The following is a 57671-nucleotide window of genomic DNA, read 5'->3' as shown; positions in this document are numbered from 1 at the left end:
CGTGCGCGATACGCCGAGCGACGTCGGACCAGGCGGCGCGACGCTGGTCGAGCAATTGCTGTGTGATGTCCTCGAAGCTGAGGACGAAACCGTCGCCCTGCGCCACCGCCTTGGCGGCGAGCGTCGCGGGTTCGGCGTCCGTGCGCGACAGTTGCACGATCCCTTCGCGCTCCTCTCCGGTCAAAAGCCGCGCCAGTTCGGGCGCCACATCGTCGAGCGGCTGACCGGTAAGACTTTCCGCCGACTGGCCGATCAAGCGCTCGGCAGCGGCATTCGCCAGCAGGATGCGGCGACCGGCATCGACCGAGACCACGGCGGAGGATACTCCGCTCAGCACCGCTTCGATGAAGCTGCGCCGTGCTTCGAGTTGTTCGTTCACATTGACGAGCACGCCGGTCTGCCCCTCCAGCTGCTCGGTCATCCGATTGAAAGCACGGGTCAGTACCGCGATTTCGTCATCGCGAACCGGCGGAGTCACCCGGACCGACAGGTCGCCATTGGCAGCGGTCCGCGTCGCGCCGATCAGAGTCCCCAGCGGCCGCACGATGCGGTCCGCGACCACGATCGCGGCGATCACCGCGAGCGCAAGCAGCAAAAGCGATCCGAGGTAGAGCGCGCCGTTGAACTGGAGCTGGAGCATCTGCGACCGTTCGAACAGGCCGTTATAATCGGCCAGCACCGCGCTCGCACGCGCCGACTGCTGGAACCCCGGAACATTCGTATCCCGCGAAGCATAGACGTAAGCGCGATCGGTTCCGGGAAGCCGAGCCGCGGCTTCGATCCGATTGGCCTGGCGGATGACGACCACATCTTCGCCGGCGTCGAGACGGCCGACCATCTCGGAACTCAGCCGGTTCTCGGCGGCTCGTTCGTCGGGATTAATCGCTGCCGCCGTGCGCGCGACGCCATCCTGACCGAGCTCTATAATCGCCGATTCATTGAGGCTGCGAACGACGACTTGCTGAAAATAATAGTTGCTGAACTTCGGGCTATCGATCGGAAACTGCGTCAGTTGTTTGCCGAGGTCGGTCGCCATGGCAAAGGTGTTCGCGCCGACCTGGCGCTGATTTTCCTGATAATAGCCTTCGGCAAGATTGGCGGCGTTTTCGAACATGCCCCGCGACCGGTCCGAGAACCAGAAGTCGACGCCGAACTGGAACAACAATGACGCGAAGATCACCACAAGCAGGGTCGGCGCCGCCGCGATCAGCGAAAAGAGCGCAACGAGCCGGACATGGAGACGGCCGTTGCCACCCGCCATCGAACGCACCGCGCGCGCGCGCGCGACGCGGCTGCCGATCAGCACGATCAGCGCCATCGCCGGCACAAGGTTGACGACCATGATCGCCGCCACCAGCGCCGGGGTCAGCAACCGCTCGCTCTGCGCGTCGCCGGTGACGAAAATATAGGTCGCGATCGCAACGCTGACGATGATGCCGAGCGTGTAATATTCGGGCGTTCCAAAGCGCCAGAAGCCGGAGCGCGCTTCCTCCCCGTCCGAATCCATGTCTAAGGCCAAAGATGCCGATTGCGTCATTGTTGCCTCGTTACGACAATCCTGTTGCATAGAAAACACACAATCGGTCCGCAGGTCGCCGAATCGCGCCGATTTCGGGATTATCGCCTGACGTCACGGATGCGCTGGATCGATGTCGAGCTGCCCGAGCCGCTTACGTAGCGTGTTACGGTTGATCCCGAGTCGCCGCGCCGCCTCGAGCTGGTTGCCGCGCACTTCGCGCAGAACGCGGCGGAATAGCGCCGCCTCGACGATGGCCTCGAGCTGTTCGTGAATATCGCCGTCGTTTGTTGCGCCCGCCATTGCTTCGCGCGCCCAGTCGTCGACGGCGCGCGCGATGAGCGCGGCCGGCTCAACCGCGCCGCCCCCCTCGCCGTTTTCGCGGAGCAATGTTTCGACATCGCGCGCCGTCACCACCGTGTCGCGCGACAGCACGGCGAGCCGCTGGACGACATTTCCCAGCTCGCGAACATTGCCGGGCCAGTCATAGCGTTCGAGCCACTGCATCGCGGCGGGAGCGAATTGGCGGTGCGGCAGCCCCGAGCTGCGCCCCGCATCAACGAAATGACCGACGAGCGCCGCAATGTCGCTCCGGCGGTCACGCAGCGGCGGCAGCGTGACCGGGATGACGTTGAGCCGGTAAAAGAGATCCTCGCGGAAGCGGCCATCGGCGACGAGCGTGCGCATGTCGCGGTGCGTCGCGGCGATGACGCGGACGTCGGCGCGCAGCGCCTGACTGCCGCCGACGGTTGAATATTCGTTGCTCTGGAGGACGCGGAGAAGCCGCGTCTGCGCCTCGAGCGGCATGTCGCCGATCTCGTCGAGAAAAAGCGTGCCTCCCGCCGCCTGTTCGAAGCGCCCCGCATTGCGGCTGTGGGCACCGGTAAACGCCCCCTTTTCGTGCCCGAACAGCTCGGCTTCGATCAGCTCGCGCGGGATCGCGGCCATGTTGATCGCGACGAAAGGCCCGTTCCGCCGCAACCCGGTCGCGTGGATCGCGCGAGCGACGACCTCTTTGCCGGTGCCCGATTCGCCGAGAATCAGAACGGCGAGGTCGTTCGACGCGAGGCGAGCAATGGTGCGGTAGACCGCCTGCATCGCCGGCGCGCGCCCCACCAGCCCATGGCTGTCGGCCGGCACCGCCGCGTCGCGCGTCGCCGGTTCGCTACGCTTTTCAAGCGCGGCGCGGACGCTGGCGGTCAGTTCGTCGAGATCGAAGGGCTTGGGCAGATAGTCGTAGCTGCCGATTCCCGTCGCGCGCACGGCGGTGTCGAGCGTATTCTGCGCGGACAGCACGATCACGGGGGTCGAGGGGTCGATTCCCGTGTGCGACAGCGAATCGATGCCGTCGCCGTCGGGCAGCACGACGTCGGTGATGACGATATCCGCGCGGTGGTCGGCCAGCCAGGCGTTGCGTTCGGCAAGGCTGCCGACCGACGCGAAATGGCCGCATTCGCCGACAAGCGTTTCTCGAATGATCATCGCGATCGCCGGATCGTCCTCGACGAGCAGGATCGTCTTGCCCGAACTCATGCCGCGCGTCCCTTCTGCGCGACAGGGAGATGCACACGAAAGCGCGTCCAGTCGCCGTCGCGGATATGCTGGACGGTGCCACCCATGTCACGCGCAAGCTTGGCGACAAGCGCAAGCCCGAGTCCGCGCCCCTCGCGCTTCGTCGTCACGAAGGGATCGAACAGGTCGCCGCGGATGTCGACGGGAACGCCGGAACCGTTGTCGCTGACGCTGACCTCGATCGGTAGCGCAATGCGTCCGCGCCCGTCGCCATTGTCGATCGACAGGCCGTGGCGATAGGCGGTGGTCAGCCGGACGACGCCATCGTCTCGGCCGCCCACGGCCTCGCACCCGTTGGTAAGGAGGTTGAGCAATATCTGTACCAAGGCGTCATGATTACCGTGCACGAGCGGCAGCGAGGGGTCGAAATCCTCGGCGAAGCGCACACCGGGAAACTGGCGCGCACGCGCGGTTTCCATCGCCTGGTGGATCGGCTGATACAGGTTGATCGGACTGCACGCGATCGGCTGGCCGCGCGAAAAATGCTCCATCTGGTCGATCAGCGTCGCGATCCGGTCGACCTCGGCGCAGATTAGCGTCGTGAAGCGTTCGCCGCCGGTATCGGTTTTGCGTGCAAGCAGTTGTGCCGCGCCCTTGATGCCGGCGAGCGGATTCTTGATTTCGTGCGCCAGCATCGACGCGGCGGCGCCGGCCGCGCGCCCCGAACGGCCGATCGCGCCGCCCATCAGCTCGGTATCGCTCGGCGAAGGCACGAGCGCGAGGATGCGGTGGCCGCTGTTGCCATAAGGGACCATCTGCATGTCGACGAAGACCGCCTTGCGTCCACCGACCGAGATTTCGGCGCGATGCGCGAAAAGCGCCGAGGTCGCGGCGTCGCTCATCCGCTGGCGATAGCCGCGATCCATCGCGATGACGTCATAGATTACGCGCCCGACCATCGCCGAGCGGCTGACGTTGCAAAGCTGCTCGGCGGCGGCGTTGACGAAGAGCACGACCCCGCCGCCGTCGATCAGCAGCGTGGGAACGGGGTGCGACTGGATCAGCTCGTCATGGTCGAAGCTCGGGATGCTCGACGTGAGCGCGGTCACGCCGCGGCCTTGGTGAGGTGAGGACCGTAAAAAGCTTCGAGTGCCTCGAGCACGCCCTTGCTGTCAGGAATCTGGTTGACCTTGTTGCGGAACTCGGCCGACCCGTGCAGGCCCTTGACGTACCAGCCGAGATGCTTGCGCGCCATATTAACCCCCGTCATCTCGCCATAATGGTCGATCATCGCGCGGTAATGCGATGTAATGACGTCATATTGTTCGTCGAGACCGGGATCGGGCCGCTCGGCCTCGCCGCGCAGCGCCGCCATGACCTGGCCGAGCAGCCAGGGACGGCCATAGGCGCCGCGGCCGATCATGACGCCATCGGCGCCGCTCTGTGCGAGGGCGGTGCGGGCATCGTCGGCCGAACAGATGTCGCCGTTGACGATCACCGGGATCGACACGGCGTTCTTTACCGAGCGCACGAAAGCCCAGTCGGCCTCGCCGCGATACATCTGGTTGCGCGTGCGGCCGTGGACCGTGACGAGCTTTGCGCCCAGATCTTCGGCGATATGCGCAAGTTCGGGGGCGTTCAGACTGTCGTGGCACCAGCCCATGCGCATCTTGACCGTCACCGGCACCGAGACCGCCTCGACGCAGGATTTAATCAGCGCCGCGGCGAGCTTAGGATCGCGCATCAGCGCCGAACCCGCATCGCCGTTAGTTACCTTGCGCACGGGACAACCCATGTTGATGTCGATGATCGACGCGCCGCGATCCTCGTTGAGCTTCGCCGCCTCGCCCATTTCATAGGGGGTGCAGCCGACCAGTTGCATCGACACTGGCTCTTCGACCGGATCCCATGCCGCTTTCTGGATCGACTGGCGCGTCTCGCGGATCGCGGCCTGGCTCGCAATCATCTCGGTGACGTTGAGCCCCGAGCCATAATAGCGCACGAGTTTGCGAAACGGCAGATCGGTGACGCCCGTCATCGGCGCGAGGATCACGGGATCCGCGATGGTGATATTGCCAATCTGGATGGGCCGGAGCGGCGCCATGGCGGGGAGCTTTCGTCAAACTGCCTAAAATTTAAGCAGCGCCCCTACACGCTAAGGCGCTTTCCCGCAAGGCGCGGCTGCGCTAACCGCGCGGGCGATGATCGAGTCCGTTTCCTCCCCTGTCCCGCGCGTCGCCGCAATCCTGCTTGCCGGCGGCACAGGCAAGCGCGCGGGGTTCGAACAGCCAAAACAGCTCGAATGGCTCGGCGGGAAGCCGGTGCTATGCTGGAGCCTCGAGGCATTCGATGCACATCCGGCAGTTTCGGGCGGCGTTCTGGTTGGCAACGGCGACGTCAAGGCTGCCGTCGCCCCGCTTCCCGACGGATGGATTTCCGCCGACCCCGGCGCCGAAAGGCAGGATTCGGTCGCAAATGCGCTCGCCGCCCTCGCCGATTGGGAAGATGATGCGATCGTGCTGGTCCACGACGCCGCGCGACCCGGTGTCGGTCCCGTGGTGATCGACCGGCTGCTCGCGGCGCTCTCCCACGCCGACGCGGCCATTCCGACGCTGCCCGTTCCCGATACGCTGGTCGAGCAGGCCGATAGCGCGGCGGGCGATGTTATGGGGCGCGAGCGGTTGGCGCGGGTCCAGACACCGCAGGCGTTCCGGCTTGGCGCGCTGCGCCGGGCGCACGCCGCGGCCGCAGGCGCAAGCGCGACCGACGATGCCCAGCTTGTGCGACAGTCCGGCACTGCCGTCGCGACCGTCGCCGGTGACGCGCGGCTCCACAAACTGACATATGCCGAGGATATGGCAATACTCTCGGGGCTATTGGGGACAGGCGCTATGATGCGAACCGCCGTCGGCATGGGATATGACGTTCACCGCTTGGTGGAAGGAAAACCCTTATGGATCGGCGGCATAGAAATTGCGCATAGTCATGGACTTGAAGGCCATAGCGATGCCGACGTCGGGCTTCATGCCTTGACCGACGCCATCCTCGGCGCGCTCGGCGATGGCGACATCGGCGATCATTTTCCACCCACCGACCCGCAATGGCGCGGCGCAGCATCCCATCGCTTCCTGAGCTTTGCGGGCGATCGGATCGCTGCGAACGGCGGGCGGATAGCGCATCTCGATCTGACAATCATCGCCGAAGCCCCGAAAATCGGGCCACACCGCGTCGCAATCCGCGAACGAATTGCCGAAATCCTTGCGATTCCGGTCGGACGGGTTAGTGTGAAAGCGACAACGACAGAGCGGCTCGGCTTTACCGGCCGTCGCGAGGGGATATCGGCTCAAGCCGTCGCGACCATCCAACTTCCGGAGAATTGATCTTGCAATCTGTCGAAGAAGCACGCCTTGCCGCGCGCGACGAACTTGCCGCCGCCGTGCTCGCCGGCAATCGGTCCGCGGGTCGCAGGGTCGCCGTTGCCGAAAGTTGCACCGGCGGTATGGTCAGCGCCGCGCTGACCGACATCGCGGGCAGCTCCGATGTGTTTTCTGCCGGGTTCGTTACCTATTCGAGACAAGCGAAACAGGCGCAGCTCGACGTCAGCAGCGAAATCCTCGAAACCTTCGGCGAAGTTTCGCTCGCCACGGCGTGGGCGATGGCCGCGGGGGTGCTCGCGAACAGTGACGCCGACGTCGCGGTCGCGATCACCGGCATTGCCGGACCGGGCGGCGGGTCGGAGAAGAAGCCCGTCGGTCTCGTCGTTTTCGCACGCGCGCTGCGCGGGCAGGATCCCGACGATTATTTCACCCAGCGCGTCCAGTTCGAATCGACCGATCGCGCCACGATCCGCCATCATGCGACACTGTTTGCCCTCGACCTGCTTCAGCCCGATAACGACGGGCTACGGCCGTCGGAGGATATCGCCCTCCCCGCGCCGTAAAGGTCGCCGGCGCGCGTTTCGAACGCCGCGATCATCTTGCGCAGCGCCTTGTCAAACATCTGTCCGGCGAGCGCCTCGAACATGCGGCTGCGGAACGAGAAATCGACCATGAAATCGACGCGGCAGCCGCCGCTTTCAAGGGCATGGAAATGCCATTCGTTACCGAGGTGCTTCATCGGGCCGTCGATATAGCTGACGATCACCTCGTGCGGCCGCTGCTTGTGGACGCGGCACGAGAAGCTTTCGCGCAGCCCCTTGAAGCCGACGATCATGTCGGCGACGGTTTCATGCTCGCTGTCGTCGCGGATGCGGAGCGCGACGACCCACGGCAGGAATTCGGGATAGCGCGCGATATCGGTGACGAGCGCGAACATCTGCTCGTCGCTGTACGGCAACTCCCGCGTTTCGTGATGCCGCGGCAATCAGTCCGCCTTGGCGCGCGCCAATTGCGCCTCGCGCGCGGCGCGCATCCGTTCGAAATCGTCGCCGGCGTGATAGCTTGAACGGGTCAAAGGCGACGAAGCGACCTGCAGGAAGCCCTTGGCGCGCGCGATCTGCGCATAGGCGTCGAACGCCTGCGGCGTCACGAATTCCGCGACCTTGGCATGTTTCGGCGTCGGCTGGAGATATTGGCCCATCGTCATGAAATCGATGTCGGCGCTGCGCATGTCGTCCATCACCTGATGGACCTCCATCCGCTCCTCGCCGAGGCCGAGCATGATCCCCGATTTGGTGAAGATCGACGGATCGCGGCGCTTGACGCTTTCGAGCAGGCGCAGCGACGCATAATAGCGCGCACCGGGGCGGATCGTCGGGTAGAGTCGCGGCACGGTTTCGAGGTTGTGGTTGTAAACGTCGGGCCGCGCGTCGACGATCGCCGCGACCGCGCTTTCGGGCTTGTTGCGAAAGTCAGGAGTCAGGATCTCGATCGTCGTCTGAGGGGTTTCGCGGCGTAGCGCCTGAATGACCTTGACGAACTGGCTCGCACCCCCGTCGGGCAGGTCGTCGCGGTCGACCGAGGTGATGACGATGTGGCTGAGCCCCATCTTCGCCGCCGCGATCGCGGTATGCTCGGGCTCGAGCAGGTCGACAGGGCGCGGCATCCCGGTCTTGACGTTGCAAAAGGCGCAGGCGCGCGTGCAGGTGTCGCCGAGGATCATCACCGTCGCATGCTTCTTGGTCCAGCATTCGCCGATGTTCGGACACGCCGCCTCTTCGCACACCGTGTGCAGGCCCAGCTCGCGCATCAGCTTGCGCGTTTCGGCATAGCCGGGGCTGGTCGGCGCCTTGACGCGGATCCAGTCGGGCTTGCGCTGGCGCTGGCTGGGGGTGGCGGCGGAGGCCGGTTGAGGCTGGGCAGGAGCGTTCATGCCGCCCACATAGTCGCGCACGCGCCTCTTCTCAACCTCTCTACCTATGCTAAGGCGCCTCCATGACTCACTTTGCAGACATGATCGAAGGATACCGGCGTTTCCGTAAAGGCGGCTGGGCGGAACAACGCGAACGCTGGGAACAGCTTGCCGAGGGGCAATCGCCGAAGGTGATGGTGATCGCCTGTTCGGACAGCCGATCCGAACCCTCGCAGATTTTCGACACCAATCCGGGCGAAATCTTCGTTGTGCGCAACGTCGCGGCGCTCGTTCCGCCGTTCGAGACGACGCCGGGACGCCACGGCGTTTCGGCGGCGCTCGAATTCGCGGTCCAGTTCCTGAAGGTCGAAGAAATAGTCGTGATGGGGCACGGTCTTTGCGGCGGGTGCCATGCAGCGCTTCACAAGTCGATGGAAGGCGCGGAGCCCGGGCGCGGCGGCTTTATCGCCGACTGGATCGCGCTGCTCGACGGGGCAAGCGCGACGGTCCGTGCCGCCCACCCCGATATAGACAACCGCGATGCCGGGCGCGCGATGGAAATGGCGGCTGTGCGTGTAAGCATCGCGAATTTGCGAACCTTCCCCTGCATCCAGGAGAAGGAAAAGCGCGGGAGCCTGAAGCTGCGCGGCGCCTTCTTCGCGATCAGCGACGGCATATTGCACGTGATGGACGAAGCGACGGGGGAATTCGCACCGGCCTGAGCCTGCGAGAAACGCGATTTCGGGACGGGGGTTGCGCTTGGCTGGCGGCGGGTTCACAGCCCCCCCATGCCCTCCAAGCTTACCGTCCCGCGCTGGGTCCGCCTCGCGCAACACCGCTTCAATCGCCGCGCCCGCAGCGAGGTCGGCGACATACGCCGGCGCATCGCCATGGTCGGCGGCGCGATTCTGCTGGGCCTCGTCGCGCTGGCATTCGCCGCCGCTGGCGACCGGGCGCAGCATTTGATTTTCCGTCTTTCGGATAGAGCCTGGTGGCTGCCGCTCCTGATCACGCCGACCGGCTTTGCGCTGATCGTCTGGACTGCGAACCGCTATTTCCCCTTATCGCGCGGTTCGGGCATCCCGCAAATCATTGCCGCCGGCCGTCGCCCCGAGCAGGAGGCGACCGGGCCGTTGGTGTCGCTGCGCACGGCCTTTGCCAAGCTCGGCCTGACAATTGTGACATTGTCGGTCGGGGGTTCGGTTGGCCGCGAGGGACCCACGGTGCAGGTCAGCGCGGCGATCATGGTCGCGATGCACCGCCTGCTCAAAGTTCGCGTCACCGCGGGCGTATTTATCGCCGGTGGTGCGGCGGGCGTCGCGGCGGCGTTCAATACGCCGCTCGCCGGCATCGCCTTTGCCATCGAGGAACTGGCTGCAGCCTATGAACAGCGCGTTGCGGTGCTGACGATGGGCGCCGTCCTGATCGCCGGTCTCGTCAGCCTGTCGGTTGCGGGCGACTATGTCTATTTCGGGGTGATGCGCGATACGCTACCCATCGCCGACGTGCTGCTGATCGCGCCGATAGCCGGGATCGGCGGCGGCTTGGCTGGCGGGTTGTTCGCGCGGATCGTCCTTGCTGCAAGCGACCGGACGGCGGGTTGGGCTCGGCGAGCCGCGGCGCGGCCGGTATTGTTCGCGGCGGGATGCGGGCTGGTCGTCGCGCTGATCGGGATCGCAACCAACGGTGGCACTTGGGGCACCGGCTATGACGTCACGAAATTCCTCGTTGAGGGCAATCAGGGAAAGCTCTGGTTCTTTCCGGCCAAATTCGTCGCAGCGCTCGCCTCGACGCTCAGCGGCGCGCCGGGCGGCATCTTCGCGCCGTCGCTCGCCGTCGGCGCCGGCTTCGGCAACCTCCTGACCCCTGTCTTTGCCGACAGTCCGGCGGGCGCGGTCGTGATGCTGGGCATGGCGGCCTATTTCGTCGGGGTCGTGCGCGCACCGCTGACCGCGGTAATCATCCTGATCGAAACCACCGCGGCGCGCGGCATCATCCTGCCGCTGTTCGCCACCGCGCTGATTGCCGACTGGACGAGCGCGCAGATCTGCCCGACCCGACTGTATCACGGACTCGCAAGGCGCATGATGCCGACAAAGGCCTCGGCGGTGCGACGGGAGGAGGACTAGCGGCACGCCGGCCGATTACGGCGAAAGCTAAGCCGACATATTTTCCGACGTCCGCTTAGGGGTGGAGAGCTGTCGTTGCTCTCCTCCACTTCCGTCATCCCGGGCTTGACCCGGGATCCCGTTTTTTGGGGCGTCGACCGGTCTTCGGCATCAAGCGGGACCCCGGATCAAGTCCGGGGTGACGAACGAGGAAATATCCTCCCTGTGGCGAAGCCATGGGGAGGTGGCAGCGCGAAGCGCTGACGGAGGGGCTCATGGCGCAACGTCGCGGCCCCTCCACCACCGCCTGCGGCGGCGGTCACCCTCCCCATCGCTTCGCGACAGGGAGGATTTGATGGCAACTATCGGCCGCTAGCGGATGGTGCGAGTCATTCCGCGTGCTGCCGCGCAAACGCCGCCGCCGCGCCGAACAGGCCCGGTTGCGGGTGGGTGATCAGCTTGACCGGCAGCGCCGACATGAAGCCTTCGAAGCGTCCCTTTTCGATGAAGCGTTCGGGGAAGCCCGAGCGGACGAGGCTGTCGCGGATGCGCAGGCCGAGGCCGCCCGCGACGACGACGCCGCTGGCGCCCTGCGCCAGCGCGAGGTCACCCGCGACGCTGCCGAGCGACAGGCAGAAGCGGTCGACCGCCGCCGCGGCAAGGCTGTCCTCGCGGTTCATCGCCCGGGTCCAGATCGCCTTGTCGTCGAGCGGCGTCACCGCGCGCCCTTCGAGCGCGGCGAGCGTTTCGTATATGTCGACGATCGCCGGGCCCGACACGATCCGCTCGACCGATACGCGCCGATGGCGTTTGCGCAGCCGCGCGAGGATCGCGTCCTCGATGCTGTCGAGCGGCGCGAAATCGATATGCCCGCCCTCGGTCGCCTGGACGCGATATTGATGGCCGTCGCGCCAGATATGCGCGACGCCAAGCCCGGTGCCAGGGCCGATAACGGTAATCGTTCCGGTTTCTGGCAGCGGTTGGTCGGGGCCGGCGAGCCGCTCGAAATAGCTCGCATCGGCCTGTGCGACGGCATGACCGACGGCTTCGAAATCATTGACTAGCACATAGCGGTCGACGTTCAGCTTTTCGCCGATCAGCGCAGGGCGGATGATCCACGGATTGTTGGTGAAGCGGATGATCTCGCCGCGCGTCGGACCCGCGATCGCGATGGCGACGGCGCGCGGCAAGGTTCCGCCCTGCCGCCGTTCGAAATCCTGCCACGCGGTCTGGAAGCTCGCATGATCCTTGGTGTGCAGCGTCGTCGCTTCGCCAAGCGAAAGGACGCGGCCGCCTTCGACCTCGGCGATGGCGAAGCGCGCATGCGTGCCGCCGATGTCCACCGTGACGATCTGTTCGCTCATGACTCTCCCTTGCCGGTCCCTACGCCGGTGCCATGGTGGCATGTCGCACAGCCGAAATCGATGCAACAGGGCATAGCTATGCGCCTTTTCCTGCCGCCGGGCAAAATGTTCCATGCCCTGGAGAGGCCCGTTCGGGCGTTCCGCATTTTTTTCCAAGGCCGCGCGGACGGCACTCCGTCTTGTGATTGTCGCCGGGAAGACGTCCCGGTCCCGATCTCAAGAGGAACCCGATGCGCAAGACCTTGCTGGCCTCCACCTGCCTGGCCACCCTAATTTCGACCGCCGCCCACGCCGAAACCACCGTCACCACCGCGACGACGGCGCCGGTGCGCACCTCGACGATCAAATCGGGGTCGCCCGACGATATCAAGATCACCTCGGCGGGGTCGATCAAGCCGACCGCCGCCGGGCCGGCGGTGACGATCGACAGCAACCACAAGGTCGTCAACGAGGGCACGATCGAGTTTACCAATGTCGACGGCGCGACGGGCATCCTGGCGGGCGCCAGCACCTCGGGCGGCATCACGAACAGCGCGACCGGCAAAATCACCATCGGCGAAACCTATGCCGCCACCGACATCGACAATGACGGCGACCTCGACGGTGCGTTCGCGATTGGCAGCAACCGCGTCGGCATCGCGACGGCGGGCGCCTTTACGGGCAACATCGTCAATTCGGGCGCGATCGCGATCGAAGGCAATGACTCGGCGGGCATCCGCCTCGGCGGCCCGCTGACCGGCAATTTCACCAACGACGGGACGATCAGCGTGCTCGGCGACCGCGCGCTCGGCGTCGGTTTGCAGGATGTGACGGGCAATGTCCGGCTCGCTGGAACCATCTCCGCCACGGGTGTCGACGCGATCGGCGCGCGCCTCGCCGGCGACGTCACCGATGCGCTGGTCGTTCAGGGCAATGTCACCGCCACCGGTTATCGCTTTACGACGCCGCCCACCGATCCGTCGAAGCTCGACGCCGATGACCTGTTGATTGGCGGCAGCGCGCTGTCGGTCGAGGGCGACGTCACGGGCGGCATCATTCTCGCCGTCGCGCCCAAGGACGCCAAACCCGACGACAAGGACGAGGACAAGGACGGGATCGAAGACGCCAAGGAAGGCAATGCCGTGGTGCGCTCTTACGGCTCGGCGGCGGCGATTCGCATCGGATCGGCCGACCGCGATGTCGCGATCGGCGCGGTTGCCGGGACCGGTACGGGACTGGGTTTCATCATCGACGGCGCCGTGCTCGGCGACGGGCTTTATGCGGGCAAGGACGGCAACGGGATCCAGATCGGCGGGCTCGGCGGTGCGGTCACGATCGCCGGCGGCATCGGCATCGGCATCGGCAGCACCGGCAGCGTCGCCGCGAAATCGAAGGACAAGGCCGCCACGGCGATCCGCATCGGAAGCGGCGCGACGACTCCCGAAATTCGGAACGCGGGCAAGATCGAGGCGACGACCGGCGGCAAGGCCGCGGATTCGGTTGCGACAGCGGTGTTGATCGAAGCCGGCGGCGATGTCGCGCTGATCCGCAACAGCGGCTCGATCGCAGCGAAGACCGGCGGCGACGACGGTACCGCGCGCGCTATCGTCGATCTGTCGGGAACGGTCGACACGGTCGAGAACAGCGGCGCGATCAACGCGTCCGGTGCGCTCGCCTCGTCGGACCGCAACATCGCGATCGACCTGTCCGCGAACGGCAATGGCGCGACGGTGAAGCAGACCGCGGTCGCCTCGGGCGTCACGGCCCCGAGCATCGTCGGCGACGTCCGCTTCGGCGGCGGCAACGACGTGTTCGACATCGCCGACGGGTCGGTGAAGGGGAACAGCTTCTTCGGCGCCGGCGACAACAAGCTCGCGCTGTCGGGCGATGCGACCTATGCCGGCAATGCCCGCTTCGGCGCCGGCAGCGACATGATGACGCTCGCCGGAACCTCGAAATTCACCGGGCTCGCCGATTTCGGCGGCGGCACCGACACGCTGACGATCGGCGGCACCTCGACCTTTGCGGGCACGCTGGCCAATTCGCAGGGCCTTGCGGTTTCGGTGGCCGGCGGCACCTTCGATGTCGGCGGCACGGCGACGATCTCGTCGCTCGCGGTGACCGAGAAGGGCACGCTGGCGGTGATGCTCGATACCGGCGCGACCGGCACCAATCTTCAGGTCACCGGCAACGCCAGCTTCGGCGAAGAATCGAAACTCGCGCTCAAGCTGTCGAGCATCGAGCAGGCCGAGGGTCAGCATGTCGTGCTGACCGCCGGTACGCTGACCGGCGCCGACAAGTTGACCGCGTCGCAGACGCTGCTGCCCTTCCTCTACAAGGGCACGCTGAGCTCGAACGCCACGCAGTTGATCGTCGACGTGTCGCGCAAGAGCACGGGCGAACTGGGCCTCAACCGTTCGGAAACCGGCGCGTTCGATGCGGTGCTCGACGCCGTTGTCGCCGATGAAAAGATCGAGGACGTCTTCCTCGGCATCACCGACGGCGACCAGTTCCGCAACCAGCTCGGCCAGATGCTCCCCGAGCATGAAGGCGGCGTGTTCGAAACCGTCACCTCGGGCTCGCGCGCCCTGTCGCGCTATCTCCAGGATCCCAGCGCACCGTATCAGGACGAGGGCAAATGGGGTTATTGGGTCAATCAGGCGGTATGGGGTACCTCGAAGAGCGTCGGCGACACGGCGAGCTACGACGTCAGCGGCTGGGGCATTTCGCTCGGCGCCGAAATCGAAAGCGATGTCGGCAATTTCGGCGGCTCGATCGGTTATCTCAGCGGCAAGGACGGCAACGGCAGTAACGCCAACGAAGTGAGCACGAGCCAGTTCGAAGGCGCACTGCACTGGCGCTTGCGCTCGGACGGCTTCATGGCGAACGCCCGCATCTCGGGCGCGCCGATCAGCCTGAAGGGCACGCGTATCTTCCGCGCCGAAGCCGGCGCCGAGGACATCGAAAAAACGATGAAAGGCAAGTGGGACGCGACGCTGTGGTCGGCGTCGGGCTCGCTCGCCTATGACACGCGCGTCGGCGGCCTCACGCTTCGCCCGATGGTTGCCGTGGACTATTTCAAGCTGAAGGAGGATGGCTATCAGGAAACGGGCGGCGGCGACGCGCTCGACCTGACGGTCCTGAGCCGCGATAGCGACGAGCTCGCGGTGTCGGGCACGATGACGCTCGGCCTCGAATTCGGAGGCGCCGACGAATATGACGGCTGGACGCGCTTCGAACTCGAAGGTGGCCGTCGCCAGATCGTGAGTGGCATGCTGGGCGCGACGACCGCGTCGTTCAAGGACGGCACGCCCTTCACGCTGGTTCCCGATGATCGCACGAGCGGCTGGGTCGGCCGTTTTCGCGGCATCGCCGGTAACTCGGCCTTTCAGTTCGCCGGTGAAGTCTCCGCGGAAGAACAGCAAAGCCATATCGGCTGGGCGTTCCGTGCGAGCCTGCGGGTCGGTCTCTAGCCCCCCGGGCCGACCCCGCCCGCAAGGGGGAAGCGTTACCCCTACCCATGCTTCCCCCTTGCCTAGGGCATGAACGAATGAAGAAGACGATGCTTGCACTATCCCTCCCCGCTTTCCCGGCACCGCGGTTGCGCGGTGGAGCCTGGACGCTATATGACGGCGTCATCAGGGGGACGTATGGCGCAGGGCGAAGCGGCGCTACCCGACGGAAGATGGCGTTCCAAAGCAATCAATCCATGACCGATACGCATGATCGAACCGACGCCGCCCAGGGCATCGAAGGCGTGTTGCTCGCCAACCGCGACCGTATCGTGCGCTTCCTTGAGGTTCGCGGTGCGGGCGATGGCGCCGAGGATCTGTTTCAGGACCTGTGGATGCGGCTTACCGATCGGCGCATGGGGCCGATTTCGGACCCCCTGCCCTATGTGATGCGCGCCGCGAACAATCTGATGCTCGACCGCTATCGCTCCGCGCGCCAACGCGAGCTGCGCGACAAGGCATGGGGCGAAGCATCGGCAACGCAAAGTCCGTCGAGCGAAAGCACGCTGATTTCGCGTGAACAGCTGACGCTCGTCGAAAATGCGATCGCGGCGACGGGCGAACGTCCGGCGCGGATTTTCCGGCGCTTTCGCGTCGACGGGGTCCATCAACGCGAAATCGCCAGCGAAATGGGGGTCAGCCTGAGCACCGTCGAAGCCGATCTGCGCAAGGTCTATGCGAAGCTCGCCGAAATCCGGAGGCAGTTCGATGCAGGTTGAACGGGCGGACGCCGAAGCGCGCGCAATCGACTGGCTGATCCGCCAGCGCGACCCCGATTTCACCGACTGGGACGGCTTTGCCGACTGGCTCGCCGAGGACAGCGCGCACGCCGCGATTTACGACGCCCTCGCGAGCCTCGATCGCGACCTCGATGCACTGCCGCCTTCACCCGCCCCGTCGGTGGTGATGATCCCCGACGCCCCGCGCCGGCCTTCGCGGCGCGCGTGGTTCGGTGGCGCCATGGCGGCCGCGATCGTCGGGGTGGTCAGCATCTCGGGGCTTGGCCTGCTGGGTGGCAGCGACCGGATCGAGACCCTTGCGGGCGAACATCGCACCGTCACCCTTGCCGACGGGTCGAAGATCGAGATCAACGGCGCGTCGGTGATTGAAATCGACGCGGATCGCCCGCGTTTTGCCCGGCTGGAAGTGGGCGAGGCGATGTTCCATGTCGTACACCGCAATAACGATCCCTTTGTGGTCGAGACCGGCGGCGCCAAGATCGTCGATCTCGGCACCGCCTTCAACGTCGTGCGCCGCGACCGTCAGACCAATGTTGCCGTGTCCGAAGGCATCGTCCTCTATAACCCCGACCGCGACAATGTCCGGCTGGTCGCGGGCAAGGGCATCGAAGCGCGCGATGGCGACGCCAAGCCGCCGGTCGTGCAGAACGTCGACGTCGCGAACGTCGGCGGCTGGCGCAGTGGATTGCTCGTCTACAACGGCACGCCGCTTGCCGTCGTCGCCGAGGATCTGAAACGCACCGCCGGGATGCAGGTGCGCATCGCGCCAGAGGCGACCGACCTGTCGTTCCGCGGTGCGTTGATCATCGACAAGAACCGCGACCGCACGATCGCCGACCTCGCCGCATTGTCGGGGACGAAGGCCGCGCGGCAAGGCGATGGATGGATCTTGACCCGCTGACCATGCACCCGCGCCTTTCCCTCGCCGTCGCAGCGATAGCGCTGTGCCTGCCCGCGCAGGCGCTGGCGGCGGACGAGCGCGCGTTCAATGTGCCGAAAGGCAGCCTGTCATCCGCTCTCCCGCTGATCAGCCGGCAGGCGGGCGTCAGTATCAGCGTCGCCGACGCGAAGCTGTGGCAGGCGCGCGTCAAGCCCGTGCGCGGGCGGATGAGTGTCGAGCGGGCGATCCAGCGCCTGCTCGACGGCTCCGATGCGCGCGCGGTCCGGGTCAGCGCGACGAGCTGGCGGATCGAACGGCGGCCCGCGCCGGCCCGCGTCGCGAAGGCCGCCGCTGCGCCTCGACCGGTGCCGCAGCCGCGGGCGCGCGAACCGGCGAACGACCTGATCGCGGCGGCGCAAGACGAGATCATCGTCACCGCGTCGAAGACCGACCTTCCCCATTCGCATTTCGCGGGCGTCGTCACCCGATTGGATGGCGACGATTTGGCGTTTGGCGGTGAACGCGGAATGGATTCGATCCTCTCGCGCACCGCGACCGTTTCCTCGACCCATCTGGGTTCGGGGCGCAACAAGCTGTTCATCCGCGGCATCGCCGATTCGAGCTTCACCGGCCCGACGCAATCGACCGTCGGCCAATATTTCGGCGACATCCGCCTCAGCTACAACGCGCCCGACCCCGACCTGCGCCTCTACGACATCGACAATGTCGAAATCCTCGAAGGGCCTCAGGGCACGCTCTATGGCGCGGGCTCGCTCGGCGGCATCATCCACGTCGTGCCGAAAGCGCCCGATCCGCGCGCGATGAGCATCCAGGCGATCGCCGGCCTGTCGGTGACCCAGCATGGCGACCCCGGCGGCGACATCGCCGCGATCGCCAACCTGCCCGTCGGCGACAACGGACATGCGCTGCGCTTGGTCGGCTATATGCTCACCGACGGCGGCTATATCGACAATCCGCTGCGCGGACAGAATGACGTCAACCGCGTCCATGTGCGCGGCGGACGGGGCACCTTACGCCTTGAAGCCGGCGACGGCTGGACGGTCGATTTAGGCGGCATCTATCAGGCGATCACCTCCGACGACGCGCAATATGCCGACAAGGATGCGCCGCCGCTGACCCGCGCCTCGATGGTCGAGCAGAATGCGACCGCGCGTTACGGCATGGGCACGGTCGTCGTGATGAAGGATTGGGGCGACCTTTATTTCCAGTCGTCGAACGCTTTCATCGACCATCGCCTGTTCGAACGGTTCGATGCGAGCCTGCCCGAAGCGCGGCGCGGCGAAGGTACCGGCGCCGACGCCGGCGCTGCTATGGGCGCAGTCGATGTAGAGCGCCTGTTCGCGCCGGTCGAGGTTGTTCCCATGTCCGATGTGCCGCGCGTGCTCGACCAGCATAACGACACGCGCATGTTCGTCAGCGAGAACCGGCTGTCGCGGCCTTATCACGACGGGCTCGGCTGGGTGGTCGGCGCGAGCTTCATCGACAATCGCGCGCGGCAGGACCGCGAATATGCCTATGGCCCGCTTCGCACGGTGTTGCCCGGCGTGACCAACCGGATCACCGAAGTCACCGGCTATGCCGAGGCGACGGTCGAAATCATGCCCAACCTGATCGCTTCGGGCGGCCTCCGCCTGTCGCATGCGCGGCTGGGCGGCGAGGCCGAGGGTGTTTCCTTTGCCTTGGCGGAAGCGAACCGCGCGACGACCGCATCGCGCAACGAAACCGATCTGCTGCCGTCGGTTTCGCTGCTGGCGACCCCACTCGACAACGTCCGGCTCTACGCACGCTATCAGGAGGGGTTCCGCCCCGGCGGCCTTGCGGTCGACGGCAATTTCGTGCGGCGCTTCCTCAACGATCAGGTGCGCACCTGGGAGGCCGGGATGCGGTTTGGCGACAAGGGACGGAGCCTGCTCGACGCAAGCCTTTCGATCTCGCACAGCCGCTGGCGCAACATCCAGGCGGATTTTATCGACAGCAGCGGCTTTCCAACCACCGCCAATATCGGCAACGGCCGGATCACCAGCCTGTCGGGCGCGGTCGCGATGCGGCCGACCGATGCGCTGACCTTCGAGCTCGGCGCGGTCTATAATCATAGCCGCGTCGACGATCTTTCGCCACAGATCCTGCCGGTGTTCGCCGCGGCGCCCGCGCGGCTCGGCCGCATCCCCAATGTCGCGAGCCATGCGGTGCGCGGGTCGATCAACTATGCGACGATGATCGGCGACGAGGATTTCCGCGTCAACGGCTGGGCGAATTATATCGGGCCGTCGCGGCTCGGCATCGGTCCGGTGCTGGGCGAAAGTCAGGGCGATTATGTCGATACCGGGCTCGCGATGCGGGTCGGCAACAATCGCCGCGGGCTGTCGCTTACGCTGACCAATCTGTTCGATTCGCGTGGCAACCGCTTTTCGCTCGGAACGCCGTTCCTTGAAGGGAACGAGGGCTTTCTTACTCCGCTGCGCCCGCGCACGCTCCGGATCGCGGTGGACGTGGCTTATTAGCGAATGGCGGCCTTTCCGCGGGCTGCCATTGCTTCCTCCAGCTTCGTCATCCCGGGCTTGACCCGGGACCCGCCTTTTTTTCTAACGACAGCGAAAAGGCAAGGCAGGCCCCGGGTCAAGCCCGGGGTGACGGTAAGGGGGAATGTCCGTCGCTACCCGGTCAATCCGCCAGCGTGATCTGCTCGTAGCGGTCCATATGAAAATCGGCGCTGCCGAACTGGCCTTCGATCATCGTCGCGCGCTTGAAATAATGGCCGATTGCCAGTTCCTGCGTGATGCCGATGCCGCCGTGGGTCTGGATCGCATTCTGCCCGACGAAATTCGCGCCGCGCGCGACCTTGTTCTTCGCCGCCGACACCGCCGCCATGCGCTCGTTCGCGGGCAGACCCAGTTTCAGCGTCGCCATGATCGTCATCGACCGCGCCTGTTCGACCTCCATGAACATGTCGACCATTCGGTGCTGGAGCACCTGGAACTTCGCGATCGGCACGCCGAACTGCTTGCGCTGCTGCGTATATTCGAGCGTGCCCTCGTGCAGCTTCTGCATCACGCCGGTGGCCTCGGCGCAGACGGCGACGGTCGCTTCGTCGACGATCTGTTCGACCAGCGGCAGGCCCGCACCTTCGGGCCCAAGCAGCGCGTCGCCGGGGATCGCGAAATTCTCGAAATAGATTTCGGAAGCGCGGCTGCCGTCGACGGTCGGATAGTCGCGGCGGACGATGCCCGGCAGATCGGCGTCGATCAGGAACAGCGACACGCCGTCCTTGTCGCGCTGACCGCCGCCGGTGCGCGCGGTGACGAGCAGGTGCGTCGCCCAGGGCGCGGCATAGACGACGCCCTTGTGGCCGTTCAGCACATAGCCGCCGCCGTCCTTCTTCGCGGTGGTGCGCAGATTGGCAAGGTCATAACGCCCCTGCGGCTCGGCATAGGCGAAAGCGACGATCGCATTGCCCGCGATGATCTCCGGGATCATCGCGTCGGCCTGCGCCCCGCCGACAGCTTTCAGGGCGCCGCCCGCGATGACGACGGTCGGTAGATAGGGCTCGACCCCGATGACCTTGCCGAGTTCCTCCATCACGATCGCATTTTCGAGCGCGCCGCCGCCAAGGCCACCATGCTCTTCGGCAAAGGGCGCGCCGAGCATGCCGAGTTCCTGCGCGAGCGCGGTCCAGATTGCGGGATCGCGCCCCGTATCGCCATTGATGAACTTGTGGCGCGTCTCGAAATCATAGGTGTCGCTCAGAAAACGGGCGAGCGTGTCGCGGATCATGTCCTGCGTTTCGGTGTAGGTGAAATCCATTTTTTATCCCCGTCGCCCCCGCGAAGGCGGGGGTCGCTTTAGTTCTACAATGACCGGGAGACCAGGCCTCCAGCGGCGCCCGCCTTCGCGGGGGCGACGCGCGTCACAATCCCAAAACCATCTTCGCGATGATATTGCGCTGGATCTCGTTCGATCCGCCATAGATGGTCGTCTTGCGCATGTTGAAATAGGTCGGCGCGGCTCTGTGCGCATAATCGGGCCCGATCGGATGCTCATTGTCGCCCTCTCCGAACCCGCGGAAATAAGGCGCGCCATAATGGCCGACGGCTTCGAGCGTCAGTTCGGTGAGGCGCTGCTGGATTTCTGAGCCCTTGATCTTGAGCAGGCTCGATTCCGGCCCCGGCCCCTTGCCCGCGTTCGCGCCGGCGAGACTGCGGAGCTCGGTGAATTCGAGCGCGGTCAGGTCGACCTCGAGCTCGGCGACCTTGCGCTTGAAAAAGGGATTCTGAAGCAGCGGCTTGTCACCGTCGAGTTCGGTGCGCGCAATTGCCTTCACCTTCTCGATACCGCGCTTCGACGCCGCGACGCCGGCGATGCCGGTGCGTTCGTGCGCGAGCAGGAACTTGGCGCAGGTCCAGCCCTTATTCTCTTCATAGACTCGCTGCGAGACGGGCACGCGGACGTCCTCGAGCCATACCTCATTGACCTCATGCTCGCCGCCCAAGGTGATGATCGGGCGCACGGTGATGCCGGGCGATTTCATATCGATCAAAAGGAAGCTGATGCCTTCCTGTTGCTTGGCGTCCTTGTCGGTGCGGACGAGGAAAAAGCCCCAGTCGGCGTGTTGCGCCAGCGTCGTCCAGGTCTTTTGACCGTTGACGATATAGTCGTCGCCGTCGCGGACGGCCGTGGTGCGAAGCGAGGCAAGGTCGCTGCCGGAGCCGGGTTCCGAATAGCCCTGGCACCACCAATCCTCACCCGACAGGATGCGCGGCAGGAAATGCGCCTTCTGCTCGGGCGTGCCGAAGGTGTAGATCACCGGGCCGACCATCGCGAGGCCGAAGGGCATCAGGCGGATACAGTCGGCGCGCGCGGTCTCTTCGGACCAGATGAAACGCTGCGTCGGCGTCCAGCCAGTGCCGCCATATTCCACGGGCCAGGCGGGCGCGATCCAGCCCTTCTTGTACAGGATCTTGTGCCAGGCGAGGAAATCCTCCTTGGACAATTCTTCGCCCTCGTCCTGCTTGCCGCGGAGTTCCGCGGGGTAATTTTCGGCGATGAATTGGCGAACTTCCTGCTGGAAGGCCAAATCCTCGGGGCTGAATTCCATGTCCATCACGAATCTCCCATTGGGCACCGGCGCCCTTATAATGGGCGCTCACCTTTACGTAAACGGCAAGTTGCGACTTGCAACGTTTCGTAGGCAATGATTGCGCGCAATGTCAGGGCTTGTCCAGCCGCACGGTTATGGTTGAAGGCGGCAGCTAATCCGCGCGGCGCGTGACGAGTATGACCGCGCCGTCGCTTGCATAGGGGCCGCGCATTTCGGCGATCGTCAGGTTGACGGCGACAATGCCCCCGTCGCGCGTCACCATCTGCGATGCGAGACGCGCCGGGTCGCGCAAGCGGAAAACCGATTCGAGCGCCTCGACGAAGGCGGCGCGTTGCCCCACGGGCAGGAGCGCGGAAAAACGCACGCGGCGGATCGCAGCGGGATCGACGCCGACCAGTTCGGTGAGCGTTGCGTTGGCCGATTCCACCGCCTCGCGAACCGAAATGCAGGCGTGACCGATGCCCCCATCGGCCTCTACGGCATCCAGCATCGCGGCGCGCATGCCGCCCGCCGCGAATTCGTCCATCGATTCGCTGACGTCGCGCAGCATGATCGCGCCGCCTACCGGCGCCGGAACCAGATCGACGTGCAGCCATTGGCGCGGTCGCAGCAGCCCGGGCAAATCGCCCGAAAACCGCTCCCTATGGTCGAGCAGGCGCACAATGTGATGAAGGATGAGACTGTCGCCGAGCGACGGCAGCACGGAGGTCAATTCCGCGCCGATCAGGCTCGCCGCCGACATTTCGAGCATATCGGACGCCGCCGGATTGACCGCGACGATGCGCCGCTGCCGGTCGATCAGGATCACCGCGTCACGGACCGATTCGACGAGTCCGGCAAGCGAGGCCTGGAGCAGATCCGAAGCGGCCGCCACATCGCGCGCCGTCTTGCCGTCGAGACGGCGATAATCGTCGAGCGAGATCAGCACATGCGCGTCCTTGCCATGATGCGTCACGACGACGGGCTTGCGCGCCGACTGCAATCGCCAATTGGCAAAGCCGCGGATGAAGTCCGCCGCCGATACGCGCTGTGGTTCTTGTGCGGTCGCCACGCTCACCCCCAAAATTCTTTCGACCATTATAGGGCGCGCAAGAGGTGATCTGGCGCGCCGATAGGTCCCCAATGGCGCCATTGTGCTGGCGATCAGACCAGCCGCGCCTTGCCACAGCGCAGCGCGTTGACCCGCGTATCGGCCTGCCCGACCTGCAGGCCGAGCAAGCCCGTGAGATCGGCGAGGACGGTATCGAGCACTGGCGCCGCGAGCGCGACGGTTTCGCCCACTACCGCCGTCAACGCTTTCAGGTTCAGGCCTAGGCCGAGGACGTTGACGTCGAGTTCCATCCGGTCCGAAAGCGATTCCGCCGCACCCGCGACCAGCCCGCCGCTCGACACGGTCTTGACCTGTCCGTCGTCGATTTCGCTGCGCGAAAAGGCCACCTGCTTTTCATTGAGGTCGGACAGGATCAGTTCGGCCTGTGCGTCGATGCTGACGAGCGGCAGCTTCACCACGCGGGCGGGCTGGGGCTCAAGCGGCCGTTGCATGTCCTGGAAATCGCTGTCGGGAACCGTGCCGATCGCCACGATCGCCGGCGAGGTGACGACGCCGAGCGAGACCGCGGCGTTGCTGTTCGGGGCGCAGTCGATGTCGGTGATCCGCGCCGACGCCGACCCGAGTTCGGCAAGCAGCGGCACATGGACGCTGGCGAGCGGCGTCGCCACCCGCGTATCGACCTTCAGCCGGACCTGCGCGGTGCGGACGATGACGTCATTGGTGTCGGTCACCGCGATGAGCGGCGAGTCGGCGGGCGGTTCGCCGACGAGCAGCGCGATATTGATGCCCGAACCGCCGAGAAGATTGCCCGCGAGCGACAGGTCGACCTGGCGGTTTGCATTGCCGAGGAGCAGCATGGTGCGCAGCAGGCTGAGCGCATTGACCTTGACCGGATTGGCGGCGTCGATGCGGATGCTCGACGATCGCGGCCCCAAGTCGATCGCACGCGACGGCAGGAGCGCATGCGGCAACGCGCTGTCGGCGATATGTTCGAGCGCCCTCGCCGCCTGCCCGTCCGACGCGCTCGCCAGCGCCGACACCACCTGCGGCAGCGTCGCCTGCGTGTTCAGCGTCTGGCCAAAGGTCAACACATCGGCGTCGAGTTCGGTCCGGAGCGCGTCCGAAAAGGCGAGCAGGTCGATGTCGGTGCTGGCGAGCGCGTTATAATCCATGACCGACAGATTGACCTCGCTACCCGTCAGCGCCGACAGCAGCGCGTTGGGCAAGCCGCCGTTCAGCGCCGCGACACGCGATCCGAGCGAAAAGGCAGCATAGCCGCGCCGCGCGCCGGTTGCGGTCGCGCGGATGACGCTGTCTTGCCGCCCGGTCAGGAAGCTGCCGAAGAATAGCGGGCGATCGCGCGTCAGCGTGACGCGTATCGCGTTCGGCGATGCGCCGCCGCCGGCGAAGCGTTGTTCCGCCTGAACCGAGGGATCCGCCGTGTAGGTTCCCGGGGTGAGCGCGGCGATTTCGATGCCGCAGTCGCAATTGGCCGCGATGATCCGTTCCGCCGCCGCGCGCTCTTCGCCGGGCCGCCCCGCCGCCGCCATCGCCGCGGCATCGGCGATCCCCTGCAGTTTGCGGCGATCGAGATAAAGCGAACCGAGATCGACCGCGAAGGCGGCCGAGCCGATCAGCATCGCCATGCCGAAGGCGGTCGTGATGCTGATGCTCGCTCGGCGGCTGCGAACGAGACGGCGAAGGAAGGAAAGGCCTGCCATGATCAATCGACCGGCAATTCGAAGGTCGCGCGCGCACGAATGACATGGTCGGGCGACGGCACGAGGCTCGAGCGCAAGAGACTGTCCTGCGGCGCGGTGAAAGAGACGGCGACGGTGATCGCCTCGCTCGTTTCGGAAACCGCGACGCTGTGTGTGCCGCCGACCGCCTGCAAGCTGCGCGCCACCGCGCGGCCCGCGACAGCGCTGCGGTCGGCGGCGTCGAGCCCGACGATCGAGGCCCGCGCACCGTCGTTCGCGGCCTGCTGCACATTATGCGCAAGCATGAAATATTGGCCGTAGACGAGAATGCCCATCAGCAACGCGAGGAGCAGCGGCAACACCAGCGCCATTTCGACGATGGCGGCGCCGCGCTCCTCGCGCGCCAGGGCAAGGCCTGTGACGCCATTCTTGCGAACGCAGCGCGAAATTCTGCAGGAGCCGATCATGCATCCAGAATGGCGGGCGCAAATGAAAGCGGCGTCGAGAAGACCCGACGCCGCTTTTATGTATTTTACGGGATTTCGCCGCGGGTCACGTCGCAGCGATCGGCCGCATAGCTGTAGCTATTGCGGGATCGTTAATCGCCGCGATCCGCCGCTGTGCGCAAAATGCCCTATTCGGCGTCCTCCAGCTTGTCCTGCGTACGCAGATCGAAGTCCGACGCGTCGTGGCGTTCGCGAAGCTGACTCGCCGGATCGCCGGTCACGCGATTGACCATGCGCCCGCGCTTGACCGCCGGGCGCGTCGCAAGCTGGTCGGTCCAGCGCTGGACATGCTTATACTCGTCGACCTGCAGAAATTCGCCCGCGTCATAGATGAGCCCCTTGGCGAGCGCACCATACCAGGGCCAGATCGCCATGTCGGCAATCGTATAGTCGCCGCCCGCAATATATTCATGCTCCGCGAGGCGCCGGTCGAGCACGTCGAGCTGGCGCTTCACCTCCATCGCATAGCGATTGATCGGATATTCCTGCTTCGTCGGCGCATAGGCGTAAAAGTGACCGAAACCGCCGCCGAGAAAGGGCGCGCTGCCCATCTGCCACATCAGCCATGACAAGGTTTCGGCGCGCTTCGCTGGTTCGGTCGGCAGGAAGGCACCGAATTTTTCCGCGAGGTGGATCAGGATCGCGCCCGATTCGAAGACGCGGATCGGTTCCGCGCCGCTGCGGTCGACAAGCGCGGGGATCTTGCTGTTCGGGTTGGCGCCGACGAAGCCGCTCGAGAACTGGTCGCCCTCGCCGATATTGATCAGCCAGGCGTCATATTCGGCGCCGCTGTGTCCGGCGGCGAGCAGTTCCTCGAGCATCACGGTGACCTTCACACCGTTGGGCGTGCCGAGCGAATAAAGCTGGAGCGGATGCTTGCCGACCGGCAGCTCCTTGTCGTGCGTCGACCCCGCGACGGGGCGGTTGATATTGGCGAAACGTCCGCCGCTTTCCTTGTCCCACGTCCAGATTTTCGGCGGCACATATTCGCTGTTGTCGGTCATCGGGGGCTCCTGGGCTGATTTTTATACTGACCGGTAATTTAATGGGCGAATGCCGTTTGTCCACCCTTCCCTGCTCAAATTATCTTCGCCGCACGCAAAGCTGCGATCGCGTCGATGTCATAACCCAGCTCGGCCAGGATCGCGTCGCTATGCTCGCCGACCCGCGGTGCGCGAGCCGGGTCGACCTTGTCGCTGCCCGACAGGCGGATCGGCGCCCGGATGACGGGAACCGCGCCGTTCGCTCCCGGATAATCGACCGGCTCGACCAGTCCCATCGCCGCCACCTGCGGCTGCGCGAGTGCCTCGCCCGCACGCAACACCGGTGCTGCGGGAACGCGCGCCACGGCAAACTCGGCGATTGCATCGGCGCTCGTGCGCTCGATGCACCAGCGCTGCATGATCGCGCTGAGTTCTTCGCCATTGTCGCCGCGCAAGATGTCGCTGGCGTAGCGCGGATCGTCGACCAATTCGGGGCGCCCGACGAGTTCGGCCCAGCGCGCGAAGATGCCATTCCCGACGATTTGGGTGACGATCCAGCCGTCGCGCGTCCTGAACAGGTCGGTCGGTCCCGAGCTGAAGGCGCGGTTGCCGATCGGCTGGCGGTCAACGCCGTTCAGCGCATGGTCGATCGTGAGCGCGTTCGACATTGCGAGCGCGGTGCCGAGCAGCGAGCCCGACACGCATTGTCCCTTCCCCGTCGTCTCGCGCTCGCGCAGCGCAAGCATGATCCCGAACGCACAGTGGAGCGCGGTGCCGAAATCGACATAATTGACCTGTGCGCGATAGGGCTGATCGGGGGTGCCGGTCAGGTGCACCGTTCCCGACATCGCTTGCCCGACCGCATCGAAGCCGACGCGGCTTGCGAGCGGGCCTTCGCTGCCGAACGCCGAGGCGGTCGCGAGAATGATGCGCGGGTTGACCGCGGACAGGCTGTCGTAATCGAGGCCGAGCTTGACGAGCGCGTCGTGCGGCAGATTGGCGATCACGACATCGGCGCTTTCGACGAGGCGGCGGACGATTTCGCGCCCCTCGGCGCTGCCGGGTTTCAGCGTCAGGCCGCGCTTGGCGCGGTTCATCTGCATAAACATCGCGCCCGATCCATCGTCGGCGACGGGAACCGTATAGCGGTCGTCGTTGCCGCCGGGTGCCTCGATCCGGATCACGTCGGCGCCATAATCGGCAAGCAGGGCCGCGCAATAGGGGCCGGCGATATAACGGCCGAAATCCAGTACCCTGATCCCTTTTAGCGGCACGCCTCATCCTCTCCGGTCATTGTCTTTCGACCGGGCTAGCAGCCGCCCGTCGAGCCTGCCAGCGCCTTCGTCGAAAGCTGCCGCTTGCATGTTCGCCCGCGCGCCATATGCTCGGCACATAATTTCAAACGGGGATAATTTCATGGCGCGCTTCGCTCTCGCCCTTGCGGCGACATTGGCCTGTTCAACCTCGGCCTGGGCGCAGGCCGCGCCCGATGCCGACACGAAGAAGGAGGACAAGTGGGACGTCAACGCGCCGCCGGGCCTCGCGACGCGCAAGGTTCAGCTGTCGGTCGACGAAGGAAGCTGGATGAACATCGATGTCGCACCCGACGGGCGGACGATCGCGTTCGACCTGCTCGGCGACATCTATACCATGCCGATCGAGGGCGGGACGCCGACGCGGATTGCCGAGGGCCTCGCCTATGAACACCAGCCGCGCTTTTCGCCCGACGGCCAGCGCATCGCCTTTGTCTCCGACCGCGCGGGGGGCGACAATATCTGGCTGATGAATCGCGACGGCAGCGACAAGCGCCAGATTTCGAAGGAGGATTTCCGCCTGCTCAACCAGCCGAGCTGGTCGCCCGACGGCCAGTTCCTCGTCGCCAAGAAGCATTTCACGACCGGTCGCTCGCTCGGCACCGGTGAGGTGTGGATGTATCATGTGTCGGGCGGCGCGGGCGTGCCGCTGGTCAAGAAGCCAAATGAAAAGCATCAGAAGGAGCTGGGCGAACCGATCTTCGCTCCCGACGGCAAGAGCGTCTATTATACGCGCAACGTCACGCCGGGGCCGATCTTCGAATATGCGCAGGACAGTAACACCGACCTGTTCCACATCGAAAGCTACAGCCTCGAGGATGGCGAGATCAGCACCGCCGCGTCGGGACCCGGCGGCGCGGTGCGCCCCACGCCTTCGCCCGACGGCAAGCGCCTCGCCTTCGTGCGGCGCGAGGGCACGCAATCGAAGCTGTACGTCAGGGACCTCGCCTCGGGCGTAGAGAAGAAGGTCTATGACGCACTCGATCAGGATGTGCAGGAAACCTGGGCAGTCACCGGCGTCTATCCGAACATGGCGTGGACCCCCGACAGCCGCGACATCGTCTTTTGGGCCGGTGGGAAGCTGCGCCGCGTGAACGGTAACGGCGGCGAGGCCCAAGTCATCCCGTTCGCGATCAACGATGACCGCGTGATCGTCGATGCGACGCATCCCACGGTCGAGGTCGCCCCCGACAGCTTTGCGACGAAAATGCCGCGCTGGGCCGAAGTGTCGCCCGACGGGCGGAGCGTCGTGTTCGAAACGCTCGGCAGGCTCTGGGTCAAGCCCGCCGCCGGCGGCACCGCGCGGCGGCTGACGAACGCCAAAGACGCTGCGATGGAGCTTTGGCCGAGCTGGTCGCGCGACGGCAAGTCGATCGTCTTCATACGCTGGACCGACGCAGGACTGGGTGAAATCCACGTTACCGGCGCGAGCGGCGGCGCGTCGCGCAAGGTGACGACGAACCCCGGCCACTATGCCGAACCGCGCTTTTCGCCCGATGGCAAGACGATCGTGTTCGAGCGGCGTGGCGGCGGGGGCCTCACCTCCGAACGCTGGGGTGAAGACCCGGGCGTCTATCGCATCGCCGCCGCGGGCGGGACAGCCGAACGGATCAGCAGCGATGGCGCCAAGCCGCAATTCGGCGCGACGAGCGACCGGGTGTTCATGGTCACCGCGGGCGACGGCAAGAGCCAGCTCGTCAGCACCGACCTTCATGGTGAGGACAAGCGCGTTCATGCCAATGGCGAGCTTGTCAGCGATTACGAGATTTCGCCCGACGGGCGCACGCTCGCCTTCCGGCAGAATTACGACGCTTATGTCACTCCGTTGATGCCCGGCGGACAGGATGTGTCGCTCGGCACCAAGAGCGCGGCGCTCCCCGTAACCCGCGTTTCGGGCAGCGGCGCCGAATATATGCACTGGTCGGACGGCGGCCGCCGTCTCCATTGGAGCCGCGGCGCGACTTTGTTCAGCGCCGACCTCGCGAGCCTTTTCGCAAGCGCCCCGGTGGACGAAAAGGCGCCCAAGTTCACCCCGCCGACCGAAGGTGTCTCGCTTTCGATGACGCGCGAGGTCTCGAAGCATGCGGGCGTGGTGGTAATCACCGGCGCGAAAATCGTGACGATGGCCGACAAGGACGGCGGCGTGATCGAAAATGGCGCGATTGTCATCGAAGGCGACCGCATCACCGCGGTCGGCCCGGCGGGCGCGATCACCGCTCCTGCGGGAGCGGTAACGGTCGATGCGGCGGGCAAGACGATCGTCCCCGGCTTCGTCGATGCGCACGCGCACGGATCGCACGGCGACGACGAACTGGTGCCGCAGCAGAACTGGTCGGAGATCGTCAATCTCGCGATGGGCACCACGACGAGCCACAATCCCTCGTCGCGTGCGTCGGAGATTTTCGTGTCGTCCGAAATGCAGCGCGCCGGCTTGATCCTCGCGCCGCGCATCTTTTCGACCGGTGAGGTCATCTATGGCGCGAAGGCGGCGGGCGTCTATGCGGAGATCAACGGCTATGACGACGCGCTCGCGCACGTCCGCCGGTTGAAGGCGCAGGGCGCGCACAGCGTCAAGAATTACAACCAGCCGCGTCGCGACCAGCGGCAGATGGTCGTGAAGGCCGCGCAGATGGAAGGCATGACCGTCGTGCCCGAGGGCGGCTCGCTGTTCACGCAGGACGTGACGCTGATCCAGGACGGCAATTCGACCGTCGAGCACAACATCCCGCTCGACATCTTCTACAAGGATCTCGTCCAGCTGTGGGGACAGACCAAGGTCGATTACACCCCGACGCTGGTCGTCACCTATGGCGGCCCCGCCGGCGACCCCTATTGGCGCGCGCACACGAACGTCTGGGAGCATCCGATTCTGTCGCGCCACGCGCCGCCGGCCGAACTCGCCGCGAACAACAAGCGCCGCGTGATCGCCCCCGAAAGCGACTATGTCGACGACGATTCGGCGCGCGAGGCGGGCAAGATCGCCGCGGCGGGCCGCATGGTGTCGATCGGCGCGCACGGTCAGCAGTCGGGGCTCGGCGCGCATTGGGAAATCTGGTCCTTCGTGCGTGGCGGCTGGAGCAATATCGACGCGCTGCGCGCCGCGACGATCATGCCGGCGACGTCATTGGGTTATGGCAAGGATGTCGGCTCGATCGAGGCGGGCAAGCTCGCCGATCTGGTGATTCTCGACGCCGATCCGACGCAGGACATCCGCAATACCGAGAAGATCCACCGTGTCATGCTCGGCGGGCGGCTCTACGACCCGCTGACGATGAACGAGGTCGAGACGGGCGACCGCAAGCGCCAGCCCTATTGGTGGGAGGCCGACAAGCCCTGAGCCGCGCCAAAATCGGCGGCGGGCCGCAATTTTGTGACGAGAGGGTTGCAAGACGTCCGGACCGCCGCTAGGGGCGTCTCCTCTCAGCGAGGAGAGTTGGCTGAGTGGTCGAAAGCGTCGCACTCGAAATGCGAAGTGCCGGCAACGGTACCGAGGGTTCGAATCCCTCACTCTCCTCCATTTTCTTATTTCGATCCATTCCGACCATCCGGTGAGCGCCTGGAGAAACCGTCGGCCCTCCGGGACGGTTAGGATAGGCGTGCGTCCGGACCGGCGCCCCGGCTACGGGCGCCAATCGATTCTTGAAACCTGGTCGTTGCGTTCCTCCCGGCCTCCGCCCTCCCCGCACATACGCACCGGCAACCGCAGCCCGGTTGTGGAATGACCGCTTCGAGACGCTCAAAAGGGAAAGCCGGATTGTCCTTTGACTGATCGGCTGCGCCGCCGCATCAAAATATACTTAGCACTTGAAGTATTTTTTTCCGGTGCTAATCCCAAGCTCGGGAACGGAGGATACAAGCCGACGGTACGCACCGAGGATCGAAGATATCCCGCACCGACGGTCGAACAGGCATTCGCCAGACACACCCCGTCCCGCCAAAAAGGCCGGATGCGCAAGCTGCATTTCCGACGCGATGGCGCGTGCGGGAAGCGGAGCAGATCGGCCGCATTGTGGAGGGATATTTGATGAAGACGAGTGTTCTTTTGCTGTCGTCGGCCGCGATCGCACTGTCCGCGGCGCCCGCGCAGGCGCAGACCGCACCAACCGCCGATACTGCGAGCGCAGATGCCGCCAGCGACGACGGCGGGTCGGGAACCGACAACAGCTATGGCGAAATTCTCGTCACCGCGCAGCGCCGCTCCGAAAGCGTGCAGGACGTTCCGATCGCCATTTCGGCGTTCAACACCGAGATGGTCGAGGCGAGCGGCACCACCAACATCACCAGCCTCAACGGCCTCGCGCCCAATGTGGTGCTCCAGACGCAGGGCCTCGTCGCCAACGTGCCGATGATCTCGATTCGCGGCATGAGCACCGCCGACCCCGACCCCAATGCCGACCCGAAGGTCAGCACAATCATCGACGGCGTCTATATCCCCTTCGTGTCGAGCACGATGCTCGACCTGTTCGACGTCGAACGCATCGAGGTCTTGAAAGGACCCCAGGGCGTGCTGTTCGGCAAGAACAACCTCGCCGGGACGATCAACGTCATCACCGCGCGCCCGACCGACGATTTCGGCGGCGAGGTCCGGCTGACCGCGGGCTCGTTCGGGCTTCGGCAGGTCCGCGGCAAGATCAACAGCGGCCGCTTTGCGGGTGATGCGCTTGCCGCCAAGATCGCGGTCAATTTCCGCGACTATGACGGCTACAGCCGCAACGTGATCACCGGAAACCGGCTCAATGGCGCCAACGTCAAGTCGGTGCGCGGCGCGCTCGATTTCGACCGGGGCGGCGCCTTCACGTCGACCCTCGTCGCCGACTGGCTGAAGCAGAAGACGACCGGCCCCGCGCCGCACGTCCTCGACAATGGCGATCCCAATTGGGACCTGCTGCCCGACGAAGCGAAAACCGACGTGCGCAAGGCCGCGGTTCCCTTCGATCCCTATGCCCGGACCGAGAGTTATGGCGGGTCGTGGACCGCGAACCTCGACGTCGGATATGGCACGATCACCTCGGTGCTCGGCTATCGCCACCTCGATTATGTGACGCGCGGCGATTTCGACGGATTGATAACACCCGTGCCGCAGCTCGATGTCACCCGCGATTTTTCGGGCGAATCGAAGAGCGGCGAGCTGCGCTACGTCTCCCCCTTTGGCGAGCCGGTCGATTTCGTCGTCGGCGCCTATTATCAGACCGACAAGTGGCGCCAGTTCAACACGGTGCTCGCGAACCCGACGACGACGACGCTCGCGCAGCTTCGTCAGGATACCGAAAGCTATGCGCTCTTCGCGCTGGTCAACGCGCACCCCACCGACAGCCTGACGCTGTCGATCGGCGGTCGCTACAGCCACGACCGCAAGCAGTACGATATCGCCTCACAGGTACTGGTGGGCGGCGTCCAGCGATCGTCGTTCCAGAGCAGCCTCGAGGCGAGCTGGGCCGAATTCACCCCGCGCCTGACGGTCGAATATGAGATCGGCCCTTCGGCGATGATCTACGCCAATTATTCGCAAGGCTATAAGGCCGGCGGCTACAACTCGCGCGGGACGATCCCCGAAAATGTCGGGCCGTACGATCCCGAGCGCGTCAACGCGTTCGAAATCGGCGCGAAGACCGATCTGTTCGACCGCCTGCTCCGCTTCAACGTCGCGGGTTTCGTCAACAATTACCGCGACCTGCAAAGCTCGGTGACCAAGATGGGCTCGGTGCGGCCGGAGAATATCACCACCAACGTCGCCGCCGCGAAGATTTATGGCTTCGAGGTCGAAACGCTGCTGCGCCCGTCGGACAATTTCACGCTGGGCGCGAATATCGCCTATCTCCACGCGCGCTACACCGACTTCTGCGCCGACACCGACGGCGTTTTCACCAACGGTTCGCCCGAGCCCGGCCAGTGCGGCCCCGCGGTGCCGGTCCTGCTCAACGGGGTTCCGAACGGCACCTTCGCGGTGCCGACCGATTCGACAGGGCTCGACCTCGCCAATGCGCCGAAGTGGAGCGGCAGCCTCTCGGCCGATTACGTGATCCCGGTGTCGTTCGGCGAGATCAAGCTCCACAGCGACGCGCGCTACTCGGCCCGCTTCAACACCTGGGGCCGCGACAACGACCCCGGCTACTATCGCAAGGAAGTCGTGTTGCTGAACGCCAGCATTGCGGTCGCAGGCGAGGACGACAAGTGGAAGGTCACGCTATACGGATCGAACCTGACGGATCAGGAAGTGATCTCGGGCGCGATCTCGGCGGGCGCGACGCCGATCCAGCAATTCTACCAGCCGCCGCGCGAGTTCGGGGTCGACGTCGCCTTCAAATTCTGACGCAACCCGCGCCGCGGGCTTTTACCGGCAAATATTTGATTGGGAGAGCAAAATGGGTTGGGACGTGAATCGGCGGACATTCGTCGGCGGTATGGGCGCGCTCGCCGCCGCCGGATTGGCGCTGCCGACCTATGCGAAGAACGGCAAGAAGCTGAACGTACTGATGATCGTCACCGATCAGGAACAGGGCATCGCCAGCTATCCAAAGGGCCTGCTCGAAAAGCTGCCGGCGCACCGCGAATTGATGGAACGCGGGATGCTCGTCGAAAATTACCACGTCCACACGACGCCCTGCACCCCGTCCCGCTCGACGATCTTCCAGGGACACCACACCCAGCAGACCGGGCTGTTCCTAAACAGCGACAACGCGCCCAATCCGGTCGCGGCCGAGGATATGCCGACGCTCGGCCACATGATGCAGGCCGCAGGCTATTACACGAGCTATAAGGGCAAGTGGCACCTCAGCCGGATGAATTTCGAACGCGACTGGAACCGCGTGCCCGGCGGCATCTATCCCAGCACCGAACGCGCGATGGAGAAATACGGCTTCCACGACTATGGCTTCGACGGTGAGGAACTCGGCCTGACCTGGGACGGCTATCGCGCTGACATGTATGTCGCGGGCGACGCCGCGCGCAGCATCTTCGATTTCGTGCGCCGCGACAAGGCGGAGGGAAAGCCGTGGTTCATGGTGGTCGGGCTGATCAACCCGCACGACATCATGTTCTATGACGCGACGGGCGAGCAGGCGAAGCACCGCGTCCATCCCGACATTCTCGCGCCGCTGCGCCGCGAGCCCGGCGACCCGATCTATGAGGTCGACAACAAGTTCGACCTCCCCGAAAGCTTCTACAAGGACGATCTTTCCACCAAGCCCGAAGCGCATCGCGCGATCGTGCGCCTCAACGACCTCTTCTACGGCCCGATGCCGCATGACGACGAAGCGTCGTGGCACCGCTTCAACAATTATTATTACAACTGCCTGCGCGACGTCGACCGGCGGCTCGGGCAATTGCTCTGGGCGCTCAAGGAAAGCGGCCAGATCGACAATACGATCATCATCTATACCAGCGACCATGGCGAACGCGCCGGCGCGCACGGGATGCGGCAGAAAGCGGGCACGATGTACCGCGAGGAAACCAATATCCCGATGATCATCGCCCATCCCTACGTGAAGGGCGGACAGGCGACCAAGGGCCTGATGGGGGCGATCGACATCGCACCGACCTTGATGTCGCTCGCCGGGCTGTCGGCCGACGAAGGGCGCAATCGCTTTCCCGACCTGCCGGGGGTCGATGTATCGGCGCTGCTGTCGTCGCCGACCGCGCCGACCGAACGCGACCGGCGCGGGCATTTTTTCAACTATGCCGTCGCGCATATGTGGGAACCGGCATCGAACAGGGTCGTCGGCCCTCGCCCGCCGGGCGAGAAGATTCCCGACTATAGCGCGATCTACGACCTGTCGAAGCGGCGGCTGCACCGCGGCGTCCACGACGGACGCTGGAAGTTCGCGCGCTATTTCGCGCCAGCGTATCACCATATGCCGCGCGACTGGAAGACGCTCAATGCGCGCAACGACCTCGAGCTTTATGACACCCACGCCGATCCGGGTGAACTGGTCAATCTGGCGAACGACCCCAAACACCGGAAGACGGTGATGCGGCTCAACGCGATGGTCAACGCGCTGTCGGAACGCGAAATCGGCAAGGGTCTCGACGACGGTCGCGAATATCCCGGGCCGACCGAAATGTACAACCAGCCCGGATAACCGAGCGCTGGATAATCGGCGCGAAACGCTGGTTTATCTGACGCAAGCCGGACGCGATCTCCAACGCGCGCTGAAAAACGTGTCGCTCGACGTATATGAAGCGGCGACACGAGGGTTTTCGGCGTGCGAGACAATGGATCTCCTTTCCCTGCTGCGGCGCGCTGCCGTACACATGTCCTGCGCGACCCATGCACGGAACCAAGGCCCCCTCCTGAGGTATATGGAAGGAAGGCCACGCCGCGATCGCAGGCGAGGAAAGCCGGAGATGCCCAAAATGAAAGTGGAGAAAGCCTATCCCTCGTTGCTCGTCGCGGATCTCGCGATGGCCGAGCACTGGTATACGGGCCTCCTCGGTCGCGGGCCCGATCATCGGCCCATGCCCACTTTGCTGCACTGGGAATTGTTCGACGAAGGCGGGCTCATGGTCTCGACCAGCGACGAGATTGCCAGCCGGGGTTCGATCTTCCTCTATGTCGCGGACCTTGCGGCGGAGCGCCGCCGGCTCGAAGGCGCCGGGATCGCGCTCGGCGAAGACATTGCGGGCGACTATTCGACCCTCGCGCAAGTGCGCGATACCGACGGCAACCTTGTGACGCTGGCGACACCGCCCTCGCATGCCTTCCCAGCGGCGTGATGCGTGCCGGTCGGCGGGCCTCATAAGGTATGGAGAGAAAGATGCACATAGCCGAAGGAGAAGCCACCACGCCCGAGATCGCGGATCGGGCGGCATTTCAGGCGCAACTGGACGAACTGCGCGCACGCGAAAAGGCGCATACGCGCGCCGGCGACGAAATCGCCGCGGCACGGCGCCGGCTGCCGATGGTGGCGGTCGACGGCGCCGCGCGGCTGATCGGCAAGGACGGCCCCACGACATTGCTCGACGCGTTCGAGGGCCGGCGAATGCTGATCGCCTATTATTATATGTGGTTCACCGGCCGGCCCGCGGAAAGGCAATGCCAAGGATGCAGCTGGTTCACCTCGCAGGTGCGCGAGCTCAGCTACATCCATTCGCGCGACGCGACCTATGCGACATTCTGCCAGGGCCCATATGAAGAGAGCAGCCGGTATCGCGATTTCATGGGATGGAACCTGCCATGGTATTCGGTGACGGAGGGGCTCGACACCCTGCTGGCCGGCCGCGAGGCGGGCAGCATGTACCTCATCTGCTATCTGCGCCGCGGCTCCGATGTCTTCGAGACCTATTGGACGACGCGCCGCGGGGTCGAGGCGATGGACAATTGCTATAGGTTGCTCGACCTCACCGTCTATGGGCGGCAGGAAGAACAGGAAGTATCGCCACCCGGCTGGCCGCAAGGCTGGGGAGAGAATGAGACGGTGCACCCCTTCCGCAGCGACGGCCGGCCGATTGCGCAGTGGCCGCGCCTCGAAGCCGGTTTTTCGGATGATCTAGGCAACTGACCCGAAAGGGAACCGCGTCGTCAGGCGGCCGTCGATCAGCCAGTCGACCGCGAGGGGCTGGCCTATGAGCGCGATGCCGAGCCCTGCGTCCGCGAGAACGCCATCATATCCAGACCGCGAACCTGTTTAATGCTTATGGTTGGGAAGCCTCGGGCGACAACGCCTTCGTCTATATTCAGCCTCGACAAATCACGGCCAGAATTACAATGGACCGTAATCGATCCGTCGAAACAGGAAACCGGATATGGCATCGGAGCATCCAGCTGCAGTCGTTACATGCTCCGCGGCACGACTCCGCCGGGGCCCCGGCCGAAGCATCGGCGAAAAGATGCGATACCCGATGGCGCATCCAGGCGGGAACCATAGCGCCCTTCCCGCATAGCTTGCCCATATGTTTGCAATCGACTCGCTGCTCGTCAAAATCGCGCTCATCGGCATCATCGGCCTCGGCGCCCAGTGGATTGCCTGGCGAACGGGGCGCCCTGCGATCGCCCTGATGCTGATCGCGGGGATCGTCGCCGGACCGATTCTTGGCTTCATAAATCCCGAGCGGGACTTTGGCGCGCTGCGCGAGCCCATCATCAAGCTCGCCGTGGCGGTGATCCTCTTCGAGGGCGGACTCAGCCTCAAGTTCCGCGAGCTGCGACAGGCCGGCACCGCGGTGCTGATGCTCGTGTTCATCGGCGTGCCGCTCGGCTGGGCGCTCGGCACCGCCGCGGCCTATTACGGCGCGGGCCTGCCGCTCGAACTCGCGGCGCTCTTCGGCGGGGTGATGGTGGTCACGGGGCCGACCGTCATCGCCCCGCTGCTCCGCTCGCTCAACATTCCGCCGCGCGTCAAGCATATGCTCAAATGGGAGGCGATCGTAAACGATCCGATCGGCGCGCTGATCGCCGTCGGTGTCTACAGCTATATCACCCACGGCGGAAGCGCGGCGGCAAGCACGGTGGTCATCGACGTCGCGGCGGCAAGCCTGCTCGCCATCCTTCTAGGCACCGCGGCCGGCTTTGCCCTTACCACGGCCTATCTCCGCGGCTGGATTCCGGAATATCTGAAGGCGCCGATCCTGCTGACATCGGTGATCGGGGTGTTCGTCCTGTCGGATCTGGTGATGCACGAGACGGGGCTCATCACCGTCACGGCGATGGGAGTCGTGATGGCCAATCGCGAAACCTATTCGAGCCACACGCTCCGGCGGTTTAAGGAAGATCTGACGATCCTGCTCGTGTCGGGCGTCTTCATCATCCTGTCCGCGACGCTCGACTGGCAGGTCGTCCGGAATTTCGAACTGCGCTTTGTCCTGTTCCTTCTGCTCCTCCTCTTCGTCGTGCGCCCGCTCACGATCATGACGGCGCTGCTCTTCACGCGCATCCCGCTGCGCGAGCGCCTGTTCGTCGCCTGGATCGCGCCGCGCGGCATCGTCGCGGTCGCCGTGACGGGGCTCTTCGCGCTTCGCCTCACCGACTATGGCGTTCCGGGTGCCGAGGCGCTCGTGCCGCTGGGCTTTGGCGTGGTCATCGTGACGATCTTCGCGCACGGCTTTACGGCGGGAACCGTGGCGCGGCTGCTCGATCTCGATCGCGGCAAGGGCAACGGCGTCCTGCTCGTCGGTGCCAACAGCTGGACGATCGCCTTTGCCGAGTTCGTGAAGCGGCAAGAGCGCAACGTGCTGATCGCCGACGAAGACAAGCTTGCGCTCCGCCGCGCACGCCGCGCCGATATTCCGGTTTATCACGGCAATATTCTGGACGAGGCGCATGAGGATGAGATCGAACTCGGCCAGTATCGCCAACTGATCGCGGCGACCGGCAGCGACAGCTACAACGCCCTCGTCTGCAGCGAGCTTGCGCCCGAGATCGGTGCCGACCGCGTCAGCCGCACCGGCGGACAGTCGCGCCTGAAGGGCCTGCGCCGCGGCCGCATTTTCACCCTTGCGGGCACGCCTATCGAGGAGTTGCTCGACCGCCTCCAGGCCGGCTGGAGTTTCGGGCGGACGCGCATCACGGAGAAATTCACCTATGACGATTTCGTCGCGCGGATGAAGGCGAACGGCGGCGACAGCCTCGCCGTTGCGAAATCGTCAGGCGAGCTTGTCATCTTCTCGAGCGAACGGCGCCCTACCGTCGAGCCGGAGGATGTGATCTGGACATTCGTTCCGCCCGAAGCGCCGGCCATATCCGAAGCGTCCGCCCGATCGAGCGACGCGCCTTCCGTAACCGCTCCGTAGATTATAGGCTCGAAGGGGCCCGCCTCATTCGAACAGGTCGAGCGGGATCGCCTCGCCGATCCGCGTTTGACCCTGGCCGTTGGGGTGCAGATAGTCGCCGCGATGCAAGGCCGGATCGAGGCGCCGGGGATTGGCGGGATCGGCGACCGACTTCTCCATATCGATGACGGCGTCGAACGCGCCCGACGTGCGGATCCAATCGTTGACGCGCTGGCGCATCGCTTCGCCCGCCGCCGTGTGATAATTGGCGCCCTCGAACGGCAATATGGTCATACCGATCGCCTTGATGCCGTGCCGATGCGCGCTTGCGACAAGCGTTTGATAGCCTTCGATCAGATGGTCATAGGACAGGGTCGGCGCGGCTGTGCCATCGGGGCGCCGGCGGCCCGAACCCCCAATATCATTGACCCCTTCGAGGATGACGACATGGGTGACGCCCGGCAGCCCCAGAACGTCGCGATCGAATCGTTCGACCGCGCTGGGTCCTGAGCCGCGCGAAATGACGCGGTTACCCGAAATCGCCTGCGTCACGACGACGTGGGGCTTGCCCGCCTGCGCGAGGCGGCGGCCGAGCACATCGCCCCACCGGCATATCGGCACGGCGTCGTTGGCGCATCCCGGATTGTCGGTGATCGAATCGCCGAAAGCGACGACGACCGGCCGCTGCGCCTTGCCCAGCACATCGACGCCCGCGAGCAGCGGCCGGGTATCCGCTGTACGCACCGCGACGAAGCCCGCCTGCGTGAAATCGCCCGGCGCGGATATCTGCGTCCGGGCCCCGCCGGCGCCATGGACCGTGTTCAGCTTTACGGCATCGGGAAGATAGACCGAAACCTCGACCACATCGAAGGCCCCGACGCGCAGCTCTGCCGCGTCGCTGACCAGGGTCGTGCCGGCGGATGCGCGTACCGACGCCTGACCGCCGAAGAGGACGGGCACCGCTTTTTCACCCGGCTTCCGAACGCTGGCCGCGCCGATGAGCAGCGGCTCGCCATATTCGTTCGACAATCGGAGCCGGATGCCTTCGCCCGCAGCGCCGACGCGAACGGCAAAGCGCAGCGTCGCATCGTCTACCGCGACTTTCTGCTTCTCGTTCGCCGCTTCCCACATGCTCGCCGACCAGGCGGGCGTCCATTCGCCTTTCGCCGGGGCGGCGGCGACCAGCAGCAAAGCCGACGCGGCAGCGAAAAACTTCCAAGGATGAGGCATCACATACTCCCTGTTCAGCGGCGCGTCCCTAGAATGGTCGCAGCGGACCGCACCGGACCGGCCATATCGGCCGAACGGCAGATCGTCCGTACCGCTGAAGAGATGATATATATGACAATATCAGGCCATGACTAGCCCCGGATGCTGAGTAGCGACGGCGCCGTCAGCGAAGCGACGATCGCGCTGACAATGAATACCAGGACAATCGCGACAATCACGACAACGGCGGTATAGCCGAGCGCCTTGTCCAGCGGCACCTTCATCAGCACCGGCAAGCCGAGATAGAGAAGATAGAGCCCGTAGAGCGCGAACAGCATCCCGATTAGGCCGAGTGCCGGGATCAACCCGAAAATTCCGCCGACCCAGCCGGCGGTTGCCGAGTAGGCGGCGACCTTGAGCGCCTGAACCTGATCCTTCTGCCCACCGAAATTGGGTGCCAGCCCGTCGATGACGAGCGCAAGGACAAAAACCATCGCGAGCGAGAGCCCATAGGACAGGACTGCCGAGCCCAGCGCGGTACCGATCGGCGGGTGATAAGTGACTCCGAAGGCGGTAAAACCGAAGACCTGTCCGCCGATGAACTGCGCGATCGGCCCGATCGCGGCGAGCACGACGACATAGGGGACGTAGATCGACTGCGTCGTCGCCGGTTCGGCCGCAATCACCGGCCATGTTTCCTTCGGCTTGAGCAGGATATCCTTCACGCGCTGGACAATGCCCGATGCGGGCCCGGAGATATTGGGTGGTACGTCAGCCATAATGCTTCTCCCCTGAAGGTGCGGCCCGCAACCCGAATGGGAAATGCACAAGCCAGAGGAGCAATTTAGCCCGATTGGCCAGTCCATCTGTAACGCTGATCACAGCCGATTCGGCAAATCGCGGCCGACGTGAATGTAACGGACTTGAAACAGGCGTAAACAGCCATAGATTGATCTTATGACACCCGAGTCCTCTTCCGCCCTTGGCGCAACCGTTACTGCGCCGCTGATCGGCCGCGCGCGTTTTGCGCCGGGCGACATCGTGCGCCACCGCATGTTCGACTTTCGCGGCGTCGTGTTCGATATCGACCCGGTCTTTGCGAACACCGACGAATGGTATGAGGCGATTCCCGAGGAAATCCGTCCCGCCAAGGAACAGCCCTATTACCACCTGCTCGCCGAAAACGGCGATTCATCCTATATCGCCTATGTCAGCCAGCAGAATCTGGTTGCCGACGGCGACGGCGGGCCGATCGACCATCCGCAGATCGACGCGATGTTCGACGGGCTTGATCACGGCCGCTACCGCGTCCGCGCGATCCACCGTCACTGAGCGGGTTTCAAGCCTTAAGCTTCCAACCCGACGCGAGCAGGCGATAGGTGATCACGCCGAGCAGGATATTGACCGCGACGAGCACCAGCACCGCAGTCAGCACCGGATTGGTGATCGTCGAATCGACCGTGCCGATGAAGCCGTAACGAAAGCCCATGATCGCGTAATAGACGGGATTGCCGTGCGCGATCGTCTGAAACCAGGGCGCCAGCTTGTCGACCGAATAGAAGGTCCCGGAGAGCAGCGCGAGCGGCGTCACGACGAAATTGGTCACCGCGGCGGCATGGTCGAACTTCTCCGCCCACACCGATGTCATCAGCCCGAGAAAACCAAGCATCATCGCGCCGAGGAGGCCGAAAACGGCGACCGCCCAGAAATGATCGGTGCCGACATGCACGCCCGGCCACAGCAGCATCGCGAGCCAGAGCGCGAGGCCCACAAGGACCGCGCGCGTGATCGCGGCGCCGACGAGCGCGATGATCAGTTCGCCGACCGCGAGCGGCGGCATCAGATAATCGACGATCGTTCCCTGGATCTTGCCGACGAGCAGCGAGAAGCTGGAATTGGCGAAGCTGTTCTGCAGCATCGCCATCATGATCAGGCCGGGCGCGATGAAATCGGCGAAGGGCACGCCGATCACGGTGCGGCCCGAGCCGCCAAGCGCGACGGTGAAAATGACGAGGAAAAGGAGCGTGGTGATCGCGGGAGCCCAGATTGTTTGGAGCTGGACCTTGAAAAACCGACGCACCTCCTTGACATATAGCGCCTGCATACCCGGCACGTTCAGCGTGTGGATGTGCGGGACGCCGGGTTCGGCGAAAGCCGGACCCGAGCGGATATTCGCTGAGTCGGGGTTCGAAATTTGGGGCTGGTCGTTCATGGCGTTCTCGCCTATCGCCTCCCCGATCTTACCGCAAGCTGGGCCGTCGCGACATCGATCCGAAAGGATCGCGATACGGACGATATGGCCCGCGGCGTGGAATGATGAGGAATTTTTAGATGTCATGGACTGACGAGCGCATCGAACAGTTGCGCAGCATGTGGGAAAAGGGCCTGACCGCCAGTCAGATCGCTGACGAGCTCGGCGGGGTCAGCCGCAATGCCGTGATCGGAAAGGCGCACCGCCTCGGCCTGAAATCGCGCCCCTCGCCGGTCAAGGCGACCGACAAGATCGCCAAGCCGCCCAAGGCCGCCCCGCCGAAGCCCGCGGCGCCCGCCGCCGCAACGCGCCCGGCCGCGCCGGTAGCACCGCGTCCTGTGACAGCAGCGCCGAAACCCGAAGCCAAGCCGCCGGTCCAGGCATCGGGTACAGACGGCGCCGAAGCCGCGCCGAAGCCCGATGCGCCGCGCATCGTTTCGATCGGCCCCGGCGGCTTCATCCGCCAAGGGCCTGGCGACCAGCAGGCGCCGATCCCGCCCGCGCCGCCGCGCCGGCTGGTGCCAGCGAAGCCGAGCCCCGAAATCGCCGACAAGACGAGCCTGCTCGACCTCAACGACCGCATCTGCCGCTGGCCGATGGGGCATCCGGGCGAACCCGATTTCCATTTCTGCGGCGAGGCGGTGAACCCCGGTTTCCCCTATTGCGTCGAGCATTGCGGTCGCGCCTATCAGGCGCAGCTGCCGCGCGGCACGCGCCGCCCGCCCCCGCCTCCGCCCTTTGGCGGTCCCCGGGTTCGTTAAGGGCGCCCGGTGAGGCCCTTCGGGCAGGATTTCGAATTCGCCCGCGCGCTCGGCCTGCAAATGGTCGAGCGCGGCGGCGGGCGCTGCACGATGGCGATCGATATCGAGCGCGAGCGCCATTTCAATCCGCAGGGCGTCGCGCACGGCGGCGTCGCCTATTCGCTCGCCGATACCGCGATGGGCGGGGCGCTGTTCAGCACGCTGGACGAGGGTTTCTGGTGCGCGACACTGGAAATCAAATTCAACTATCACGTTGGGGTGCGCGAAGGCCGGCTGACCTGCGACGCGAGCGTGCTGCACAAGGGCAAGCGCGTCGCCAATATCGACGCGCGGCTGTTCCAGCACGACCGCCTCGTCGCGAGCGCCAACGGCAATTTCGCGATATTCGCCGCTCCGCGCGCGCAATAAGCAAAAAGAAAGGCGCCGGATCATCGACCCGGCGCCTCCCTTTCCGCTCCCAAGAGGTCAGAAGCGGTAGCTCAAAGTCCCGCGCACGCTGTGCGTGCGGAAATGCGGGTCGCTGCGGCGGATATCGGTCCCGCCGCCGTTCAGCAGGAACGGATTGGTCGCGGGCGCGGTACCGGCCCCGACGTTCACGACATAATCCTTATCCTTGACGTCGGTGTACAGATATTCGAGCCCGAGCCCGATATTGTTCGTGACCATCACCTCGGCGCCGCCTCCGACGGTATAACCCCAGGCATTGGTCTTGCCGTTATCGTCAAAGCTGTTGGCGGTGTTGCTCGTCACGAACTTGTTGTCGAGCCGCGCATAAGCGCCGCCGCCCGTGACATAGAGGAGCGCGCCGCCGCCCGGCGTATAGCCGGCGCGCAACCGGGCGTTCGCCTGATAATCGGCCTCGCGGCTCATCGTGTAGCTCGCGGGGGTGGTCGAAAAGCCGCTGACGCTGTCGCGCGCGACGCTGTGGCCACCTTCGACCACCGCGCCGAGAACGAAATTGCCCATGCGTTTGTCATAGCCGAGGCGCCCGAAGAATTCGGGTCCATCCTTGTCGTTGCGGCAGCCGAGATTGGCAGTGCCGGTAGCGGCGCCATTACAGAAGCCCGGCGAGAAGGCATCGGTACCGCCGACGGTCGTTACCTGATCACCGTAGGTGCCATCCCGATCGGTGTCGAAGATCAAGGATTCACCGCGGTCGCTTCCCTGAAGCGACGCGCCGCCGCCGATCGAGATATAGGGACCGTCGAAGTCCTGCGACGTGTCGCGATTGTCCTGCGCGAAGGCCGGAACGGCGATCATGGAAGCCGCCGAAACGGCGAGGAGAGCTGCGAATTTCATTGTTATTACTCCACTTTTTGCTGACCTTGCGGTCGCCAATGCAACCCGGCAGCTTCCGCCAAAGTTCCTTGCGTTCGTCGAAATGCGATGAGCCGAGCCCGCGGCAAGATGCGTGCGCGCGGCGCAAAACCGCGCTTGCCAGCGCCCTTCCCGCCCCCTTATAGCCATATCATGAGTCACGATTTGTTCGACGCCGCAAACCCCGCCACCGATAGCTACAACGCTTCGCAGATCGAGGTGCTGGAAGGGCTCGAACCCGTCCGGCGACGCCCAGGCATGTATATCGGCGGCACCGACGAACGCGCGCTCCATCACCTTGCCGCCGAGGTCATAGACAACAGCATGGACGAAGCCGTCGCCGGCCACGCGACGCGGATCGAGATCACGCTCGACGTCGGCAACCGCCTGACCGTCGTCGACAACGGACGCGGCATGCCGGTCGATCCGCATCCGAAATTCCCCGGCAAGTCGGCGCTCGAAGTCATCATGACGATGCTCCATTCGGGCGGGAAATTCGAAGGCAAGGCCTATGCGACCTCGGGCGGCCTCCACGGTGTCGGCGTCAGCGTCGTCAACGCGCTGTCGACCGACACGGTGATCGAGGTCGCGCGGAGCAAGCTGCTCTATCGCCAGCGTTTTTCGCGCGGCACCCCGCTCGGCGGGCTCGAAGAGCTGGGCCCGACGCCCAATCGCCGCGGCACCAGCGTCTCCTTCGTCCCCGATCCCGAAATCTTCGGCGAGCATGGCCGCTTCAAGCCGCAGCGCCTCTATCGAATGGCGCGGTCGAAGGCCTATTTGTTCGCGGGCGTCGAAATCCGCTGGAAATGCGCGCCCGAGCTGATCGGCGACGACACCCCCGCCGAGGCGGTCTTCCAGTTTCCGGGCGGCCTTGCCGATCATCTGAAAGAACAGATCGGAACGCGCGAATGCGCGACTGCCGAGCCCTTCGTCGGGCGACAGGATTTTCCGAATGACCAAGGCCGCGCAGAATGGGCGATCGCCTGGCCGCTATGGTCCGACGGATCATATAGCTGGTACTGCAACACCATCCCGACACCGGCGGGCGGCACGCACGAAGCGGGGCTGCGCGCGGCGCTCACCAAGGGGCTGCGCGTCTTTGGCGAGCTGATCGGGCAGAAAAAAGCGGCGCAGATCACCGCCGAGGATGTGTTCAACGGCGGCGAGATGATGCTGTCGATCTTTATCCGCGATCCGCAGTTCCAGAGCCAGACCAAGGACCGGCTGTCGAGCCCCGAGGCCGCGCGTCTCACCGAGAACGCCGTGCGCGACCATTTCGACCATTTCCTGTCGGACAATATGGACCGCGGTCGCGCGCTGCTCGGTCTCGTCCTTGACCGCATGGACGAGCGCCTCAAGCGCAAGGCCGAGCGCGAGGTGAAGCGGAAGACCGCGACGAGCGGCCGCAAGCTGCGCCTGCCCGGCAAGCTCACGGATTGTGCGAACGACGGCCCGGAAGGCACCGAATTATTTATCGTCGAGGGCGACAGCGCGGGCGGCAGCGCCAAGCAAGCGCGCGACCGCAAGACGCAGGCGATCCTGCCGATCCGCGGCAAGATATTGAACGTCGCGAGTGCCAGCGCCGACAAGATCCGCGCCAATCAGGAAATCGCCGACCTCGCGCTCGCGCTGGGCTGCGGGATGCGCAAGGATTGCGACGCCGATCGGCTTCGCTATGAAAAGATCGTGATCATGACCGATGCCGACGTCGACGGCGCGCATATCGCGACCCTGCTGATGACCTTCTTCTTCCAGGAAATGCCCGACATCGTGCGGAACGGGCATGTCTATTTGGCGCAGCCGCCGCTCTATCGTCTCACGGCGGGCAACCTCTCGGCCTATGCGCGCGACGACGCGCACCGCGCCGAACTCGAAGCGACGATGTTCAAGGGCAAGAAGGTCGAGGTCGGGCGCTTCAAAGGGTTGGGAGAAATGAACCCCAACCAATTGAAAGAAACGACGATGGACCCCGCGACGCGGTCGATGCTGCGCGTCACGCTGCCACAGGAATATGAGGAGCGACACTTGGTCAAGGATCTGGTCGACCGGCTGATGGGCAAGCATCCCGAGCACCGTTTCCAGTTCATCCAGGCCAATGCGGCGAGCCTTGACGAGGCGGCGATCGACGCCTGACGAAAAAGTTTTCACTCCTCCGTCAGAAAGTCGCGGCCCTGTCGACTAAAAGGGCATGCGACACGAACGATTGGAGAATGAAGTGGCCGAGGGGGATCAGGATCGGCTTTTTGCGGAAGCGATCGACCGCTTCGGCGGTGCGCTCGCCCGGCTTGCGCGCGGCTATGAAGCCGATGCCGAGTTGCGGCGCGATCTCGAACAGGAACTGCAGGTCGCGCTGTGGCAAAGTTGCGCCACCTTCGACGGCCGCTGCTCGCTCAGCACGTGGGTGTGGCGGGTCGCACACAATCGCGCGACGTCGCACATGCTTGCTAACAAGCGCCACGCGCAGCGCGGCTGGTCGCCGATCGAGGATGTCGAGATCGCGGACGCCGACGCCACGCCCTTCGATCGCGCCGACAGCGAACACGCCATGGCGTTGATCCTCGGGATCATTGACCGGCTCGACCCGCCCGACCGACAGATATTGCTCCTCTATCTCGAAGGCGTTGCTGCGGCGGAGATCGGCGCAGTCACGGGGGTTTCGTCCGATGTGGTCGCGACGAAGGTCCATCGTTTCAAATCCATGCTGACGCGCCGCTTTGCCGGTGCCGGAGACGCAAGATGACCGATTTTTCCGATAAGGGGCTCCATGCCCTCTGGCACGACAGCCAGCCCGCCTTCGAACCGCTCGCGCTTGACGAGATCAAGCGCCAGGCGGGGCGTTTCGGCGACGCCATCCGCCGCCGGAATCGGCGCGAATATGTCGCCACGGCTTTGGTGATTGCCGTCTTCGCTTTTTACACCGCGATCTTCAGCGAACCGCTGATCAAGACCGGTAGCCTGCTGATCATCGCAGCCGCGCTGGTCGTCGCGTGGCAGCTCGCCCGCCGCACTTCGCGCCCCGATCCCGACGCGGAGGCAGAGGAAATCAGCAGCTATTACCGCGCCCGTCTCGTGCGCGAGGAACATATGCTCGCGCGCGTCGGCCGCTGGTATCTCGCGCCATTCATTCCCGGCCTGCTCGTCTTCCTGCTCGGACAGGCCAAGGCGAGCGGGATGGGCGGCTCGCTCGTCTTCCTGCTCGTCGTTTCGTTCCAGCTGCTGGTGTTCGGCGGCGTATGGATGCTCAACCGCCGCGCCGCGGCCTTGCTTCGTGCCCGAATCGCCCGGATCGATCGCGCGCGCACCCTTGAAGGAGATAGGTGATGAACAAGAGCCTGCTTGCCGCCCTTTGCGCCGCAGCGATGACGATGCCGGCGGCTGCCGCGCACGCGGCCCAGTCGTCCGATATGACAACCGCCACAAACACCGCCTTCGATCGCCGTGCGGCGCAACTCGTCGATCTGCTCACGGCGCGCATCGCCTTTGCCGACTATTTCGATCCGAGCTTTCAGACCGCCATACCCGAAGCGCAGTTCAAGGCGATCACAACCAGCCTCATCGCGCAATATGGCCAGCCGCTATCGGTCGACAAGGCGACGACCGCCAACGGCCGTGCGGGCACGGTCCTGCTCCGCTTCGAAAAGGGCGTCGCGACAATAGCGCTGGAGGTCGGCCCCGGCGCCAACGCGCGCGTCACCGGACTGCGGATCACCAACTTCGCGGCCGCCAATGACAGTTTTGAAAAGGTCGCCGCCGAAATCGCCGCCCTGCCAGGCAGCACCGGTTTCCTCGTCGCCGAACTCGATGGCGACGCGATGGAACCGCTCGCCTCGGCGGGGGCCGATACGCAACTTGCGATCGGATCGACCTTCAAACTCTACATTCTCGACGAGCTGGCGGCACAGGTCGCGGCGGGCCAGCGCCGATGGCGGGATGTCGTGCCGCTATCGCACCAGAGCTTTTCGTCCGCCGGCACCGCGAACTGGCCGAAAGACACGCCCGTTACCTTGCAGAGCCTCGCCAACTGGATGATTTCGGTCAGCGACAACAGCGCGACCGACACGTTGATTCACCTGCTCGGCCGCGAGAAGGTCGAGGCGCGGATGCGCGCCGCCGGACACAGCGCCGCGTCGCGCAATATTCCGTTCCTGACGACCGTCGAGGCCTTCGCGCTCAAGGGCGACAATTTCGCCGCCGAACGCGCCGCCTTCATCGCGGGTGACGACACGGCACAACGGGCGCTCATCGACCGGAATGCTGACCGGCTGATTCTGTCCAACGTCGATGGCGTCAGCTTTTCGGGCGGTCCGCGCTTCATCGACAGTCTCGAATGGTTCGCCAGCCCGAACGACATTGCGCGCGCGATGATCGACCTGCGGGCGCGTGGTTCGGACACCGCGCTTGCCGCGATGGCGATCAACAATGGCGTCGGCGGCGCTGGCCCCGCCGAACCTTGGTCCTATCTCGGCTACAAGGGCGGCTCCGAACTCGGGGTGATATCGATGAGCCTGCTCGGGCAACGCAAATCCGACGGCAAATGGTTCGTGGTGACCGCGAGCTGGAACAACCCCGACGCGGCGGTGGCGACCGACACGATGGTCGGGCTGGTCACGCGGTTGCTCGCGCTCGCGGCGAAGTGATCAGGCCGTCAGCGCGGCGACGAGCGCCTTGACCTTCGCTTGCCGCCATTGCGGGGTGGGGGCGACAAGCCAATAACCGCGCTTGACCGCAAACGCTTCTCGCACCAGGTGGACGCGGCCCGCAGCGATGTCGGCCTCTGCAAGCATCGCGGGAACGTTCGCCTGCCCCAGCCCGTTCGCTGCGGCGTCGATCGCAAGCCCGGCATCGCCGAGCCGCAGCGCCGGTTCGCCCTCGTCGGCGGGGCAGCCCGGCCATGCGATGCGCGTCTCGCTCTCGCTTCCCGGACCCGCGACGGTGACCATGAGCGGGTCGGAAAGCGCCACGCCTTCATGCTCCCCCGCCCCGTCGGTCCAGAAGATCGCGAGATCGAGGTTGGCTTCGGTGAAGTCGATCCCTCCGTCGGCCGATACCAGGGTGAAGCGAACGTCGGGCGCCTGCTGGCTATAGCGCGCGAGTCGCGGCGCGAGCCATTTGGCGGTCAGGTCGCGCGGCGCGGCGATGGTCAGCGACTGCGACGATTGGCCCGCCTGCATCGCGCGTACCGACTCTTCGAACTGCAAAAAGCCCTGACGCAGCGCATCGAGCCCGGCGTTGGCCTCACCGGTCAGTTCCAGCCCCTTGGGCGTGCGGCGGAACAGCACGACGCCGAGCATATCCTCCAGCGCACGAATCTGCTGCCCGACCGCGGCGGGGGTCACCGCCAGTTCGTCGGCGGCGCGCGTGAAGCTCAGATGCCGCGCAGCGGCGTCGAAGACGCGGAGCGCGTTAAGGGGCAGGTGCGTGCGCTTCATGACGCCGTCGCGGGCGCCTGAAGCGGGAAATGCGGGATGGCGACGAGCATCTGCGACCCGTCGCCGAGCTCCATCGCATAGCTGCCGACCATCGATCCTTCAGGCGTGGGCAGCGGACAGCCCGAAACATAATCGTAGGCGCCGCCTGGCAGGATCAACGGCTGTTCGCCGACGACGCCCTCGCCCTCGACCTCGCTGACCTGGCCGCGCCCGTCGCTGATGCGCCAATGGCGGCTGATCAGCTGCACCGCGTCGTCGCCGTGATTCTCGACGCGGACATGATAGGCCCAGAACCAGCGGCCAAGCGCAGGGTGCGACTGTTCGGGCAGATAGCTGACCGCGACGCGCACGGTGATCGACCCGGTGGTCGCCGCAAAGGGGAAGAAGGAGTCGATCATCTCCATGGCAAATTCGCTCAAAGCCCCACGCGGGTCAATGCCTGGTCCAGATCGGCGATCAGGTCGCGTGGATCTTCCAGGCCGACGTTGATGCGCAGCATGCCTTCGACGACCCCCATGTCGGCGCGCGCCTCGGCGCTGACGCCATAGTGGGTGGTCGACGCCGGGTGGCAGCAAAGGCTGCGCGAATCGCCGATGTTGTTCGAAATGTCAACGAGTTCGAGTGCATTGAGCAGACCCATCGCCTGCTCGCGCCCTTCGAGCACGAAGGAGAAGATCGGGCCGCATGCCTCCATCTGGCTCATCGCCAGATTATGCTGGGGATGGCTCGCGAGACCCGGATGCAGGATGCGTGGAACGCGGCTTTCGACGAACTTGCCGACCGCGAGGGCGTTTTCGGATTGCCGCCGCGCGCGCAGGTCGAGCGTTTCGAGCCCCTTCAGCACCACCCAGGCATTGAACGGCGAGAGGTTGGGGCCGGTGTTGCGCTGGAACGGCAGCAGCACGTCGTTGATGAACTTTTCGGTCCCGCAGACGGCGCCGGCGAGCACGCGCCCCTGCCCTTCCATCAGCTTGGTCGCCGAATAGGCGACGACATCGGCGCCGAAATCCATCGGACGCTGAAGCACGCTGGTCGCAAAGGCGTTATCGACGACGGTCGTGATGCCGTGTGCCTTCGCAATGCCGCAAACGTGCTTCATATCGACGATATCCATCGTCGGGTTGGCCGGGGTTTCGAAGAAAAAGACCTTGGTGTTCGGCTTGATCGCCTTTTCCCACGCGTCATTATCGCGCCCGTCGACGACGGTGGTTTCGATCCCGAAACGCGGGCAGAGATGGTCGACGAGCCAGCGGCACGAGCCGAATGCCGCCTTGGCCGCGACGATGTGGTCGCCCGCCGACAGCTGGCACAGCAGCGCGGTCGTCATCGCCGCCATGCCCGTCGCCTGCGTCCGGCACGCCTCGGCGCCTTCCATCAAGGCGATCCGCTCCTCGAGCATCGCGACGGTCGGGTTCTGGAGGCGAGAATAGGTCATGCCCTGTTCTTCGCCCGCAAAGCGCGCCGCGACTTCCTCGGCGCTTTCATAGGTATAGCCCGAGGTCAGGAAGAGCGCCTCCGACGTTTCGCCATGTTCGCTGCGCCAGGTGCCGCCGCGCACCGCCTGCGTCGCCGGATGCCAGCTCTTCGTTCTGCTGCGATCAAATCCCGTGGTCTTCTTCATTCTCTTATCCGTTCAATGCGGCCACGACCGCGTCACCAAGCGCCGCCGTTCCCATGTTTCCGCCGAGGTCGGCGCCGCGCGCACCATCGGCCAATGTCTTAGCGACGGCCGCCTCGATCCGCGCCGCGCTCGCCTCATCACCGCCCGAATGGCGCAGAAGCATCGCCAGCGACAGGACCATCGCCAGCGGATTGGCGATACCCTTGCCCGCGATATCGGGCGCGCTGCCGTGGATCGGTTCGTATAGCCCCTGTTTGCCCTCGCTCAGCGAAGCCGAGGCGAGCAGCCCGATCGAGCCGACGCACATCGATGCCTGGTCGGAAAGGATATCGCCGAACAGGTTGCCGGTGACGACGACATCGAACTGGCCGGGATTGCGGACGAGCTGCATCGCGGCATTGTCGACATACATATGGGTCAGCGCGACGTCGGGATAGTCCTTCGCGACCTCGATCACCACATCGCGCCAGAGCTGCGACGTTTCGAGCACATTTGCCTTGTCGACCGAGCAAAGCCGCTTTTGTCGCCCCTGCGCTGCACGGAAGGCGACGTGCGCGATGCGCCGCACTTCGCTTTCGCTGTACGACATGACGTCATAGCCTTCGCGCTCGCCGCCCGCCGTCGTGCGCATGCCCTTCTCACCGAAATAAACGTCGCCGTTGAGTTCGCGGACGATCAAGAGGTCGATCGCCGACGCGACCTCGGGACGCAGCGCCGAGCTGCCCTCGAGTCCCGCGAACAGTTTGGCGGGACGCAGGTTGGCGAACAGCCCGAGTTCGGCGCGGAGGCCGAGGATCGCCTGTTCGGGGCGCAGATGGCGCTCGACGGTGTCGAAACGCGGGTCGCCGACCGCGCCGAACAGCAACGCATCGGCGGCTTTCGCCTTCGCCAGCGTTTCGGGCGGCAACGGGTGACCTGTGGCTTCATAGGCTACGCCGCCGACAAGCGCACGGTCGAGCGTCACCGGAAGCGCGAGCGCAGCAAGGACCTTTTCGGCCTCCGCCATGATTTCCGGACCGATACCGTCGCCAGCCAGCAGCAGGATTTTCAATGCGTCGCCCTTTCGTGTCTCGCCAGCCGCTTAGACAGCGGCGACGCGTCACGCAACCGCCCTGCCCAGCCGGTCGATCAATCTTTCCCTTACGGTCAACAAGTCGCGGTTGCGTCCGTCGAGGACGTCGCGATTGAGGAAATGATGGGTAATCGCAAGACCGTCCAGGACGTCGGTCATCGACGGTCGGGCGTCTTGCCCGGACAGGAAGCGCGGCAGGCGGAACAGACGTTCTTCATAGCCGGCGGCGGCGCTGGCGCTGACCGCGCCGCCCGACCTCGGGCTGACGAAGGCGAGATCGGACGAAGCCCCGGTCACGACACAGTCTTCAAGGTTGATCCCGAAGCCGAGCTCGGCCAGCAACAGCAATTCATATCGGGCCAGCGCTGCGGCCCACAGCCGTGCCGAGGGAGCGACTCCGATCGCTTCCAGCACTGCTTCGAGCGCCGCGTACAGCGCCGGATAAGGTTGGCTTTCGGGGAGCGTCGCCGCAGTCAGGCTCGTCACCCAGTCGATAGCGGCGGCTGCCAGTGGCTCGGCGAGCAGCGGCGCGCGACTCTCCAGAAGCTCGACGGTCGCGCCGCCCAATTGCTCCTCGGTTCGCGCGCGCAGCTCGAGCGCCACGAGATTGCCGGGCATCAGGATCGGGCGGAGCCGCCGCGAGCGCCCGCCGCGCACATAGCCGGCAACCAACCCCGCTTCCTGCGTCAGCGCGCGCAGGATCGCGCCATGCTCGCCGTGCGCGCGCACCGCGCAGACGATGGCATCGGCGGTCAGGCTGGCCAAAGCACCATCTGCGTCTGGGTGACGAGTGCGACCTCGGCGCCATCTTCGGTGCGGATGCGCGTCTGCCAGACCGACAGCCGCTTACCGACCTTCACCGGGGTCGCCTCGCCGACAAGCACCGTGCCGACGGGACCGCCGCCGAGGAAATTGGTCTTGCTCTCGATCGTCGTCGTGCCGTTCGCACCTTCGGGCAAGGTAAGGAAGGCGCCGACGGCACCTAGGCAGTCGGCAAAGGCCATGATCGCGCCGCCATGGACGATCCCGCCCGCGGTGCAGATTTCGGGCCGCACAGGCAGCTTGCCCGCGACGCGATCTTTGCTGCCTTCTTCGATCGTGACGCCGAGCGTTCCCGCCAGCGGCATGGCTGCCACAAAATCCATCTTCTTCCCCTCATCGTCCCGAATGATAGAAATCATGCACCGCCTGCGCGACCGCCGCGCTGACGCCCGGCGCCTTGCGCAAATCCTCCAGGCTCGCGCCGCGCACCGCGCGCGCGGTGCCGAAGTGCATCAGCAGCGCCTTCTTGCGCGCGGGGCCGATGCCCGGCACCTCGTCGAGCGGCGAGCTGCCCATCGCCTTCGCGCGCTTCTGCCGGTGCGCACCGATCGCGAAGCGGTGCGCCTCGTCGCGCAGCCGCTGGATGTAAAACAGCACCGCATTGTTCGGCGGCAGCGTGAATTCGCGCCCGTCGGGATGGTAGAAGGTCTCGCGCCCGGCGTTGCGGTCGGGGCCCTTCGCGACCCCCACATAGGTCAGATCGTCGATGCCGAGTTCGGCGAGCACCGCGCCCGCCGCCGATACCTGCCCCTTGCCCCCGTCGATCAACACGAGGTCGGGCCATTCGCCCTTCGTTCGCTCTGGATCCTCCTCGATCGCGCGGGCGAAGCGACGCTGAAACACCTCGCGCATCATCGCGAAATCGTCGCCCGGTTGTGTCTCTGCGCGCTTGATGTTGAACTTGCGATAGGCGCCCTTGATCCAGCCCTCGGGCCCCGCGACGACCATCGCGCCGAGCGCATTGGTCCCCTGGATATGGCTGTTATCGTAAATCTCGATTCGCCGTGGCGGATTGTCGAGGTCGAACAGCTCGGCGAGTTCGCGGCCGAGCTTCGCTTGGCTGCTGCTCTCGGCGAGCCGGCGGTCGAGTTCCTCGCCCGCGTTGCGCACCGCCTGTTCGAGCAGGCGGCGGCGATTGCCCCGCTGCGGCACGCTGATTTCGATCCTCCGGTTCGCGCTTTCCCCTAGCGCTTCGGCGAGCAGCGCGCATTCGTCGGGCTCGCGGTCGACGAGGATCGTCTTCGGCGGCGGCACGCCTTCGTAGAATTGCATCAGGAAGCTCGCCATCACCTCGGCCTCGGGCACGCCCGACACATGCGCGGGAAAGAAGCTGCGATGGCCCCAATTCTGCCCCCCGCGGATGAAGAAGCCTGCGACGCACAGCTGCCCGCCCTTCGCGGTGAGCGCGAAGACGTCGGCGTCGCCTAGCCCGTCGGCGTGGACCGACTGGCTGCCCTGGATGAAGGTCAGCGATTTGAGCCGGTCGCGGATCACCGCCGCCTGCTCATAATCCATCGCCTCGGCCGCCTGCGTCATCGCCGCGCCCAGCCTTTTCTGCACCGCGGTCGAGCGGCCTTCGAGGAAATCCTGCGCGTCGCTGACCAGCCCGGCATAATCCTCCTTCGAGATGCGATCGACGCACGGGGCGCTGCACCGCTTGATCTGGTAGAGCAGACACGGCCGCGAGCGGTTGGCGAAGAAGCTGTCGGTGCAACTGCGGAGCAGAAAGGTTTTCTGCAGCGCATTGAGCGTCTGACCCACCGACCCGGCGCTCGCGAACGGGCCATAATAACGCCCCTTGGCGCGCCGCGCGCCGCGATGCTTCTGCACGCGCGGGAAATCATGATCGGTGCGCAGCAGGATGAAGGGGAAGCTTTTGTCGTCGCGCAGCAGCACATTGTACGGCGGGCGATAGCGTTTGATCAGTTGCGCCTCGAGCAGCAGCGCCTCGGCCTCGCTCGTCGTCGTGACGATCTCCATCGCGCGCGTCTGCGACACCATGCGCTGGAGCCGCTGCGGCAGGCGCGCGACCTGCGTATAGTTCGTCACGCGGTTCTTGAGCGCGCGCGCCTTGCCGACATAGAGCACGTCGCCGCGCGCATCGAGCATGCGATAGACGCCGGGGCGCGTCGGCAGCTTGCGCACGACGCTGCGGATCGCCTCGGCGCCTCGTTCGAGGTCGGGCTGGTCACCCTCCGCGTCGCCGCGGATCACATAGGTCGCTTTTTCTTCGTTGAATCGGTCGGGAGCATTCGGGCGGGCCATGATTTTGCATGTAGGCGATGGCGATGCGACCCGCCATAGTGTCAGGGTCAGAACCCGATAATTGCACGTTCGAGGTTTGAAGCGATTTTGCTCGGGGCGAGGAGGCAAGGCGCAGGAATATGTCGATATTTCCAGACTTGCCGACGACGCCATGGGCAAAATCGGTCAAATCCCGAAGGGACGCCGAAATGGCTTCGATTTCGGGCCCGCGCGGCCTTGCGGGTAGCGATGCTACCCGCGGCGGCCACCCGAACTCGATATCTTCGCCATTTCGACGCCTCGATCGCGCGATTATCGGGTTCTGACCCTGGGTAAAACATAGGAGGGGTCTTATGGAATTACGTGGCAAACTGGCTCTCGTTACGGGCGGCAGTGACGGCATCGGGCGCGAGATCGCGCTGCAATTGCAGGGCGCGGGCGCCGACGTCATCGTCACCGGACGGTCGGCGGAAAAATTGCGGGCGATGGCGGGGCTCGGATTCGGAACGGTCGCGGGCGATCTTTCGACGCCTGCGGGGGTCGATTCGGTGGTCGAGGGCGTGGCGGGCAAGCCGCTCGCGCTGCTCGTCAACAATGCCGGCGTCGGCAGCGAATATGAGCTGGACCGGCCCGAAACGCTGGACAGTGCGGCGCATTGCATCCGCACCAACCTCGATGCGCCGATCGCGCTTTGCACCCGGTTGCTGCCGGTGCTTCGCGCGCAGCCCGAAGCCGCGATCGTCAACGTCACCTCGGGCCTCGCGATCGCGCCGCGCGCGGGCGGATCGGTCTATTGCGCGACCAAGGCGGGGCTGCGCAGCTATACGCAGGCGATCCGCCATGTGCTGAAGGACAGCAATGTTCGGGTGATCGAGGCGCTGCCCCCGGTGGTCGAAACGAACATGACCGCAGGCCGCGCGGGCAGGAAGATGAACGCGCACGACTGCGCGGCCGAAATCGTCCGCGGTATCCGCACCGGCAAGAGCGAGGTAAACGCCGGGATGGTGAAGCTGCTCCAGCTGGTTCACAGCATCTCGCCCGCACTCGCGCGGCGGATCATGATCCGGTTTTGAGGCGGCTCAGCGTCTGTTTTGGGATGGTGAGCTGATCGTTCAAAAGTCAGGAAAGGTCAGCCCTGTGCGCGTCCCGGTTGGACCCTCGCGGCGTGCTGGATGAGTTCGGCGCGCCGCTTCCTGGCTGCACCGACTATGCGGTAGCCACCTCCTTTATCCACTAATTCAAAGATCCGGGATGGAGGCTGACACAGCCCGATAATGTAGGAAAGACCTTTTTGCAGGCGTCGGATTGGGGGTGGAGAGCGGACGTTGCTACCCCAACCTTCGTCATCCCGGACTTGATCCGGGATCCATAGCCTCGCCGAAGTCATGGACCCCGGATCAAGTCCGGGGTGACGAAGCGGGGAATATCCTCCCAGTCGCGCAGCGATGGGGAGGTGGCAGTGCGAGCACTGACGGAGGGGCTATTGCGCTACCGTCGCGGCCCCTCCACCATCGCCTGCGGCGATGGTCCCCCTCCCCACGGCTTCGCCGCAGGGAGGATCTAATGGCCGCTCCCGGTCGTTAGCCGCCGTCAACCGTGCGGCTTGATCAGATATTTCTCGCCCGTGCGCTTCGCATTGTAAGCCTGCGCCGTGTCGATGTTCAGCGCTTCGG

Annotated in this window: 48 protein-coding genes and 1 tRNA gene (2 of these 49 cut by a window edge); 23 read left to right on the top strand and 26 right to left on the bottom strand. The window is 65.1% G+C overall.

Going from position 1 to position 57671, the window contains the following annotated elements; genetic code table 11:
* From E5675_RS10630 to dusB, 4 genes are all read right to left on the bottom strand, one after another.
* A protein-coding gene (locus E5675_RS10630; protein ID WP_247594570.1) for an ATP-binding protein crosses the window boundary here: on the bottom strand, positions 1-1507 show its 5' portion. It extends 755 nt beyond the left edge of the window; only the first 1507 of its 2262 coding nucleotides appear in the window; it begins with the start codon at positions 1505-1507; the stop codon falls past the left edge of the window.
* A 123-nt stretch (positions 1508-1630) separates the two neighbouring features.
* Positions 1631-3049: a sigma-54 dependent transcriptional regulator gene (locus E5675_RS10625; RefSeq protein WP_136174485.1), complete on the bottom strand. Its 1419-nt coding sequence runs from the start codon at positions 3047-3049 to the stop codon at positions 1631-1633.
* Positions 3046-4137, bottom strand: coding sequence for an ATP-binding protein (locus E5675_RS10620; RefSeq protein WP_136174484.1), 1092 nt, complete (start codon positions 4135-4137; stop codon positions 3046-3048). The genes E5675_RS10625 and E5675_RS10620 overlap by 4 nt, the downstream gene beginning before the upstream one ends.
* Complete coding sequence (gene dusB, locus E5675_RS10615) at positions 4134-5132, bottom strand: tRNA dihydrouridine synthase DusB (protein ID WP_136174483.1); 999 nt, start codon at positions 5130-5132, stop codon at positions 4134-4136. Before dusB ends, E5675_RS10620 begins: the two co-directional genes overlap by 4 nt.
* Positions 5133-5229: 97 nt before the next feature.
* Between dusB and E5675_RS10610 the strand changes: the two genes are divergently transcribed.
* Together E5675_RS10610 and E5675_RS10605 are read left to right on the top strand one after the other, a co-directional pair.
* The gene (locus tag E5675_RS10610; protein WP_136174482.1) at positions 5230-6408 is read left to right on the top strand and encodes a bifunctional 2-C-methyl-D-erythritol 4-phosphate cytidylyltransferase/2-C-methyl-D-erythritol 2,4-cyclodiphosphate synthase; all 1179 of its coding nucleotides are present in this window, start codon (positions 5230-5232) and stop codon (positions 6406-6408) included.
* Between the two features lie 2 nt (positions 6409-6410).
* Complete coding sequence (locus E5675_RS10605) at positions 6411-6968, top strand: CinA family protein (RefSeq protein WP_136174481.1); 558 nt, start codon at positions 6411-6413, stop codon at positions 6966-6968.
* Here E5675_RS10605 and E5675_RS10600 read toward each other — a convergent pair.
* Both E5675_RS10600 and lipA read right to left on the bottom strand, forming a co-directional pair.
* Complete coding sequence (locus tag E5675_RS10600) at positions 6911-7390, bottom strand: type II toxin-antitoxin system RatA family toxin (RefSeq protein WP_136174480.1); 480 nt, start codon at positions 7388-7390, stop codon at positions 6911-6913. The two genes, E5675_RS10605 and E5675_RS10600, sit on opposite strands and share 58 nt — an antisense overlap.
* Positions 7391-8338, bottom strand: coding sequence for a lipoyl synthase (gene lipA, locus E5675_RS10595; RefSeq protein WP_136174479.1), 948 nt, complete (start codon positions 8336-8338; stop codon positions 7391-7393).
* A gap of 62 nt (positions 8339-8400) precedes the next feature.
* Here lipA and E5675_RS10590 point away from each other — a divergent pair, with 62 nt between their 5' ends.
* Positions 8401-9039, top strand: coding sequence for a carbonic anhydrase (locus E5675_RS10590; protein WP_136174478.1), 639 nt, complete (start codon positions 8401-8403; stop codon positions 9037-9039).
* Positions 9040-9105: 66 nt separating this feature from the next.
* Complete coding sequence (locus E5675_RS10585) at positions 9106-10446, top strand: chloride channel protein (protein WP_136174477.1); 1341 nt, start codon at positions 9106-9108, stop codon at positions 10444-10446.
* Between the two features lie 368 nt (positions 10447-10814).
* Here E5675_RS10585 and E5675_RS10580 read toward each other — a convergent pair whose 3' ends face one another.
* Positions 10815-11789 (bottom strand): glucokinase, encoded by a 975-nt coding sequence (locus E5675_RS10580; RefSeq protein WP_136174476.1) that lies wholly within the window; start codon positions 11787-11789, stop codon positions 10815-10817.
* A gap of 230 nt (positions 11790-12019) precedes the next feature.
* Here E5675_RS10580 and E5675_RS10575 point away from each other — a divergent pair, with 230 nt between their 5' ends.
* From E5675_RS10575 to E5675_RS10560, 4 genes are all read left to right on the top strand, one after another.
* Entirely contained in the window at positions 12020-15241 is a 3222-nt protein-coding gene (locus E5675_RS10575) for an autotransporter outer membrane beta-barrel domain-containing protein (RefSeq protein WP_136174475.1), read from the top strand.
* Positions 15242-15477: 236 nt separating this feature from the next.
* Positions 15478-15999: a sigma-70 family RNA polymerase sigma factor gene (locus E5675_RS10570; protein WP_136174474.1), complete on the top strand. Its 522-nt coding sequence runs from the start codon at positions 15478-15480 to the stop codon at positions 15997-15999.
* A complete protein-coding gene (locus tag E5675_RS10565; RefSeq protein WP_136174473.1) occupies positions 15989-16921 on the top strand; it encodes a FecR domain-containing protein in 933 nt (310 codons plus the stop codon). Before E5675_RS10570 ends, E5675_RS10565 begins: the two co-directional genes overlap by 11 nt.
* Positions 16903-19422, top strand: coding sequence for a TonB-dependent receptor (locus tag E5675_RS10560; RefSeq protein ID WP_247594569.1), 2520 nt, complete (start codon positions 16903-16905; stop codon positions 19420-19422). Before E5675_RS10565 ends, E5675_RS10560 begins: the two co-directional genes overlap by 19 nt.
* Positions 19423-19582: 160 nt before the next feature.
* Here E5675_RS10560 and E5675_RS10555 read toward each other — a convergent pair whose 3' ends face one another.
* From E5675_RS10555 to E5675_RS10525, 7 genes are all read right to left on the bottom strand, one after another.
* Entirely contained in the window at positions 19583-20722 is a 1140-nt protein-coding gene (locus E5675_RS10555; protein WP_136174472.1) for an acyl-CoA dehydrogenase family protein, read from the bottom strand.
* Between the two features lie 103 nt (positions 20723-20825).
* Positions 20826-22019, bottom strand: coding sequence for an acyl-CoA dehydrogenase family protein (locus tag E5675_RS10550; RefSeq protein ID WP_136174471.1), 1194 nt, complete (start codon positions 22017-22019; stop codon positions 20826-20828).
* A 148-nt stretch (positions 22020-22167) separates the two neighbouring features.
* Positions 22168-23067 carry a PAS domain-containing protein gene (locus E5675_RS10545; RefSeq protein ID WP_136174470.1) on the bottom strand — a complete coding sequence of 300 codons (900 nt, stop codon included), beginning with the start codon at positions 23065-23067 and terminating at the stop codon, positions 22168-22170.
* Positions 23068-23159: 92 nt separating this feature from the next.
* On the bottom strand, positions 23160-24788 hold the full coding sequence (locus tag E5675_RS10540) for a TadG family pilus assembly protein (RefSeq protein ID WP_136174469.1): 1629 nt from the start codon (positions 24786-24788) through the stop codon (positions 23160-23162).
* Between the two features lie 2 nt (positions 24789-24790).
* A complete protein-coding gene (locus E5675_RS10535; protein WP_136174468.1) occupies positions 24791-25234 on the bottom strand; it encodes a TadE/TadG family type IV pilus assembly protein in 444 nt (147 codons plus the stop codon).
* A 167-nt stretch (positions 25235-25401) separates the two neighbouring features.
* Positions 25402-26277: a glutathione-dependent disulfide-bond oxidoreductase gene (gene yghU, locus E5675_RS10530; protein WP_136174467.1), complete on the bottom strand. Its 876-nt coding sequence runs from the start codon at positions 26275-26277 to the stop codon at positions 25402-25404.
* A gap of 74 nt (positions 26278-26351) precedes the next feature.
* Positions 26352-27530, bottom strand: a complete 1179-nt coding sequence (locus E5675_RS10525) for a CoA transferase (protein WP_136174466.1) — start codon at positions 27528-27530, stop codon at positions 26352-26354.
* 142 nt (positions 27531-27672) lie between these two features.
* Between E5675_RS10525 and E5675_RS10520 the strand changes: the two genes are divergently transcribed.
* The 7 genes from E5675_RS10520 to E5675_RS10490 all read left to right on the top strand — a co-directional run bounded on the left by E5675_RS10520 (position 27673) and on the right by E5675_RS10490 (position 39293).
* Positions 27673-30906: an amidohydrolase family protein gene (locus E5675_RS10520; RefSeq protein WP_136174465.1), complete on the top strand. Its 3234-nt coding sequence runs from the start codon at positions 27673-27675 to the stop codon at positions 30904-30906.
* Between the two features lie 90 nt (positions 30907-30996).
* Positions 30997-31086 (top strand) — tRNA-Ser (locus E5675_RS10515).
* 507 nt (positions 31087-31593) lie between these two features.
* Positions 31594-33879, top strand: a complete 2286-nt coding sequence (locus tag E5675_RS10510) for a TonB-dependent receptor (protein WP_136174464.1) — start codon at positions 31594-31596, stop codon at positions 33877-33879.
* Positions 33880-33931: 52 nt separating this feature from the next.
* Positions 33932-35647: a sulfatase-like hydrolase/transferase gene (locus tag E5675_RS10505; RefSeq protein WP_136174463.1), complete on the top strand. Its 1716-nt coding sequence runs from the start codon at positions 33932-33934 to the stop codon at positions 35645-35647.
* A 265-nt stretch (positions 35648-35912) separates the two neighbouring features.
* A complete protein-coding gene (locus E5675_RS10500) occupies positions 35913-36281 on the top strand; it encodes a hypothetical protein (RefSeq protein ID WP_210727644.1) in 369 nt (122 codons plus the stop codon).
* 41 nt (positions 36282-36322) lie between these two features.
* A complete protein-coding gene (locus tag E5675_RS10495) occupies positions 36323-37066 on the top strand; it encodes a DUF899 family protein (RefSeq protein ID WP_136174462.1) in 744 nt (247 codons plus the stop codon).
* A gap of 391 nt (positions 37067-37457) precedes the next feature.
* On the top strand, positions 37458-39293 hold the full coding sequence (locus E5675_RS10490; RefSeq protein ID WP_136174461.1) for a sodium:proton antiporter: 1836 nt from the start codon (positions 37458-37460) through the stop codon (positions 39291-39293).
* A gap of 24 nt (positions 39294-39317) precedes the next feature.
* Here E5675_RS10490 and E5675_RS10485 read toward each other — a convergent pair whose 3' ends face one another.
* Both E5675_RS10485 and E5675_RS10480 read right to left on the bottom strand, forming a co-directional pair.
* Positions 39318-40502, bottom strand: a complete 1185-nt coding sequence (locus E5675_RS10485) for an SGNH/GDSL hydrolase family protein (protein ID WP_136174460.1) — start codon at positions 40500-40502, stop codon at positions 39318-39320.
* Positions 40503-40633: 131 nt separating this feature from the next.
* Positions 40634-41260: a Yip1 family protein gene (locus E5675_RS10480; protein WP_247594864.1), complete on the bottom strand. Its 627-nt coding sequence runs from the start codon at positions 41258-41260 to the stop codon at positions 40634-40636.
* Positions 41261-41438: 178 nt separating this feature from the next.
* Between E5675_RS10480 and hspQ the strand changes: the two genes are divergently transcribed.
* The gene (gene hspQ, locus E5675_RS10475; protein WP_037555607.1) at positions 41439-41813 is read left to right on the top strand and encodes a heat shock protein HspQ; all 375 of its coding nucleotides are present in this window, start codon (positions 41439-41441) and stop codon (positions 41811-41813) included.
* Positions 41814-41820: 7 nt separating this feature from the next.
* On the opposite strand, the gene E5675_RS10470 is transcribed toward hspQ, so the two are convergent.
* Positions 41821-42693 (bottom strand): ABC transporter permease, encoded by an 873-nt coding sequence (locus tag E5675_RS10470; RefSeq protein WP_136174459.1) that lies wholly within the window; start codon positions 42691-42693, stop codon positions 41821-41823.
* A 119-nt stretch (positions 42694-42812) separates the two neighbouring features.
* Between E5675_RS10470 and E5675_RS10465 the strand changes: the two genes are divergently transcribed.
* A complete protein-coding gene (locus E5675_RS10465) occupies positions 42813-43493 on the top strand; it encodes a GcrA family cell cycle regulator (protein ID WP_136174458.1) in 681 nt (226 codons plus the stop codon).
* A 9-nt stretch (positions 43494-43502) separates the two neighbouring features.
* Positions 43503-43901, top strand: coding sequence for a PaaI family thioesterase (locus E5675_RS10460; RefSeq protein WP_136174457.1), 399 nt, complete (start codon positions 43503-43505; stop codon positions 43899-43901).
* Between the two features lie 57 nt (positions 43902-43958).
* Here E5675_RS10460 and E5675_RS10455 read toward each other — a convergent pair whose 3' ends face one another.
* Positions 43959-44792: an outer membrane beta-barrel protein gene (locus E5675_RS10455; RefSeq protein ID WP_136174456.1), complete on the bottom strand. Its 834-nt coding sequence runs from the start codon at positions 44790-44792 to the stop codon at positions 43959-43961.
* A 171-nt stretch (positions 44793-44963) separates the two neighbouring features.
* Here E5675_RS10455 and parE point away from each other — a divergent pair, with 171 nt between their 5' ends.
* The 4 genes from parE to E5675_RS10435 all read left to right on the top strand — a co-directional run bounded on the left by parE (position 44964) and on the right by E5675_RS10435 (position 49447).
* Complete coding sequence (gene parE / locus E5675_RS10450; protein ID WP_136174455.1) at positions 44964-46943, top strand: DNA topoisomerase IV subunit B; 1980 nt, start codon at positions 44964-44966, stop codon at positions 46941-46943.
* An 82-nt stretch (positions 46944-47025) separates the two neighbouring features.
* Entirely contained in the window at positions 47026-47550 is a 525-nt protein-coding gene (locus tag E5675_RS10445) for a sigma-70 family RNA polymerase sigma factor (protein ID WP_210727643.1), read from the top strand.
* Positions 47547-48131 (top strand): hypothetical protein, encoded by a 585-nt coding sequence (locus tag E5675_RS10440; protein ID WP_136174453.1) that lies wholly within the window; start codon positions 47547-47549, stop codon positions 48129-48131. Before E5675_RS10445 ends, E5675_RS10440 begins: the two co-directional genes overlap by 4 nt.
* A complete protein-coding gene (locus tag E5675_RS10435; RefSeq protein ID WP_136174452.1) occupies positions 48131-49447 on the top strand; it encodes a serine hydrolase in 1317 nt (438 codons plus the stop codon). The genes E5675_RS10440 and E5675_RS10435 overlap by 1 nt, the downstream gene beginning before the upstream one ends.
* Here E5675_RS10435 and E5675_RS10430 read toward each other — a convergent pair whose 3' ends face one another.
* The 7 genes from E5675_RS10430 to uvrC form a co-directional block, all read right to left on the bottom strand.
* Entirely contained in the window at positions 49448-50239 is a 792-nt protein-coding gene (locus tag E5675_RS10430) for a LysR family transcriptional regulator (protein ID WP_136174451.1), read from the bottom strand.
* Positions 50236-50637, bottom strand: a complete 402-nt coding sequence (gene apaG, locus E5675_RS10425; protein WP_136176423.1) for a Co2+/Mg2+ efflux protein ApaG — start codon at positions 50635-50637, stop codon at positions 50236-50238. The genes E5675_RS10430 and apaG overlap by 4 nt, the downstream gene beginning before the upstream one ends.
* A gap of 17 nt (positions 50638-50654) precedes the next feature.
* Positions 50655-51860: an aminotransferase class I/II-fold pyridoxal phosphate-dependent enzyme gene (locus E5675_RS10420; RefSeq protein WP_136174450.1), complete on the bottom strand. Its 1206-nt coding sequence runs from the start codon at positions 51858-51860 to the stop codon at positions 50655-50657.
* A 4-nt stretch (positions 51861-51864) separates the two neighbouring features.
* Positions 51865-52866, bottom strand: a complete 1002-nt coding sequence (leuB, locus tag E5675_RS10415; RefSeq protein ID WP_247594879.1) for a 3-isopropylmalate dehydrogenase — start codon at positions 52864-52866, stop codon at positions 51865-51867.
* 93 nt (positions 52867-52959) lie between these two features.
* Positions 52960-53697 (bottom strand): DNA repair protein RecO, encoded by a 738-nt coding sequence (gene recO / locus E5675_RS10410; RefSeq protein WP_136174448.1) that lies wholly within the window; start codon positions 53695-53697, stop codon positions 52960-52962.
* Positions 53685-54077 carry a PaaI family thioesterase gene (locus tag E5675_RS10405; RefSeq protein WP_136174447.1) on the bottom strand — a complete coding sequence of 131 codons (393 nt, stop codon included), beginning with the start codon at positions 54075-54077 and terminating at the stop codon, positions 53685-53687. Before E5675_RS10405 ends, recO begins: the two co-directional genes overlap by 13 nt.
* 10 nt (positions 54078-54087) lie before the next feature.
* Positions 54088-56019: an excinuclease ABC subunit UvrC gene (gene uvrC / locus E5675_RS10400; RefSeq protein ID WP_136174446.1), complete on the bottom strand. Its 1932-nt coding sequence runs from the start codon at positions 56017-56019 to the stop codon at positions 54088-54090.
* A gap of 332 nt (positions 56020-56351) precedes the next feature.
* On the opposite strand from uvrC, the gene E5675_RS10390 reads away from it, so the two are divergent.
* Entirely contained in the window at positions 56352-57071 is a 720-nt protein-coding gene (locus tag E5675_RS10390; RefSeq protein ID WP_136174444.1) for an SDR family NAD(P)-dependent oxidoreductase, read from the top strand.
* 517 nt (positions 57072-57588) lie between these two features.
* Here the strand turns inward: E5675_RS10390 and E5675_RS10385 are convergent.
* Positions 57589-57671, bottom strand: partial view of a zinc-binding dehydrogenase gene (locus E5675_RS10385; protein WP_136176422.1) — the 3' portion only. The gene runs 1057 nt beyond the window's last position; only the last 83 of its 1140 coding nucleotides appear in the window; its start codon lies beyond the right edge, outside the window — the gene reads right to left on this strand; its stop codon occupies positions 57589-57591.

This window comes from Sphingopyxis sp. PAMC25046 (assembly GCF_004795895.1).
In the GTDB taxonomy this organism is placed as follows: Bacteria; Pseudomonadota; Alphaproteobacteria; order Sphingomonadales; family Sphingomonadaceae; genus Sphingopyxis.
This window is presented reverse-complemented; position numbering and strand designations above follow the sequence as displayed.

Excerpts from the sequence above, each read along its gene's own strand:
- E5675_RS10625 (WP_136174485.1), bottom strand. The coding sequence starts at position 3,049 with ATGAGTTCGGGCAAGACGATCCTGCTCGTCGAGGACGATCCGGCGATC.
- dusB (WP_136174483.1), bottom strand. The coding sequence starts at position 5,132 with ATGGCGCCGCTCCGGCCCATCCAGATTGGCAATATCACCATCGCGGAT.
- E5675_RS10610 (WP_136174482.1), top strand. The coding sequence starts at position 5,230 with ATGATCGAGTCCGTTTCCTCCCCTGTCCCGCGCGTCGCCGCAATCCTG.
- lipA (WP_136174479.1), bottom strand. The coding sequence starts at position 8,338 with ATGAACGCTCCTGCCCAGCCTCAACCGGCCTCCGCCGCCACCCCCAGC.
- E5675_RS10590 (WP_136174478.1), top strand. The coding sequence starts at position 8,401 with ATGACTCACTTTGCAGACATGATCGAAGGATACCGGCGTTTCCGTAAA.
- E5675_RS10585 (WP_136174477.1), top strand. The coding sequence starts at position 9,106 with ATGCCCTCCAAGCTTACCGTCCCGCGCTGGGTCCGCCTCGCGCAACAC.
- E5675_RS10580 (WP_136174476.1), bottom strand. The coding sequence starts at position 11,789 with ATGAGCGAACAGATCGTCACGGTGGACATCGGCGGCACGCATGCGCGC.
- E5675_RS10575 (WP_136174475.1), top strand. The coding sequence starts at position 12,020 with ATGCGCAAGACCTTGCTGGCCTCCACCTGCCTGGCCACCCTAATTTCG.
- E5675_RS10570 (WP_136174474.1), top strand. The coding sequence starts at position 15,478 with ATGACCGATACGCATGATCGAACCGACGCCGCCCAGGGCATCGAAGGC.
- E5675_RS10565 (WP_136174473.1), top strand. The coding sequence starts at position 15,989 with ATGCAGGTTGAACGGGCGGACGCCGAAGCGCGCGCAATCGACTGGCTG.
- E5675_RS10560 (WP_247594569.1), top strand. The coding sequence starts at position 16,903 with ATGGATCTTGACCCGCTGACCATGCACCCGCGCCTTTCCCTCGCCGTC.
- E5675_RS10555 (WP_136174472.1), bottom strand. The coding sequence starts at position 20,722 with ATGGATTTCACCTACACCGAAACGCAGGACATGATCCGCGACACGCTC.
- E5675_RS10550 (WP_136174471.1), bottom strand. The coding sequence starts at position 22,019 with ATGGACATGGAATTCAGCCCCGAGGATTTGGCCTTCCAGCAGGAAGTT.
- E5675_RS10540 (WP_136174469.1), bottom strand. The coding sequence starts at position 24,788 with ATGGCAGGCCTTTCCTTCCTTCGCCGTCTCGTTCGCAGCCGCCGAGCG.
- E5675_RS10535 (WP_136174468.1), bottom strand. The coding sequence starts at position 25,234 with ATGATCGGCTCCTGCAGAATTTCGCGCTGCGTTCGCAAGAATGGCGTC.
- yghU (WP_136174467.1), bottom strand. The coding sequence starts at position 26,277 with ATGACCGACAACAGCGAATATGTGCCGCCGAAAATCTGGACGTGGGAC.
- E5675_RS10520 (WP_136174465.1), top strand. The coding sequence starts at position 27,673 with ATGGCGCGCTTCGCTCTCGCCCTTGCGGCGACATTGGCCTGTTCAACC.
- E5675_RS10510 (WP_136174464.1), top strand. The coding sequence starts at position 31,594 with ATGAAGACGAGTGTTCTTTTGCTGTCGTCGGCCGCGATCGCACTGTCC.
- E5675_RS10505 (WP_136174463.1), top strand. The coding sequence starts at position 33,932 with ATGGGTTGGGACGTGAATCGGCGGACATTCGTCGGCGGTATGGGCGCG.
- E5675_RS10500 (WP_210727644.1), top strand. The coding sequence starts at position 35,913 with ATGCCCAAAATGAAAGTGGAGAAAGCCTATCCCTCGTTGCTCGTCGCG.
- E5675_RS10495 (WP_136174462.1), top strand. The coding sequence starts at position 36,323 with ATGCACATAGCCGAAGGAGAAGCCACCACGCCCGAGATCGCGGATCGG.
- E5675_RS10490 (WP_136174461.1), top strand. The coding sequence starts at position 37,458 with ATGTTTGCAATCGACTCGCTGCTCGTCAAAATCGCGCTCATCGGCATC.
- E5675_RS10485 (WP_136174460.1), bottom strand. The coding sequence starts at position 40,502 with ATGCCTCATCCTTGGAAGTTTTTCGCTGCCGCGTCGGCTTTGCTGCTG.
- E5675_RS10480 (WP_247594864.1), bottom strand. The coding sequence starts at position 41,260 with ATGGCTGACGTACCACCCAATATCTCCGGGCCCGCATCGGGCATTGTC.
- hspQ (WP_037555607.1), top strand. The coding sequence starts at position 41,439 with ATGACACCCGAGTCCTCTTCCGCCCTTGGCGCAACCGTTACTGCGCCG.
- E5675_RS10470 (WP_136174459.1), bottom strand. The coding sequence starts at position 42,693 with ATGAACGACCAGCCCCAAATTTCGAACCCCGACTCAGCGAATATCCGC.
- E5675_RS10465 (WP_136174458.1), top strand. The coding sequence starts at position 42,813 with ATGTCATGGACTGACGAGCGCATCGAACAGTTGCGCAGCATGTGGGAA.
- E5675_RS10455 (WP_136174456.1), bottom strand. The coding sequence starts at position 44,792 with ATGAAATTCGCAGCTCTCCTCGCCGTTTCGGCGGCTTCCATGATCGCC.
- parE (WP_136174455.1), top strand. The coding sequence starts at position 44,964 with ATGAGTCACGATTTGTTCGACGCCGCAAACCCCGCCACCGATAGCTAC.
- E5675_RS10440 (WP_136174453.1), top strand. The coding sequence starts at position 47,547 with ATGACCGATTTTTCCGATAAGGGGCTCCATGCCCTCTGGCACGACAGC.
- E5675_RS10435 (WP_136174452.1), top strand. The coding sequence starts at position 48,131 with ATGAACAAGAGCCTGCTTGCCGCCCTTTGCGCCGCAGCGATGACGATG.
- E5675_RS10430 (WP_136174451.1), bottom strand. The coding sequence starts at position 50,239 with ATGAAGCGCACGCACCTGCCCCTTAACGCGCTCCGCGTCTTCGACGCC.
- apaG (WP_136176423.1), bottom strand. The coding sequence starts at position 50,637 with ATGATCGACTCCTTCTTCCCCTTTGCGGCGACCACCGGGTCGATCACC.
- E5675_RS10420 (WP_136174450.1), bottom strand. The coding sequence starts at position 51,860 with ATGAAGAAGACCACGGGATTTGATCGCAGCAGAACGAAGAGCTGGCAT.
- leuB (WP_247594879.1), bottom strand. The coding sequence starts at position 52,866 with ATGGCGGAGGCCGAAAAGGTCCTTGCTGCGCTCGCGCTTCCGGTGACG.
- E5675_RS10405 (WP_136174447.1), bottom strand. The coding sequence starts at position 54,077 with ATGGATTTTGTGGCAGCCATGCCGCTGGCGGGAACGCTCGGCGTCACG.
- uvrC (WP_136174446.1), bottom strand. The coding sequence starts at position 56,019 with ATGGCCCGCCCGAATGCTCCCGACCGATTCAACGAAGAAAAAGCGACC.
- E5675_RS10390 (WP_136174444.1), top strand. The coding sequence starts at position 56,352 with ATGGAATTACGTGGCAAACTGGCTCTCGTTACGGGCGGCAGTGACGGC.